At 59.1% G+C, this 51,295-nt stretch carries 46 protein-coding genes and 1 pseudogene; 24 read left to right on the top strand and 23 right to left on the bottom strand.

All coding sequences use genetic code 11. The features are described from left to right. Positions 1-86: 86 nt before the first annotated feature. Together ACQKPC_RS25230 and argC are read right to left on the bottom strand one after the other, a co-directional pair. Positions 87-233: pseudogene (locus ACQKPC_RS25230) on the bottom strand (iron-sulfur cluster insertion protein ErpA); the annotation flags it as partial. A 168-nt stretch (positions 234-401) separates the two neighbouring features. Continuing rightward, positions 402-1,436 carry an N-acetyl-gamma-glutamyl-phosphate reductase gene (gene argC, locus ACQKPC_RS25225; RefSeq protein ID WP_427627104.1) on the bottom strand — a complete coding sequence of 345 codons (1,035 nt, stop codon included), beginning with the start codon at positions 1,434-1,436 and terminating at the stop codon, positions 402-404. A gap of 135 nt (positions 1,437-1,571) precedes the next feature. On the opposite strand from argC, the gene hemJ reads away from it, so the two are divergent. From hemJ to coq7, 6 genes are all read left to right on the top strand, one after another. After that, positions 1,572-2,003: a protoporphyrinogen oxidase HemJ gene (gene hemJ / locus ACQKPC_RS25220; RefSeq protein WP_007906869.1), complete on the top strand. Its 432-nt coding sequence runs from the start codon at positions 1,572-1,574 to the stop codon at positions 2,001-2,003. Positions 2,004-2,036: 33 nt separating this feature from the next. Beyond that, on the top strand, positions 2,037-3,005 hold the full coding sequence (locus ACQKPC_RS25215) for an NAD(P)H-dependent flavin oxidoreductase (RefSeq protein ID WP_427627102.1): 969 nt from the start codon (positions 2,037-2,039) through the stop codon (positions 3,003-3,005). A gap of 93 nt (positions 3,006-3,098) precedes the next feature. Further along, positions 3,099-4,076, top strand: a complete 978-nt coding sequence (locus tag ACQKPC_RS25210) for a DUF805 domain-containing protein (RefSeq protein WP_427627100.1) — start codon at positions 3,099-3,101, stop codon at positions 4,074-4,076. A gap of 62 nt (positions 4,077-4,138) precedes the next feature. Next, positions 4,139-4,927, top strand: a complete 789-nt coding sequence (locus ACQKPC_RS25205) for an SDR family NAD(P)-dependent oxidoreductase (protein ID WP_427627098.1) — start codon at positions 4,139-4,141, stop codon at positions 4,925-4,927. Between the two features lie 82 nt (positions 4,928-5,009). After that, positions 5,010-5,348 (top strand): histidine triad nucleotide-binding protein, encoded by a 339-nt coding sequence (locus ACQKPC_RS25200; protein WP_008147240.1) that lies wholly within the window; start codon positions 5,010-5,012, stop codon positions 5,346-5,348. Between the two features lie 202 nt (positions 5,349-5,550). After that, complete coding sequence (coq7, locus tag ACQKPC_RS25195) at positions 5,551-6,198, top strand: 2-polyprenyl-3-methyl-6-methoxy-1,4-benzoquinone monooxygenase (RefSeq protein ID WP_008008345.1); 648 nt, start codon at positions 5,551-5,553, stop codon at positions 6,196-6,198. A gap of 174 nt (positions 6,199-6,372) precedes the next feature. On the opposite strand, the gene ACQKPC_RS25190 is transcribed toward coq7, so the two are convergent. Continuing rightward, complete coding sequence (locus ACQKPC_RS25190) at positions 6,373-6,795, bottom strand: OsmC family protein (protein WP_003176451.1); 423 nt, start codon at positions 6,793-6,795, stop codon at positions 6,373-6,375. A gap of 250 nt (positions 6,796-7,045) precedes the next feature. On the opposite strand from ACQKPC_RS25190, the gene crp reads away from it, so the two are divergent. Then, the gene (gene crp, locus ACQKPC_RS25185) at positions 7,046-7,690 is read left to right on the top strand and encodes a cAMP-activated global transcriptional regulator CRP (RefSeq protein WP_123497427.1); all 645 of its coding nucleotides are present in this window, start codon (positions 7,046-7,048) and stop codon (positions 7,688-7,690) included. 24 nt (positions 7,691-7,714) lie between these two features. Here crp and ACQKPC_RS25180 read toward each other — a convergent pair whose 3' ends face one another. The 4 genes from ACQKPC_RS25180 to ACQKPC_RS25165 all read right to left on the bottom strand — a co-directional run bounded on the left by ACQKPC_RS25180 (position 7,715) and on the right by ACQKPC_RS25165 (position 11,050). After that, positions 7,715-8,416: a lipoate--protein ligase family protein gene (locus ACQKPC_RS25180; protein ID WP_427627095.1), complete on the bottom strand. Its 702-nt coding sequence runs from the start codon at positions 8,414-8,416 to the stop codon at positions 7,715-7,717. Between the two features lie 148 nt (positions 8,417-8,564). Further along, positions 8,565-9,401: an indole-3-glycerol phosphate synthase TrpC gene (gene trpC / locus ACQKPC_RS25175; RefSeq protein ID WP_008067459.1), complete on the bottom strand. Its 837-nt coding sequence runs from the start codon at positions 9,399-9,401 to the stop codon at positions 8,565-8,567. Continuing rightward, positions 9,398-10,447 carry an anthranilate phosphoribosyltransferase gene (gene trpD / locus ACQKPC_RS25170; RefSeq protein ID WP_427627092.1) on the bottom strand — a complete coding sequence of 350 codons (1,050 nt, stop codon included), beginning with the start codon at positions 10,445-10,447 and terminating at the stop codon, positions 9,398-9,400. Before trpD ends, trpC begins: the two co-directional genes overlap by 4 nt. A gap of 9 nt (positions 10,448-10,456) precedes the next feature. Then, positions 10,457-11,050 (bottom strand): aminodeoxychorismate/anthranilate synthase component II, encoded by a 594-nt coding sequence (locus ACQKPC_RS25165; RefSeq protein ID WP_008067458.1) that lies wholly within the window; start codon positions 11,048-11,050, stop codon positions 10,457-10,459. A gap of 409 nt (positions 11,051-11,459) precedes the next feature. On the opposite strand from ACQKPC_RS25165, the gene estP reads away from it, so the two are divergent. Continuing rightward, the gene (estP, locus tag ACQKPC_RS25160) at positions 11,460-13,367 is read left to right on the top strand and encodes an esterase EstP (protein ID WP_427627090.1); all 1,908 of its coding nucleotides are present in this window, start codon (positions 11,460-11,462) and stop codon (positions 13,365-13,367) included. A 329-nt stretch (positions 13,368-13,696) separates the two neighbouring features. Here estP and trpE read toward each other — a convergent pair whose 3' ends face one another. From trpE to ACQKPC_RS25110, 10 genes are all read right to left on the bottom strand, one after another. Continuing rightward, positions 13,697-15,178 (bottom strand): anthranilate synthase component I, encoded by a 1,482-nt coding sequence (trpE, locus tag ACQKPC_RS25155; protein ID WP_427627088.1) that lies wholly within the window; start codon positions 15,176-15,178, stop codon positions 13,697-13,699. 71 nt (positions 15,179-15,249) lie between these two features. Continuing rightward, positions 15,250-16,068, bottom strand: coding sequence for a phosphoglycolate phosphatase (locus ACQKPC_RS25150; RefSeq protein ID WP_427627086.1), 819 nt, complete (start codon positions 16,066-16,068; stop codon positions 15,250-15,252). Next, the gene (rpe, locus tag ACQKPC_RS25145) at positions 16,065-16,739 is read right to left on the bottom strand and encodes a ribulose-phosphate 3-epimerase (protein ID WP_007906892.1); all 675 of its coding nucleotides are present in this window, start codon (positions 16,737-16,739) and stop codon (positions 16,065-16,067) included. The genes ACQKPC_RS25150 and rpe overlap by 4 nt, the downstream gene beginning before the upstream one ends. Before the next feature lie 86 nt (positions 16,740-16,825). Further along, positions 16,826-17,974, bottom strand: coding sequence for an iron-containing alcohol dehydrogenase (locus tag ACQKPC_RS25140; RefSeq protein ID WP_427627084.1), 1,149 nt, complete (start codon positions 17,972-17,974; stop codon positions 16,826-16,828). 221 nt (positions 17,975-18,195) lie between these two features. Then, positions 18,196-19,020 carry an ABC transporter permease gene (locus ACQKPC_RS25135; protein WP_008008331.1) on the bottom strand — a complete coding sequence of 275 codons (825 nt, stop codon included), beginning with the start codon at positions 19,018-19,020 and terminating at the stop codon, positions 18,196-18,198. A 12-nt stretch (positions 19,021-19,032) separates the two neighbouring features. Further along, on the bottom strand, positions 19,033-20,280 hold the full coding sequence (locus tag ACQKPC_RS25130) for an ABC transporter permease (protein WP_063342372.1): 1,248 nt from the start codon (positions 20,278-20,280) through the stop codon (positions 19,033-19,035). Between the two features lie 198 nt (positions 20,281-20,478). Then, positions 20,479-21,522: an ABC transporter substrate-binding protein gene (locus ACQKPC_RS25125; RefSeq protein ID WP_427627081.1), complete on the bottom strand. Its 1,044-nt coding sequence runs from the start codon at positions 21,520-21,522 to the stop codon at positions 20,479-20,481. A 48-nt stretch (positions 21,523-21,570) separates the two neighbouring features. Beyond that, positions 21,571-22,695 (bottom strand): ABC transporter ATP-binding protein, encoded by a 1,125-nt coding sequence (locus ACQKPC_RS25120; RefSeq protein ID WP_063342371.1) that lies wholly within the window; start codon positions 22,693-22,695, stop codon positions 21,571-21,573. Between the two features lie 279 nt (positions 22,696-22,974). Beyond that, on the bottom strand, positions 22,975-23,604 hold the full coding sequence (locus ACQKPC_RS25115; protein WP_003210977.1) for a response regulator: 630 nt from the start codon (positions 23,602-23,604) through the stop codon (positions 22,975-22,977). Between the two features lie 104 nt (positions 23,605-23,708). Further along, positions 23,709-26,102 carry a PAS domain-containing sensor histidine kinase gene (locus ACQKPC_RS25110; RefSeq protein WP_427627078.1) on the bottom strand — a complete coding sequence of 798 codons (2,394 nt, stop codon included), beginning with the start codon at positions 26,100-26,102 and terminating at the stop codon, positions 23,709-23,711. A 73-nt stretch (positions 26,103-26,175) separates the two neighbouring features. Between ACQKPC_RS25110 and ACQKPC_RS25105 the strand changes: the two genes are divergently transcribed. Then, positions 26,176-27,168 carry an alpha/beta hydrolase family protein gene (locus ACQKPC_RS25105; protein ID WP_427627076.1) on the top strand — a complete coding sequence of 331 codons (993 nt, stop codon included), beginning with the start codon at positions 26,176-26,178 and terminating at the stop codon, positions 27,166-27,168. A gap of 139 nt (positions 27,169-27,307) precedes the next feature. Here ACQKPC_RS25105 and ACQKPC_RS25100 read toward each other — a convergent pair whose 3' ends face one another. Genes ACQKPC_RS25100 through ACQKPC_RS25090 form a run of 3 tightly spaced genes read right to left on the bottom strand, consistent with a single transcriptional unit; the run spans position 27,308 to position 29,764 of the window. After that, entirely contained in the window at positions 27,308-28,075 is a 768-nt protein-coding gene (locus tag ACQKPC_RS25100; protein ID WP_427627074.1) for a TerB family tellurite resistance protein, read from the bottom strand. Between the two features lies 1 nt (position 28,076). Beyond that, positions 28,077-28,748, bottom strand: a complete 672-nt coding sequence (gene murU, locus ACQKPC_RS25095) for an N-acetylmuramate alpha-1-phosphate uridylyltransferase MurU (protein WP_427627072.1) — start codon at positions 28,746-28,748, stop codon at positions 28,077-28,079. Beyond that, positions 28,745-29,764: an aminoglycoside phosphotransferase family protein gene (locus ACQKPC_RS25090; RefSeq protein ID WP_427627070.1), complete on the bottom strand. Its 1,020-nt coding sequence runs from the start codon at positions 29,762-29,764 to the stop codon at positions 28,745-28,747. Before ACQKPC_RS25090 ends, murU begins: the two co-directional genes overlap by 4 nt. 130 nt (positions 29,765-29,894) lie before the next feature. Here ACQKPC_RS25090 and ACQKPC_RS25085 point away from each other — a divergent pair, with 130 nt between their 5' ends. From ACQKPC_RS25085 to ACQKPC_RS25035, 11 genes are all read left to right on the top strand, one after another. After that, the gene (locus tag ACQKPC_RS25085; RefSeq protein WP_427627068.1) at positions 29,895-32,696 is read left to right on the top strand and encodes an LPS-assembly protein LptD; all 2,802 of its coding nucleotides are present in this window, start codon (positions 29,895-29,897) and stop codon (positions 32,694-32,696) included. Further along, positions 32,677-33,993: a peptidylprolyl isomerase SurA gene (gene surA / locus ACQKPC_RS25080; RefSeq protein ID WP_427627066.1), complete on the top strand. Its 1,317-nt coding sequence runs from the start codon at positions 32,677-32,679 to the stop codon at positions 33,991-33,993. Before ACQKPC_RS25085 ends, surA begins: the two co-directional genes overlap by 20 nt. Further along, positions 33,990-34,979: a 4-hydroxythreonine-4-phosphate dehydrogenase PdxA gene (pdxA, locus tag ACQKPC_RS25075; RefSeq protein WP_192344789.1), complete on the top strand. Its 990-nt coding sequence runs from the start codon at positions 33,990-33,992 to the stop codon at positions 34,977-34,979. The genes surA and pdxA overlap by 4 nt, the downstream gene beginning before the upstream one ends. Beyond that, a complete protein-coding gene (gene rsmA / locus ACQKPC_RS25070; protein ID WP_427627064.1) occupies positions 34,976-35,794 on the top strand; it encodes a 16S rRNA (adenine(1518)-N(6)/adenine(1519)-N(6))-dimethyltransferase RsmA in 819 nt (272 codons plus the stop codon). The genes pdxA and rsmA overlap by 4 nt, the downstream gene beginning before the upstream one ends. A 115-nt stretch (positions 35,795-35,909) precedes the next feature. After that, positions 35,910-36,290, top strand: a complete 381-nt coding sequence (gene apaG, locus ACQKPC_RS25065; RefSeq protein WP_427627062.1) for a Co2+/Mg2+ efflux protein ApaG — start codon at positions 35,910-35,912, stop codon at positions 36,288-36,290. Further along, on the top strand, positions 36,290-37,171 hold the full coding sequence (locus tag ACQKPC_RS25060; protein ID WP_427627060.1) for a symmetrical bis(5'-nucleosyl)-tetraphosphatase: 882 nt from the start codon (positions 36,290-36,292) through the stop codon (positions 37,169-37,171). Before apaG ends, ACQKPC_RS25060 begins: the two co-directional genes overlap by 1 nt. Positions 37,172-37,204: 33 nt before the next feature. After that, positions 37,205-37,534, top strand: a complete 330-nt coding sequence (gene glpE, locus ACQKPC_RS25055; protein WP_007904261.1) for a thiosulfate sulfurtransferase GlpE — start codon at positions 37,205-37,207, stop codon at positions 37,532-37,534. Positions 37,535-37,831: 297 nt separating this feature from the next. Beyond that, complete coding sequence (locus ACQKPC_RS25050) at positions 37,832-39,754, top strand: PrkA family serine protein kinase (RefSeq protein WP_007904259.1); 1,923 nt, start codon at positions 37,832-37,834, stop codon at positions 39,752-39,754. A gap of 201 nt (positions 39,755-39,955) precedes the next feature. Beyond that, positions 39,956-41,227, top strand: coding sequence for a YeaH/YhbH family protein (locus ACQKPC_RS25045; protein ID WP_007904257.1), 1,272 nt, complete (start codon positions 39,956-39,958; stop codon positions 41,225-41,227). Next, positions 41,224-42,786 carry a SpoVR family protein gene (locus ACQKPC_RS25040; protein ID WP_007904256.1) on the top strand — a complete coding sequence of 521 codons (1,563 nt, stop codon included), beginning with the start codon at positions 41,224-41,226 and terminating at the stop codon, positions 42,784-42,786. Before ACQKPC_RS25045 ends, ACQKPC_RS25040 begins: the two co-directional genes overlap by 4 nt. A 64-nt stretch (positions 42,787-42,850) precedes the next feature. Beyond that, positions 42,851-44,080 carry a multifunctional CCA addition/repair protein gene (locus ACQKPC_RS25035; protein ID WP_427627057.1) on the top strand — a complete coding sequence of 410 codons (1,230 nt, stop codon included), beginning with the start codon at positions 42,851-42,853 and terminating at the stop codon, positions 44,078-44,080. Between the two features lie 105 nt (positions 44,081-44,185). Here ACQKPC_RS25035 and folK read toward each other — a convergent pair whose 3' ends face one another. Both folK and folB read right to left on the bottom strand, forming a co-directional pair. Further along, entirely contained in the window at positions 44,186-44,704 is a 519-nt protein-coding gene (gene folK, locus ACQKPC_RS25030; protein ID WP_063342356.1) for a 2-amino-4-hydroxy-6-hydroxymethyldihydropteridine diphosphokinase, read from the bottom strand. Next, entirely contained in the window at positions 44,695-45,051 is a 357-nt protein-coding gene (folB, locus tag ACQKPC_RS25025; protein ID WP_007904249.1) for a dihydroneopterin aldolase, read from the bottom strand. Before folB ends, folK begins: the two co-directional genes overlap by 10 nt. A 74-nt stretch (positions 45,052-45,125) precedes the next feature. Between folB and plsY the strand changes: the two genes are divergently transcribed. Next, entirely contained in the window at positions 45,126-45,695 is a 570-nt protein-coding gene (gene plsY, locus ACQKPC_RS25020) for a glycerol-3-phosphate 1-O-acyltransferase PlsY (protein ID WP_427627054.1), read from the top strand. Between the two features lie 23 nt (positions 45,696-45,718). On the opposite strand, the gene tsaD is transcribed toward plsY, so the two are convergent. Then, complete coding sequence (gene tsaD / locus ACQKPC_RS25015; RefSeq protein ID WP_063342354.1) at positions 45,719-46,744, bottom strand: tRNA (adenosine(37)-N6)-threonylcarbamoyltransferase complex transferase subunit TsaD; 1,026 nt, start codon at positions 46,742-46,744, stop codon at positions 45,719-45,721. Between the two features lie 199 nt (positions 46,745-46,943). Between tsaD and rpsU the strand changes: the two genes are divergently transcribed. The 3 genes from rpsU to rpoD form a co-directional block, all read left to right on the top strand. Further along, a complete protein-coding gene (gene rpsU, locus ACQKPC_RS25010; RefSeq protein ID WP_002551877.1) occupies positions 46,944-47,159 on the top strand; it encodes a 30S ribosomal protein S21 in 216 nt (71 codons plus the stop codon). Positions 47,160-47,640: 481 nt separating this feature from the next. Continuing rightward, positions 47,641-49,614 (top strand): DNA primase, encoded by a 1,974-nt coding sequence (gene dnaG / locus ACQKPC_RS25005; RefSeq protein WP_427627052.1) that lies wholly within the window; start codon positions 47,641-47,643, stop codon positions 49,612-49,614. A 67-nt stretch (positions 49,615-49,681) separates the two neighbouring features. After that, the coding region (rpoD, locus tag ACQKPC_RS25000) for an RNA polymerase sigma factor RpoD (protein ID WP_427627051.1) at positions 49,682-51,295 on the top strand (1,614 nt) is incomplete at its 3' end.

The raw sequence follows: 51,295 nt of genomic DNA, 5'->3' as shown, positions 1-51,295 counted from the left end.
ATCGCGCTCAAGTCCCAGGCCGTGTCCATCGGCCATCGCGTGGTGTTCATGGGCAGCGGGCCGTTGCTGTATTTGGTCGCCAGTCAATATGTGAACCCTGAACAACCGCCGCCCGTAACGAATACGCGCAGCTTCAAGCGATCATTCCCCTCTTCATCGACCAGGCTCTTCACCTTGTGCGCGGCACCGTGGGTGAATTGCAAAGCCGTGGGGGTGAAGGATTCGACGCTCATGCTGACTATCTCCCGGCGTTACGCCGCCATAATGCGTGATGACGCGCATTATCCGCTTCTCCCAGAAAATCGGTCAACTATTGTTACGGTATATCAATCAATCCAATTGTCAGACCAAAATGCAAAAAGGCCCGTTTGACGGGCCTTTTTGCTGAGCGGGGTAAAGCCTTACGGCAGCATGCCCGCATGGGACAGACCCAAGCGCTCATCCAGGCCGAACAGGATATTCAGGTTCTGCACCGCCTGACCCGACGCGCCTTTGACCAGGTTGTCGATCACCGACAATACCACCACCAGATCACCATCCTGCGGACGGTGCACGGCAATACGGCAAACGTTGGCACCGCGCACGCTGCGGGTTTCTGGATGGCTGCCGGCAGGCATCACATCGACGAACGGTTCATTGGCATAGCGTTTTTCGAACAACGCTTGCAGATCCACCGAGCGATCCACAACAGTTGCGTAGAGCGTCGAGTGGATGCCGCGAATCATTGGCGTCAGGTGCGGAACGAAGGTCAGCCCCACGTCCTTGCCCGCTGCACGACGCAGGCCCTGACGGATTTCCGGCAAGTGACGGTGCCCTTTGACGGCGTAAGCCTTCATGCTTTCCGACGTCTCGGAGTACAGCGAACCTACAGAAGCACCACGGCCGGCACCGCTGACGCCGGATTTGCAGTCTGCAATCAAACGAGTGGTATCTGCCAGACCGGCTTCAAGCAATGGCAGGAATCCCAATTGCGTGGCCGTCGGGTAGCAACCCGGCACAGCAATCAGGCGTGCTTGTTTGATTTGCTCGCGATTGACTTCCGGCAGGCCATAGACCGCCTCATCAAGCAGTTCCGGCGCGCCGTGCGGCTGACCGTACCATTTGGCCCATTCATCGGCGTCTTGCAGACGGAAGTCTGCCGACAGATCGATGACCTTGGTCCCGGCAGCCAGCAACTCACCCGCCAAGGCATGGGCGACACCGTGCGGCGTGGCGAAGAACACCACGTCGCAAGCCCCGAGGGTCTTGATGTCCGGAACGCTGAAAGCCAGGCCGTCGTAATGGCCTCGCAGGTTCGGGTACATGTCGGCCACGGCCAGGCCGGCCTCGGATCGGGAAGTGATCACTACCACTTCAGCTAGCGGATGCTGTGCCAACAGACGCAGCAGTTCGACACCGGTGTAACCCGTGCCGCCGACGATACCGACCTTGACCATAAACCTGCCCTCAACGAACCCACTGGAAAGCCGTCGATAATAGGGGCCGCGCGGCCCTGCGACAACCGTCAAGGTGACGTGCGGACGCTCTACCCCCTACTATCTTCGCTACCGTGAACCTTGGAATAACTAAAAATGCTTTATCTGTGGCTCAAAGCGCTTCATATCGTCAGCATGGTCTGCTGGTTTGCCGGCCTGTTTTATCTGCCGCGCCTGTTTGTCTATCACGCCCAAAGCGAAGACACCGTCAGCAAGGAACGCTTCAGTATCATGGAGCGCAAGCTGTACCGGGGCATCATGGGCCCGGCGATGATCGCCACCCTGGTGTTCGGCATCTGGCTGATCAGTCTCAACCCAAGCGCCTACTTCACCCAAGGTGCATGGATGCATGCCAAATTGACCCTGGTGGTGATTCTGATCGGCTACCACCACATGTGCGGCGCACAGGTAAAACGTTTTGCCCGTGGCGAAAACACCCGCAGCCATGTCTTTTATCGCTGGTTCAATGAAGTGCCGGTTCTGATATTGCTGGCGATCGTAATTCTGGTCGTCGTTCGGCCGTTTTAATCCAACCAGCATCATTCACCCGGGGTACTTCCAATGTCGCTGCCCGCTTTGCTCGAACAACGTTTGCGTCTGCCCGTTGTAGCAGCGCCGATGTTTCTGATTTCAAATCCTGAGCTGGTGCTCGCCTGCTGCCGCAATGGCGTGGTGGGCAGCTTTCCTGCGCTGAACCAACGTGAGAGCAGTGGTTTCAAGGCCTGGCTGGAAGAAATCGAAGCAGGGCTGGCGAAACTGGAAAACCCCGCGCCTTATGCAGTGAACCTGATCGTCCACAACAGCAACCCGCGATTGCAGGCGGATCTGGCGATCTGCATCGAACACAAAGTACCGATCGTGATCACCAGCCTCGGCGCCGTGAAGGAATTGGTCGACGCCGTGCACAGCTATGGCGGCTTGGTGTTTCACGATGTAACGACGCGCCGCCACGCGGAAAAAGCTGCCGAAGCCGGTGTGGACGGCTTGATCGCCGTGGCTGCGGGCGCCGGTGGACACGCCGGGACCTGGAGCCCGTTTTCGCTGATCGCCGAGATTCGCCAGTTTTTCGACAAAACCCTGTTGCTGGCCGGCTGCCTGAACCATGGCCATGAAATTCTTGCCGCGCAATTGCTCGGCGCGGATTTGGCCTACTTCGGTACGCGATTTATCGGCACCACGGAAAGTCATGCCCCTGACGCGTATAAGGAGATGCTCCTGACTTCCAGAGCCGCAGACATCGTCCATACTCCAGCGGTGTCGGGAGTACCGGCGAGTTTCATGCGACGGAGCCTTGAGGCCGCCGGTTTCGACATGGCAGCCCTGCAAGGCAAGGGCGAGGTGGACTTCGGCTCCAAGCTCAAGCCATTGAACGATGAAGCCAAAGCCTGGAAAACCGTGTGGTCTGCAGGCCAGGGCGTCGGGGAAATCGAGGACCTGCCGAGTGTCGATCAACTGGTCGCACGTCTCGATGCCGAATACCGCAAGGCGCTGGAACTGGCGGCGGCGTTGCCCAAGCGCTGGCCGCGCTGACAGAAAAACTTGGCCAGCCCAATCCGGCTGGCCCTACACTCCATATTTGCAACTCCGTCTATTACAAACTCTCGCGACAAGGATGCCTCGGCCATGAGCGAAAACCGTTTCAAGATCGTCTTCGATGGCGCTCTGCTGCCAGGTGTGGACGTCACCACCGCGAAGCTCAACCTCGCCGAGCTGTTCAAAAGCGACGTCGCGGCCATCGAACGCCTGTTCAGTGGCCGGCAGGTTGCGCTCAAACGCGACCTGTCCCACGCCGATGCGCAGACTTACCTTCAGGCGCTGACGAAAACCGGGATCGATGCCCGAATCGAAACAGAACCCTCGATCGAGCTGAACCTGTCCGACGTTCACGAACACGCTCCTGCCAGCAGCCAACCTGTCACGGCAGATCCCGATTCTCCCTATGCACCGCCCCGCGCCTCTGTCGGCGAAGCACTCCCGGAGTTTTCTGCACTCAAGGCCTTCAGTTTCGTTGGCCGCATCGGTCGCTTGCGCTTTCTGGCCTGGACGATGGCTCTTACGCTGGTGACGCTTGGCGTTGGCTCCGTGTTGGCTATTTTCGGCTTCGCGCTCATTAGCACAGACTCGACTGCCGGCTTGATTCTCGCTGGCCTGCTGGCCTTTATCCTGGTCGTGGTGCTCGCCTTCATCAGCATCCAGTTCAGTGTGCAGCGCTTGCACGATATCGGCTGGTCCGGCTGGCTTTGGCTGCTGAACCTTGTACCGGTCGTGGGCAGCGTTTTTCCGTTTGTAATAATGATCGTGCCGGGTAACAACACGGCCAACCGATATGGCGCACCACCACCGCCCAACAGCAACGCGGTCAGGGTGCTGGCTTCGCTGTGGCTGGTGTTTATCGCAATCATGTTTGTGGGCGGGCTGACTGGAGGCCTCACCGCGATCCAGGATGAGTACGAAAGCGCCACCGAGAGCACCTATCAAAACAGCTCGATGATCACCGATGAAGTTGAAGTCGAGCCGGCCGATGAGGCCGAACCAGCGCCAAATTCATCCGATGATGCAGCCGAAGCAGCCGAGCCCCCTGTAGACTCTGCGAAAGAATGAACAGCGCTCCCCGCCCGTGACACCTGCGTCGCCGGCGCGGAGCTGTTGCGATGGAGAACTGCATGACCCGTTACGCTCTGATCACTGGCGCTTCCAGCGGCATCGGCCTGGCGATGGCCGAAGCGCTGGCCCGGCGCGGCCGCAGCCTGATTCTGGTGGCCCGACAGCGTGATCAGCTGGAAAGCATTGCGATTGAACTGACTCAACGTTTTGGTGTGGAGGTGCTGTTTCGCGCCTGTGACCTGGGCGAGCCGCTGAGACTGTCCGGTTTTTTGCTGGAACTGGAGGAAGGCGACCGGCAAATCGATTTGCTGGTCAACTGTGCCGGTATCGGTACCTGCGGCCCATTCCTGGCCCAGGACTGGATGACCGAACAAGACTTGATCGAAGTGAACATCCTGGCCCTCACTCGCTTGTGCCATGCCATCGGCAACAGCATGGCCTTGCAGGGCGGTGGACAGATTCTGAACGTCGCCTCGGTCGCAGCGTTCCATCCCGGCCCCTGGATGAGCACTTACTACGCCAGCAAGGCTTACGTGCTGCATTTTTCCGAAGGTTTGCGCGTTGAACTGAAAAAATGCGCGGTCAAGGTATCGGTGCTGTGCCCCGGCCCGACCCGCACGGCGTTTTTCCGCACCGCGCAACTGGACACCGACAAACTGGTCGAGAGCAATTTGCTGATGAGCCCAGAAGAAGTCGCGCTCTATACCGTGCGCGCGCTGGCGAAAAATCGCGCCATTATTATCCCCGGTCGCCTGAATCGCTGGTTCGCGTTCCTGCCGCGGCTCGGCTCACGCTGGCTGACCCGGACAATCGCGGGCATGGTCAACAAAGCCTATTGCCCGCGCTGATCAATCCTCAAGGCAAAAGACTGGGCTCTGACCCTGCCCCATGGTTACACTCAGGCCAGCCCAAACAACGGAGAAAACAGCTGTGGATACTCTGTTCACCAAGATCATCAACCGGGAAATCCCGGCGAAGATCATTTACGAGGACGACCAGGTACTGGCCTTCCACGACATCGCGCCACAGGCACCGGTGCATTTTCTGGTGATCCCGAAAAAAGCGGTGCGCACGCTTAACGACCTGACCGAGGACGACAAGGCATTGGCTGGGCATATTCTGTTCACTGCCCAGCGTCTGGCCTTGGAACTGGGTTGCGAAGAGGGCTTCCGCGTGGTCATGAATTGCAATCCACTAGGTGGGCAGACCGTCTATCACATACATATGCATGTATTGGGTCAGCGCCAGATGCACTGGCCGCCGGGCTGATGTGGCAAGGGAGCTTGCTCCCGCTGGGCTGTGCCGCAGCCCCAATCCATGCGTCGTATTTTTCAGCCCGATCGATGGGCTGAATTTACGACCGCTTCGCGGCCGAGCGGGAGCAAGCTCCCTCGCCACAAATGACCCAACGCAAACCCTCCCCCGGCCGATTGGGTTAAACTGGCCGCCGAGATTCTTCCCGGAGGTCAGCATGACTACCCAACGTCACTACTCGCCAATTGACCGTCTTCTGCTGCAAGCCGACGCCGCGATGCGTACTTTGCTGCCCTTCAGTGGTCAGCCCTACCGTCCGTCGCCGGCCATCGTGCAGCCGGATGCGCAAATGAGCGACGAGGACACCCGACACGTCGCTGGTTTAATGCGCATCAACCATACCGGCGAAGTCTGCGCCCAGGCGCTGTATCAAGGCCAGGCCCTGACCGCCAAGCTGCCGAAAGTGCGCGCCGCCATGGAGCACGCCGCCGAAGAAGAAATCGACCATCTGGTGTGGTGCGAACAACGCATTCATCAGCTGGGCAGCCACACCAGCATCCTCAATCCGCTGTTCTACGGCATGTCGTTCGGGATTGGCGCGGTCGCCGGGTTGATCAGCGACAAAGTCAGCCTGGGTTTCGTTGCTGCCACCGAGCATCAGGTCTGCAAACACCTGAATGAACACCTTGAGCAACTGCCGGCCGAGGACGAAAAATCCCGGGCGATCCTCGAGCAGATGCGCATTGATGAGGAACACCACGCCGAAAGTGCGCTGGATGCCGGGGGGTTCCGTTTTCCTGCGCCGGTGAAGTTCGGCATGAGTTTGTTGGCCAAGGTGATGACGAAGAGTACGTATCGGATCTAAGTATTGCAGCGCCCGCGACGTCCCCATCGCGGGCAAGCCCGCTCCCACAGGAGCCGCGTTTCGCAATAAAAAAGGCGACTACCTCGAGGTAGTCGCCTTTTTTTGTACTCGGAACTCTTAGTTCGGCATGTTGCGCGCGTAGAAAATTTGCATCACCTGAGTCTGCACGTCGATTCAACCGAGCTCGATGATTTCGTAGTCGTGGGTAATCGCCACGCCAGCCGCGCCGAGCATGATCGAGGCCGAGCAATACTTCTCGGCCGACAGCTCGATGGCGCGCTTGACCTGGGCTTCTTTCAGCCCGCGGCCCTTGACCACGAAGTGCATGTGGATTTTGGTGAAAACCTTCGGATCTTCGGTCGCACGCTCGGCTTCGAGGAACGCTTCGCAGCTTTCGACGGCCTGACGGGACTTCTTGAGGATGCTGACCACATCAAAATTGCTGCAGCCGCCAACACCCAGCAGGAGCATTTCCATCGGCCGGACACCCAGGTTACGACCGCCGGCTTCGGGCGGTCCGTCCATGACCACGACATGACCACTGCCGGATTCACCGAGGAACATGGCTTCGCCAGCCCATTGGATGCGTGCCTTCATCGCCAAGACTCCACTGTCTAAAAAAGGGTCGCCAGCTTAGCACAGGGCCCTTGATTGGCAGCGCTTCGCCTTCCTAGGACATAACCATCTGCGTCGTAGGCAAATTCTCGAATCTTGAAGGAATGCGTCTGTTAAGCTGACGCCAAACCAATGGCGCATCGCCAGCTTTGCAGCGAATAAAAAGGATCGCAGGCCTCGCCAGCTCCTACAAAAAAACAAACATACCGTGCAGTCTTTTCGGGATACAACCATGGTTGCTATTACCCCCACACCCAAAATCAAGAACCTCGACAAACTGTTGATGCACTGCCAGCGCCGTCGCTATGCAGCCAAGAGCAACATCATTTGTGCCGGTGACCGCTCGGACACGCTGTTTTTCATCATCAAAGGTTCGGTGACCATCCTGATTGAGGATGACGACGGCCGTGAAATGATCATTGCCTACCTCAACTCCGGGGACTTTTTCGGCGAGCTGGGTCTGTTTGAGCAGGCGGGCCTGGAACAGGAACGCAGCGCTTGGGTACGCGCCAAGGTCGAATGCGATGTCGCGGAAATCAGCTACGCGAAATTCCGCGAGCTGTCCCAACAAGATCCAGACATTCTTTACGTGCTCAGCGGACAAATCGCACAGCGCCTGCGCAATACCACGCGCAAGGTCGGTGACTTGGCATTCTTCGACGTGACCGGTCGCGTTGCACGCTGTCTGCTGGAACTGTGCAAGCAGCCTGACGCCATGACTCACCCGGACGGCATGCAGATCAAGGTGACCCGTCAGGAAATCGGCCGGATTGTCGGTTGTTCCCGCGAGATGGTCGGCCGCGTGCTCAAGGATCTGGAGGAGCGCAACCTGGTCGACGTCAAAGGCAAGACCATGGTGGTCTTCGGCACGCGCTAAGCTCGAAAACCAGGACCCGAGAATTTAAGCTCCGAGCATGTCTGCCAGCAACTGTCGGTATAGCGCATCGAGCCGTTCCAGTGCGTCAGGAGCGGCAAACTTTTCATGCAGGGCGATGTGGCTTTCAGCGCGAACCCGCTGCTCCAGGCCACAGGCCTCATTGAACCGATTGACCGCCGCGACCATCGACTCTCGCTCGTCATCGATCAACATCGCCCCGTGCACCAGGCCGACCGGACGCTGACCGCCCTTGCTCTGGCGCCAACGCTGGGCAGTGCCCACCATCTTTCGACCATCAAGGTTGACGTTGAAACGGCCGTCGCAGAACGCGCCCTCGATTTCGCCCAGGGACGAAGTGCCGCCCAGCTCATCCAGTAACTGACAGATCGGATCGCACAGACGCCGGTAGCCGGTTTCGATGCGGTTCAGATCGCCTTCACTGCGCGGAGGGGCATAAACCAGTGCGATGTTGATGGTCGAGGCCGATTGCGGTACCGGCTCACCGCCGGTTTCGCGCAGTAATACCGGCCAGCCGGCGGCAGCGGAGACTTCGCAGGCATCCTCGAACTGTGGCAGACGATTCAAGCGACGAGGCATGACCAATGCGCGGTCAGTGGGTTGCCAGAACAGCAGACCGAATTCCGACTCACCGGTGCACACATGGGCCAACAGGTCCTGCTCGGCGAGCAGGCCGGCTTCGATGGTCAGAGGAGTTGGTGAGGTCATAAGGTCTTCCATAGGACGGTCAGTCTGTGGTGCATCTTATGCCGCCTTCGCGAGCAAGCCCGCTCCCACAGTGGATTCGCGTTGTCTGGATGAACGCGGGCTAATGTGGGAGCGGGCTTGCTCGCGAAGGGAGCGCCCCGATTTTCAATCAGTCGAGCGTAGAACCGCTCACTGGAATGCCACGCTCGGGAAAGAACAGGCGCTGCAGTTCGGTACCCGGGCTTTCGGCGCGCATGAATGCTTCGCCGACCAGGAACGCATACACGTCGCTGATTTCCATCAGCTCGACATCGGCCCGGTTAAGAATGCCACTCTCGGTAATTACCAGACGATCACGCGGGATACGCGGCAACAGGTCGAGGGTGGTTTCCAGATTGACTTCGAAAGTGTGCAGGTTGCGGTTGTTCACGCCCACCAGTGGCGTGTCGAGTGTCTTCAAGGCCCGCTCCAGCTCATCACCGTCGTGGACTTCCACCAGCACATCGAGACCGACGCTTTTGGCTACAGCCGCCAGCTCGGCCATTTTCACGTCATCCAGTGCGGAAACGATCAACAGCACGCAGTCAGCACCCAGAGCACGGGACTCGACGATCTGATACGGATCGATCATGAAATCCTTGCGGATCACCGGCAGCTTGCATGCCGCCCGAGCCTGTTGCAGATACGCATCGGCGCCCTGGAAGTAATCGATGTCGGTGAGCACCGACAGGCAAGTCGCCCCGCCCTTTTCGTAACTTTTGGCGATGTCGGCGGGAACGAAGTTCTCGCGAATCACGCCTTTGCTTGGCGAAGCCTTCTTGATTTCAGCAATGACCGCCGGCTGTTTCGTCTTGGCCTGATCGATCAATGCCTTGGCGAAACCACGGGGTGCATCGGCCGCCTTGGCCAGATTTTCCAGCTCCGCCAGGCTCACACGGGCGCTACGCTCGGCGACTTCCTGGACTTTGCGGGCCAGAATATTTTCCAGAACCGTCGGTACACTCATCCCTCATTCTCCACTTTGAATACCGCGGTAAATGCACCCAACTCCTCAAGTTTTTCCCGAGCGAGGCCTGTGTGCAGCGCATCGTGCGCCAGGGCAACGCCTTCTTTCAAACTGCTGGCATGGTCGGCGGCGTACAAAGCGGCACCGGCATTGAGCACGATCATCTCGGCGGCTTTCTGACCGTTCTCGGTCTTGCGCTTGCCCAAGGCATCGCGGATCAGCTCAAGGGAGGCCGTCGGACTTTCCACGGCCAGACCGTGCAGGCTCTGGCTCTTCATCCCCAAGTCTTCGGGTTCGACCCAATACTCGGTGATCTGGTCATTCTTCAATTCAGCCACAAAGGTCGGAGCCGCCAGACTGAACTCGTCCAGGCCATCCTTCGAATGCACCACCAGCACGTGTTTGCTACCCAGACGCTGCAAAACTTCCGCCAATGGCCGGCACAACGCCTGACTGAACACACCCACCACCTGATGTTTCACACCGGCCGGATTCGTAAGCGGGCCGAGCATGTTGAACAAGGTGCGCAAGCCCAGCTCGCGGCGCGGGCCGGCGGCGTGCTTCATGGCGCTATGGTGAGTCTGGGCAAACATGAAACCGATGCCGACGTTGTCGATGCAACGCGCCACCTGAACCGGCGTCAGGTTCAGGTAGATACCGGCCGCCTCCAGCAGGTCGGCGCTGCCGCTTTTACCCGACACCGCACGGTTACCGTGCTTGGCCACGGTGCAACCGGCCGCGGCAACGACAAACGAAGAAGCGGTGGAAACGTTGAAAATGTTCGCACCGTCGCCGCCGGTGCCGACCACATCGACCACGCCGTCGAGGGTGTTGAGTTCAACCTTGTCCGCCAACTCGCGCATCGCCGTCACGGCGCCGACGATCTCATCGATGCTTTCGCTCTTCATGCGCATGGCCATCATGAACGCACCGATCTGCGCATCCGTGCATTGCCCGGTCATGATTTCGCGCATGACATCGCGCATCTCATCGGTACTGAGGTCGAGGTGGCCGACGATACGGCTCAGGGCTGTCTTGATATCCATGAAAAGTCCTTAGCGCGTGCCGCCGGTTTGTTTGAGGAAGTTGGCGAACAATTCGTGTCCCTGTTCGGTGAGGATAGACTCAGGGTGGAACTGCACACCTTCGATGTTCAGCGTCTTGTGGCGCAGGCCCATGATCTCGTCGACCGAGCCGTCTTCGAGCTGGGTCCAGGCGGTCAGCTCCAGGCAATCGGGCAGGGTTTCGCGCTTGACGATCAGCGAGTGGTAGCGGGTGACCGTCAGCGGGCGATTCAGGCCTTCGAATACGCCCTTGTCCTCGTGAAATACCGGGCTAGTCTTACCGTGCATGACCTGACGGGCACGGACCACATCACCACCAAAGGCTTGCCCGATGGATTGGTGCCCCAGGCAAACGCCGAGAATCGGCAGTTTGCCGGCGAAGTGCTTGATCGCTTCGATGGAAATACCGGCTTCGGTCGGAGTGCAAGGACCGGGCGACACGACGATGCGCTCAGGGTTGAGAGCTTCGATTTCGGCAATGGTGAGTTCATCGTTGCGCACGACCTTGACCTCGGAGCCCAGCTCGCCAAGGTATTGCACAACGTTGTAAGTAAAAGAGTCGTAGTTATCGATCATCAGCAACATGGCGTTAAGAACCTCTTGAATTCACTGACTTTTAAGACGGCCTTCGAATGATTTACCCGCAGTGCGCTGCGCTTTGTCAGGTGCTGGAGTGGCGCCAGCAAAGCGGCATTTCATACAGGTAAAGAAGGCAAAGCGGTACAGGTCCGGCCAGGCCGGCAGAAAAGATTCAGGCGCGCCAACGCCAACGGGCGTGTGCCTTGATGACTTGATCCAGGAGTTTACTGACGATCAACACGGGGAAGGTCTCATTCATACGTCTCGGCACAGTAACTTAGCTGGGCAGAGCGTGCAATATGGCCGGGGCGACAGCTCGCGAAACAATCAAAGGGTTCGCGACAGATGGCAAAGGGCCGGAAGTTTTTGGTACTGTCGTTTCGTTTACAACAACAATAAATAAACGGACTTGCTCATGATCAAACAGACGTTGTTTGTACCGCTCGCCGGATGCCTGCTCGCTGCTGCCTGTTCCCAGGCGATTGCCGCGCCCAACCCGTATTCGAATTTCGTCGTCTTTGGCGACAGCCTCAACGATGCCGGGCAGTTTACCGACACGGGTGGCCCTGCCGGTGCGACCCAGCGTTTTACCAACCGGACCGGGCCGGTTTACCTGGATGGCAGTGGTGAATTTCGCTCGCTGAACTCCACGCAATTGTTGGGTGGACGTCTCGGGTTCTCAGCAGACCAGACCGCCGCCTCGACTTCGGCAGTACGCGCCAATGAAGGACTGGTGGATGGCAACAACTGGGCCGTCGGCGGTTACCGCACCGACCAGATTCTGGATTCGATCACTACCGAATCCGCCACGGGCGAACGCACCCGACCAGGCTATCTGCCGACGAACAATTTCCGCGCCGATCCGAATGCGCTGTATTACATTTCCGGGGGCGGCAACGACTTCCTTCAAGGCCGCGTACTCAATACCGTCCAGGCCAACACCGCGGCAAATCAACTGGCCGACAGCGTGCAGACCCTGCAAACAGCCGGCGCCAAATACATCGTGGTCTGGCTGCTGCCCGACCTTGGATTGACGCCCGCCGTCAATGGCACTCCATTACAAGCCTCGATCTCGCAGCTGAGTACCGACTTTAATCAACAGTTGGTCACACGCCTGGCGGGGATCAATGCCGAAATTATCCCGCTGAACATTCCACTGCTGCTGCAGGAAACCTTCGCCGACCCGGCGCGTTTCGGCCTCGCCACCGGCCAGAACCTGACGGCCACCTGTTTTAGCGGCAGCGGTTGTACGGAGAACGCCGTGTATGGCATCAACAGTGCCACCCCGGACCCGAGCAAGCTGATTTATAACGACTCGGTTCACCCCACGGAAGCCGGGCAAAAGCTGATAGCCGATTACGCCTATTCCTTGCTGTCGGCACCTTGGGAACTGACGTTGCTGCCGGAAATGGCCCACGCCACCTTACGCGCCCATCAGGATGAACTGCGTAGCCAGTGGCAATCCGACTGGGAGAACTGGCAGGCCGTCGGCCAATGGCGCGCGATTGTCGCCGGCGGTGGCCAGCATCTGGATGTCGATAGCCAAAGCAGCGGCGCCAGCGCCGATGGCAGCGGCTACAACCTGAATATCGGCGGCAGCTATCGCCTCAATGAAGCCTGGCGCGTTGGTGTGGCAGCAGGCTTCTATCGTCAGAACCTGGACGCCGGTAGTAACGATTCGGACTACAAACTCAATAGCTATCTGGCGACCGCCTTCGCCCAGTTTCAGCAGAATCGCTGGTGGGCCGATGCCGCATTGACCGGTGGCAAACTGGATTACGACAACCTCGAACGCAAATTCGACCTGGGTGTCAGCGAAGGTGGGGAAAAGGGTGATACCGATGGCCACCTCTGGGCCTTCAGCACTCGCCTCGGCTATGACATTGCGCAACCGGGCAGCGAATGGCATCTGTCACCGTTCATCAGCGCCGATTACGCCAAAGTGGAAGTCGACGGCTACTCGGAAAACAGCAACCGCTCCACGGCGCTGACCTTTGATGATCAGACCCGAGACTCGAAACGCCTGGGTGTCGGCTTGCAAGGCAAATACAACTTCACACGTCAGACCCAGGTATTTGGCGAATATGCCTACGAACGCGAATACGAAGATGACGTTCAGAAGGTAAACATCGCCCTCAACAGCCTGCCGGCGAACGACTTTACGCTGGAAGGTTATACGCCGCAGAGTCACTTGAACCGCGTGAGCCTGGGGGTCAGCCACAAGTTGACCGCCGACCTGGCGCTGCGTGGTGGTTACACGTTCCGCAAGGATGATGACTTTACCCAACAGGGCATCAGCGTTGGGGTGGCGCTGGATTTCTGACCCTGCGCAGGCGGTTTGCGCAGGAGCTGGCGCAGCTTGCGATCTTTTGGCGGTGTTGGGAGCGACCGAGGTACAAGATCAAAGATCGCAGCCTTCGGCAGCTCCTACACGGGAATGGCAGGCACAAAAAACGCGGCGCCCTTAGAGGCGCCGCGTTTTTTATGGTGAGCACTTATTGTGGAGAGGGGCTTGCCCCGTTCGGCTGCGCAGCAGCCGCAAATCCAGGCGACTTGATCAGCCTGAAAGGAAAGAATGCAGGGGGCTGCTTCGCAACCCAACGGGGGCAAGCCCCCTCGCCACAACAGCCCGCTCCCACGGGTTTTGCGTACTTAGTTGTCCGGCGTCTGCTCGGCCAGGGCTACTGCACGGAACATGGCGCGGCGCTTGTTCAGGGTTTCTTCCCATTCCAGTGCCGGCACAGAGTCGGCGACGATGCCGCCACCGGCCTGCACGTGCAGTTCGCCGTTCTTGATCACTGCGGTGCGGATTGCAATCGCGGTGTCCATGTTGCCGTTCCAGGCGAAGTAACCGACCGCGCCGCCGTAGACACCACGCTTGACCGGTTCCAGCTCATCAATGATTTCCATCGCGCGAATCTTCGGCGCGCCAGACAAGGTGCCGGCCGGCAGGATCGCCCGCAGTGCGTCCATCGCCGTCAGCCCGGCCTTCAATTGGCCAGTGACGTTGGACACGATGTGCATCACGTTGGAATAACGCTCGATCACCATCTTCTCGGTGAGTTTCACCGAACCGATTTCCGAAACCCGACCGGTGTCGTTGCGGCCCAGATCGATCAGCATCAAGTGCTCGGCGATTTCCTTGTCGTCCGACAGCAGGTCTTTTTCCAGCGCCACGTCAGCCTCTTCGTTGGCGCCTCGCGGACGAGTGCCGGCAATCGGGCGCACGGTGATCAGGTTGTCTTCGACCCGCACCAATACTTCCGGCGAACTGCCGACGACGTGGAAGTCGCCGAAGTTGAAGAAGTACATGTAAGGCGTCGGGTTGAAGCAGCGCAGCGCCCGATACAGATCGATAGGCGCAGCCTTGAAGTCGATCGACATACGCTGGGACGGCACGACCTGCATGCAGTCACCGGCCAGGATGTATTCCTTGATGGTGTCGACGGCTTTTTCGTAATCGTTCTGGGTGAAGCTCGAGCGGAACACCGGGTCAGCCGATTGCTGTTTGCTGAAGTCCAGGCCGCGGCGCGGGGTGATCGGCTGACGGAGTTGTTCGAGCAGCGCTTGCAGGCGCGCCTGACCTTGCTCGAAGGCTTCTTCCTGCGATGGATCGGCCAGGACAATCGCGTGCATTTTGCCGGCGAGGTTGTCGAACACCACCACCGCATCGGACACCATCAGCAGAATGTCCGGTACGCCCAGTGGATCCGGGTTCGGGCATTTGCCCAGACGCTTCTCCACATAGCGCACGCAGTCATAACCGAAGTAGCCCACCAGACCACCATTGAAGCGCGGCAGACCGGCGATGGTCGGCACGTTGTAACGCGCCTTGAAGGCTTCGACAAAGGCCAGCGGGTCTTCAACATCGTGGCTTTCGATCTCGACGCCGTCGTGGATCACGCTGACGTGGTGATCGTGAACCCGCAGCACGGTGCGGCACGGCAGGCCAATGATCGAATAACGGCCCCATTTCTCGCCGCCCTGCACCGACTCCAGCAGGTAGGAGTTGGGCTCGTCGGCCAGTTTCAGGTAGATCGACAACGGCGTGTCGAAGTCGGCCAGGGTTTCGCAGGCAAGCGGGATGCGGTTGTAGCCGGCAGCGGCCAAACGCAGGAATTCTTCGCGGATCATGGGGTAGCCTCGTGGCTTGAGGGTCTAACAGTCAGGTATGCAAACGCGCCGGTATGCCGGCCAGGAACAAGTCAGGCGCGCCAACGCCAGCGGGCCAGGGCCTTGATGACTTTCATCCAGAGTTTGCGAGTGACCACCACGATGGCGTTTCCAGGAGGGGATTGAACAGCGTCGGGCAACGTTATCTCAGCGGCCGGATCCAGGCAACCGGGAATTAGTTTGCGCAGATCATCGATCACCAGCGCCGGCGATTCTTCGGCAATCGGCCGACCGTGGTTATAGCCATAACTGAGGGCCACGCATTTGACCCCCGCCGCTTTCGCCGCCAGCACATCGCTGCGCGAGTCGCCGACGAACAAAGATTGCGACGCCGGGATGTTGGTCATTTTCATCACGAAAAACAGCGCTGCCGGGTCCGGCTTTTTCTGTGGCAGGGTGTCGCCGCCGATGATCAAGCGGAAATAACGACCGATTTTCATCTGGTCCAACAGCGGCGCGACGAAGCGCTCCGGCTTGTTGGTGATCAGCGCCATCTCGACACCCTGCTTGTGCAGCCATTTCAGGGTGTCGCGCACGCCGGGGTAAACCACCGTCAGCTCGTGACCGTCCTCATAAAAACCGTTGAACAGCTCCAGGGCATGCTCGGCCTCGACCTCATCGACACCCTCGGCGTCGATGTGGTTGGCCAAGGCCCGGCGCACCAGCATGTGCACGCCGTTGCCGACCCACTCCCGTACCGGTTCGATACCGGCAGGTTGACGCCCGAGTTTGAGCAGCATGTTATCCACGGCCGCCGCGAGATCGGGGACCGAATCGACCAGCGTGCCATCCAGATCGAACATCACCAGCCGCGGCAGACGCCCGGGGAACAGCTGCTCAAAACCACTCATGGGCGAGCCAGCGCCAGTTCGGAGCGCATTTTTTCAATCACTTCCTGGTAGTTCGGCGCATTAAAGATCGCCGAACCGGCCACGAAGGTGTCGGCGCCAGCAGCAGCGATTTCGCGAATGTTGTTCACATTCACGCCACCGTCGATCTCCAGGCGGATATCACGACCGGAGGCATCGATCAGCGCCCGCGCTTCACGCAGCTTATCGAGAGTGCCGGGGATGAACTTCTGTCCGCCGAAACCCGGGTTGACGCTCATCAAGAGGATCATGTCGACCTTGTCCATCACGTACTTGAGCACGTCCAGCGGGGTCGCCGGGTTGAACACCAGGCCCGCCTTGCAGCCGCCCTCGCGGATCAGTTGCAGGGAACGGTCGACGTGCTGCGTGGCTTCCGGGTGGAAAGTAATGTAGGTCGCACCGGCTTCGATGAAGTCACCGACGATGCGGTCCACCGGGCTGACCATCAAGTGGGCATCGATCGGCGCGGTCACGCCGTACTTGCGCAGCGCGGCACACACCATCGGGCCGATGGTCAGGTTTGGCACGTAGTGGTTGTCCATGACATCGAAGTGCACGAAGTCGGCGCCGGCGGCCAGGACGTTGTCCACTTCCTCGCCCAGGCGGGCGAAGTCGGCGGAGAGAATCGACGGAGCAATGACGAAGGGCTGCATGACGCACCTTTTTTGAGCAGAATCACGATGGCGCGCATTGTATACCTCATGCTTTGACGCGCGCACCGTGCTGCGATGATTGGGTACTAATAGGCCGCTCGGTAGATCTTCTCGATATCGACGGTACTCAACTTGCGCGGATTGTTACGCATCAGGCGCTCAATCCCAGCGGCTTCCTCGGCCATGGCCGGGATCGCATCCTCGGGCACCCCGAAACTGCGCAGGCCCAGCGGGATTTCTACCGCTGCACACAGCTCGGTCATCGCCTCCACGGCTTTGTCCGCCGCTTCGTTGGCGCTCAGATGAGCGGTCTTCACCCCCATGGCCTCGGCAATATCCTGCATGCGCTCCACGCAAGCCATCTTGTTCCAGGTCATGACATACGGCAGCAGCAAGGCATTGCTGACGCCATGGGCAATGTTGAAACGCCCGCCCAGTGGATACGCCAACGCATGCACCGCGCCGACCCCGGCATTGCCGAACGCCATGCCGGCCATCAGGCTGGCGGTAGCCATGTCTTCGCGGGCTTGCAGATGGGATGGATTGGCGTAGGCCTTGGGCAGTGCTTTGGTAATCAGTTTGATCGCGCCAATAGCCAGGGCATCGGTGATTGGCGAGGCATTGAGCGACAGGTAGGACTCGATGGCGTGCACCAGCGCATCGACGCCACTGGCAGCGGTGACACTGCGCGGGCAGGTCAGGGTCATTTGCGGGCTGATCAGTGCCACGTCCGGCAACAGGTAATCGCTGACAATACCTTTCTTCAGTTGCGCGATCTTGTCGGAGAGGATGGCCACGTTGGTCACTTCCGAACCGGTGCCGGCAGTGGTCGGGATAGCAATCAGCGGCGGGCCTTTGCGCGGCACCTGATCGACGCCGAACAAGTCCTCCAGGGCGCCGTGGTAACCGGCATAAGCGGCAACACTCTTGGCGATGTCGATGGCACTGCCGCCACCGAGACCAATCAATCCGTCATGCCCGCCTTCACGGTAAACCCGCATGCAATCTTCGACGATGGCGATTTCCGGATCCGGCAGCACCCGGTCGAAAATCTCGTAACTGCGCTCACCCAGCTGCGCCAGCGCCAGCTCTACCGTGCCGGACTTGACCAGTGCAGCATCGGTGACGATCAGCGGGTTATCGATGTCCAGACGTGTGAGCTCAGCCGCCAGTTGCTCGATGGCACCTGCGCCAGTGATCAGTTTGTGAGCGATTTTGAAAGAGGAAAGACTCATGTGCGCAGCCTCTTATAGATAGGGGAGCTGGGCACAATAGTAGCTGGGGATTGGGGGTTGTCTGCTATTCAGGTCATGAATAACCATGCCCGCAACCTACCGATCGTTCCCACGCTCCGCGTGGGAATGCCTCAACGGACGCTCCGCGTTCGGCTCTCGATGGGACGCGGAGCGTCCCGGGCTGCATTCCCACGCGGAGCGTGGGAACGATCATCTGGCCGTCAGACCTGCGCGGTGCGAAGTTTTTCGCTGCGCCCACGCAGCCATTCCAGTGTCAGCAACAGGACCACCGAGAACGCAATCAGCAGCGTCGCGGCAGCGGCAATCGTCGGGCTGAGGTTTTCACGGATGCCGCTGAACATCTGCCGAGGCAAGGTCGCTTGTTCGGGACCGGCGAGGAACAGCGTCACCACCACTTCATCGAATGAAGTGGCGAAGGCAAACAGCGCACCGGAAATCACGCCCGGCGCAATCAACGGCAAGGTCACCCGACGGAACGCGGTCAGCGGCGAAGCCCCCAGGCTTGCAGCGGCCCGCACCAGGTTCTGGTTAAACCCCTGCAACGTCGCCGATACCGTGATGATCACAAACGGCACACCCAAGACGGCGTGCACGACGATCAGCGAGGTATAGCTGTTGCCAAATCCCAGTGGGGCAAAGGTCAGGTAACTGGCCACACCAATGATCACTACCGGCACCACCATCGGCGAAATCACTAGTGCCATCACCAGCGGTTTGCCCGGGAAATCGCCCCGGGTCAGGCCGATCGCTGCCAGCGTACCGAAGATCATCGCCAGCACGGTCGCCGCCGGAGCCACGATCATGCTGTTCTTCAACGAACGCATCCATTCCGCCGAAGCAAAGAAGTCCTGGTACCAGTGCAGTGAGAAGCCTTGCAGCGGATAGACCAGAAAACTCCCCGAGTTGAACGACAGCGGAATGATCACCAGCACCGGCAGGATCAGGAACAACAAAATCAAGCCGCAGAGAATCCGCAAGCTGTAGAACCACACCCGTTCGATGGGCGACATGTAAGGACTCAGCATTTCATTCTCCCCTTAGCTCAGGCGCAGGCGACTGGCGCCCACCAGCCAGCTGTAAATCAGATAAAGCACCACCGTCGCCAGCAGCAACAGCCCACCGAGCGCGGTCGCCATGCCCCAGTTGATGCTGGTGTTGGTGTAGAAGGCGACGAAATAACTGACCATCTGATCGTTCGGGCTGCCCAGCAACGCCGGGGTGATGTAGTAGCCGATGGCGAGGATGAACACCAACAGGCAACCGGCGCCGACACCGGCATAGGTCTGCGGGAAATACACCCGCCAGAAACTGGCGAACGGGTGGCAGCCGAGGGAAATCGCCGCACGCATGTAAGTCGGCGAGATGCCTTTCATTACGCTGTAGATCGGCAGAATCATGAATGGCAGCAGGATGTGCACCATCGAGATATAAACCCCGGTGCGGTTGAACACCAGCTCCAGCGGCTTATCGATAATGCCCATGGCCATCAGCCCGCTGTTGATCAAACCGCCCGACTGTAGCAACACGATCCACGCAGCGACCCGTACCAGAATCGAGGTCCAGAACGGCAACAGCACCAGAATCATCAACAGGTTGCTTTGCCGCGATGGCAGATTCGCCAGCAGGTAGGCCAGTGGATAGGCCAGCACCAGGCAGATCACGGTGATGATCAGGCCCATCCAGAAGGTCCGGGCAAAGATATCGAGGTAGATCGCCTGATCGGGGGTGGCCGGGGCCAGCTCACCGAGGTCGTCGATACGATGATCGACAGCGGCCAGCAGGTAATAAGGCGTCACATTACTGGTATTGCGGCGCACGACCTGCCAATAGGCCGGATCGCCCCAACGCTCGTCCAGCGCTTCGAGCGCTTCCTTATAGGAAGTCGGCTCGGTGGCGAACGGCAAGGCGCGTGCGGTTTTGGTCAGCAGGCTGCGGTAGCCGGCCAACTCCATGTTCAAGCGCTTGGACAAGTCACCCAAGGTCTGATTCTTGCGGGCTTCGGCGAGGTCTTCGCTGGCGGCCTTATACACAGGCTCTGCCGGCAGGCCTCGGCCATCCCAGCTGGCGATGGCTGCCACGGTGCGCGGCATGGCGCCAACCACTTCGGGGTTACCGACGCTTTTGTAGAGCAGCGCCACGATCGGTACCAGGAACACCAGCAACAGAAACAGCACCAACGGCGCGATCAAGGCTTGAGCTTTCCAGCGGTTGATCCGCTCGGCGTGCTTGAGCCGCTGCTTCAAGGTGGGGTCAGTGCCCGCGTTCACGGGAACGGCGATAGCCATGGCGTACTCCGGAAATCTTTGATCGTTACAGAGGCGAAAAACGCCGCCTCGAACTTTTGGTACTGATCGTTCCCACGCTCTGCGTGGGAACGCATCCAGTGACGCTCTGCGTCACAGGGACGCGGAGCGTCCCGGGCGGCATTCCCACGCAGAGCGTGGGAACGATCATCCGGTGAACCGTCGTCCCGTATAGCGTGGTTACTTCGCAGCCCAGGAATTGAAACGCTGCTCCAGTTGCTCGCCGTTGTCAGCCCAGAAGCTGACGTCGATCTGCACCTGGTTGGCGATGTTTTCCGGGGTGGTCGGCATGTCTTTCAGGACATCCTTGGACAGCAACGGCACGGCTTGGGTGTTGGCCGGGCCGTAGGCGATGTTTTCCGAGTAGGTCTTCTGCTGCTGTGGAGCTACCGAGAACGCGATGAATTTCTTCGCCGCTTCAGCACGGGTCTTGTCCAGACCTTTTGGAATCGCCCATGCGTCGAAGTCGTAGATACCGCCGTTCCACACCACTTTCAGGTTGCTTTCTTTCTGTACCGCCGCGATCCGGCCGTTGTAGGCCGAGCTCATGACCACGTCGCCGGAAGCGAGGTACTGCGGCGGTTGTGCGCCGGCTTCCCACCACTGAATGCTTGGTTTGAGCTCATCGAGTTTCTTGAACGCACGGTCCTGACCATCCTTGCCGGCCAGTACTTTGTAGACGTCTTTCGGCGCAACGCCGTCAGCCATCAGAGCGAATTCCAGGGTGTACTTGGCGCCTTTGCGCAGGCCACGTTTGCCCGGGAATTTCTTGGTATCCCAGAAATCAACCCAGCTGGTCGGTGCGGAAGCCAGTTTGTCGGCGTTGTAGGCCAGCACGGTCGACCACACGAAGAAGCCCACGCCGCATGGCTGGATGGCGCCTTTGACGTAGTCTTCGGTCTTGCCGAACAACTTCGGATCAAGCTGCTCGAACATGTCCTCGTCGCAACCACGGGACAGTTCTGGCGATTCAACTTCCACCAGGTCCCAGGACACGCTCTTGGTGTCGACCATGGCTTTGACCTTGGCCATCTCGCCGTTGTACTCGCCCGCCACGATCTTGCCGTTGCCCGCCGCTTCCCACGGTGCGTAGAAGGCTTTGACCTGCGCCGCCTTGTTCGCCCCGCCAAAGGACACCACGGTCAGGTCCGGGCCCGCCGCCATCGCGTGTGCCGCACCCATCATGCCCACGACCAGGGCGGTGAATTTCAGGGATCTCAACATTTATTGTTCTCTCCACGTGCAGGGTTGGTGTTGGTGTAGCCGGGGCGATCAATGCGCCTCTAAAAGTGGGTCGAGCGCGCGAACGTGTTCGACCTGCCAGCCAAGCGGTACCACGTCGCCGACAGCGAGCGCGGGATCGAGCTCGGCAATCGGTTGTTTCACGAAGAAGTCGGTCTTGCCGCAGACTTCCAGACGAACCCGGACGTGGTCGCCCAGATAGATGAATTCCGCCACCCGCCCCGAGAAGCGGTTGACGCAGGATTCGCTCGAACCATTGAGGCTCACGCGCTCCGGGCGAATCGACAGGGTGACGGGTTCGCCGGTCTTGCCGACATTGACCGCCAGGGCTTCAACCTTTTCACCGCGACCGAGTTCGACGACGCAACGATCACCGGTGTGGCTGTGCAAGCGACCATTGAGACGGTTGTTCTCGCCGATGAAGTTGGCGACGAAGGTGTTTTTCGGTTCTTCATAGAGGGAGCGCGGTGGTGCGATCTGCTGGATCTCGCCCTGGTGGAACACCGCCACACGGTCAGACATGGTGAGGGCTTCGCCCTGGTCGTGGGTCACGTAGACCACGGTCACACCGAGGCGCTGGTGCAGGTGTTTGATTTCCATCTGCATGTGTTCGCGCAGTTGTTTGTCCAGTGCGCCGAGAGGTTCATCCATCAGCACCAGTTGCGGTTCGAACACTAACGCACGGGCCAAGGCCACACGCTGTTGCTGGCCGCCGGACAGTTGCGCCGGATAACGCTGGGCGAAGGTGTCGAGCTGAACCATGCTCAAAACACGTTTGACCCGGTCACTGACATCATTCTTGTTCAAACCGCGCACGGTCAGCGGGAACGCCAGGTTCTCGGCAACCGTCATGTGCGGGAACAACGCGTAGTTCTGGAACACCATGCCGATGTCGCGTTTATGCGGCGGCACGTTGTTGATGGAACGCCCGGCCAGTTGAATCTCGCCGGCGGTCGGTGTTTCGAAACCGGCGAGCATCATCAGACTGGTGGTCTTGCCGGAGCCGGACGGCCCGAGCAAGGTGAGGAATTCGCCTTTGCGAATATCCAGGTTGAGGTCTTTGACGATCAGGTTCTCGCCGTCGTAGCTCTTTTGCACTCCACGAAAGCTGACCAGAATATCGCTGGCCCCTGCGCTTGAATCAACCTGGCTCATACCCACACCTTTGTTATTGATGACTGCTGTGGACTAAGCCTAGTGGACGCTGGGAGGGGCGCAAATCGGGGCGCAGGAGAGAATCGCCTCAGCCGGATGGAAGATTGGGGGTAGGGATTGCCCTACAAGGATGGCGGGGATGGATATGTCGATTCGCGATCGCGACAAGCGGTGATCTGCAAGCCGCAAGAACAGGCAAAAGCGGCTTTGTGTGCATGTCGCAAATGGACATGCCACCGCTCCCACAGGGATTTGCAGTGAACCCGTGGATGGGGGGTGTCAGAGGAGTTTGTGCTCCATCGCGTACTTCACCAGTTCGGCCAGGGAGGTGATGTTGAGTTTCTGCATCAGTCGCGCTTTGTGGGTGCTGATGGTTTTGCTACTGAGGGCCAGTTGTTGGGCGATGTCGTTGACGTTGGCGCCTTGGGCCAGGCGTTCGAACACCGAGAACTCACGCTCCGACAGCAACGAGTGCAATGGCCGCGAATCCGTCAGGCCGACTTCGAAGACCATCCGGTCAGCCAGGTCCGGGTCGATGTATCGCCCACCCGCCGCGACTTTGCGGATTGCCGTCAGCAGCAATGCCGGATCGCTGTCCTTGGTCGCATAACCTGCAGCGCCGACCTTCAACGCTCGAGCGGCCATTTGTGCTTCGTCGTGCATCGACAACACCAGGATCGCCGGGGGATTGTTCAAGGCGCGAATCCGCGGGATCGCTTCCAGGCCGTTGACCCCGGGCATGGAGATATCCAGCAACACCACTTCGCACGGAACATGGCGCAAGGTCTCGAGCAACTGCTCGCCATTGCTCGCCTCCCCTACCACCAGCAAGTCCTTGGCCAGGCCGATCAATTGCTTGATGCCTTCGCGAACGATGGTGTGGTCTTCGGCTACCAGTACACGGATCACTTGCCTCTCCTCAAAAATTGCCTTGTCGCCGAAAAGATCGCAGCCTTCGGCAGCTCCTACAGGGGTATGCGTTCGGCGTAGGAGCTGCCGAAGGCTGCGATCTTTTAGCGGTCCAACGGCACTCTTACACTCAGGGTCGTACCCTCCCCCGGCTCACTCTCAAGCGATAACTGCCCGCCCATGATCAACACCCGCTCACGCATGCCGACCACTCCAAAGGATGTCGGCCTGCCAGTGACGGCGACAAATCCTACGCCATCATCGCTGACAGTCAGGCAGAGTTCATCGCCCTCAAGGGCCAGCGTCAGTTCAACAGTATGCGCCTGGGCGTGGCGCATGACATTGGTCAGCGCTTCCTGAAGGATCCGGAACAGCCCGATGGCCTTGGCATCGCTGAGCACCGGCAGGTTATCCGGCACTTGTACCAGGCACGGGATCTGCGTGCGCGCCTCGAACCGCCGGGCCTGCCATTCAATGGCCGAGGCAATCCCGGCATCGAGAATCGGCGGTCGTAGAGCCGTGGCCACATCGCGCACCAGTTGAAACAGCTGCGCGATCAACCGCTTCATGCTGTTCAAGCGTTCATGCAGGCCCGGATCGAGCTGGGCGTAGGCCAGTTCGCACATGGACGTTTCCAGCTTCAACACGGTCAGCATCTGACCCAATTCGTCGTGAACTTCCCGGGCGATGCGGGCCTTTTCCTCTTCCCGAACGCTCTCCAGGTGCGCGGACAACTCGCGCAATTGCTCGCGGGAGCTGGCCAGTTCCAGTTCGATGCGCTTGCTCTCGGTGATGTCCCAGACGATCCCGTCCCAGACATAGGCGCCGTCATCGAGGCGGCGAGTGATGGCCTTGATCTCGGCCCAGCGCTGTTCGCCCTGACGGGTCAGAATCCGGCCCTGCCACGACCAGTCACTGTCGGTGTCCAGCGCGTGATCCTGAGTCTGGTGATAACTGGCTTTGTCATCCGGATGCACCAGGCTGCGCAAGCCTTTGTCACGATGGGCCAGAGTCGCCGGCGAGTACCCCACCAGGCTCTCGCTGCCTTCACTGATGTAGGCAAAGTCGATCTGCCCGGTCACCGGCGCGCGCTCCAGACGAAAGACCAGGCCGGGGACGTTGGCGGCGATCCCTTGCAGGCGCGCTTCGCTTTCCTGCAACGCGGCCAGGGCGCGACGACGCTCGGTGACGTCATTGAGGTAAACCACCAGGTATTCACCATCGCGAAAACGCAAAAAGCTCAACGAAACATCTGCCGGCAGGATACTGCCGTCCGCTCGCACGCAATGGGTCTCGAAACTTTGCGGCGCTTCGTCACTGGTCCGGGCACGTTTCCACAGGCTCAGCCAGCGGTCCATGTGCAAGCCGGGCTCGAAGTCGATCAATGGCCGATCAATGATCCCGCCCACCGGGTAGCCGAGCATGGTTTCAGCCGCCCGGTTGGCATAGCGCACATGGCTGTCCCAGTTGACCCAGAGGATGCCGACGGTGCTCTGATCGATGGAAAATTGCGTGAGGCGCAAGGCCTCTTCGCTGGCCTCGCGCAGGGCAATGTCTTCGCGCGCCGCCAGCAATCGCTGCTCCAGACTGTGTTGCTGGCGACGTTGCCAGAACACAATGGCCATGCTGCTCAGCAGCAACACCACCAAGAGCAGGCAGAGGTTTTGCCAGAAACCCGGCGACTCGGACAGCCGCGGATACTTGGGTTGCACCCATTGATTGTGCAGTTGCTCCAGATCCTTGGCCGGGATCGCCCGCAGCGCGCTTTCGACGATGCCGGCCAACTCCGGCCAATCCCGGCGCGTGGCCACTCGCAGCAGTTGCGGGAAACCGATATCGCCCACCACCGCCAGCCCGGAGAACTCAGGCTCGGCAGACAGACGCCCGAACTGCGCTTCATCGACCACGGCGTAGCCGGCCTGCTGACTCAACAACAGTTGCAGCGCCTGGCGCTCCAGAGGCACGCCCTGCAAGTTCAGATGGGGATAATTGCTGCGCAGATAATCGGCGGTGACGCTGGGCATGCGCACGGCGACGCGGGTCTGGCTGTCGAGTTTTTCCAGTTCTACCGCCCCGGTGCTTTTCTGGTCGCTGACCACCAGTTGCGACACCCGCATGTATGGGTCGGAAAATTGCCAGAGCCGCAAACCCACGGGGGTTTGCGTCAGACCTGGCGCGATATCGATGTCGCCTTCACGGGCGGCGGCTTCCAGTTGCGCAAGATCGGGATAATTACGCCAGCTCAGTTCGATCTTGAGCGCCTTGGCCAGCCACTTCATCAGCTCGATATTAACCCCGGACAGGCGCTGCAAGCGGCGATCGTATTGGGCATAAGGCGTTTGCAACACCACTCCGACCCGCAACTCGCCATGCTGCGCCAGCCATTGCTGTTGCGCTGGCAACAGCTGCACGACGTGCGCCGGTGGCGCGGGCGCCGCCCAGCCCATCAAGGGAAACCACAAACAGCCGATAACCCACAGGCAGCGAAAATGCATCATCGAAGTCTCACACACTGACAAATACTGACCAACCCATTAGGCTGCCGGAATAACTTCTGGCCTGGAATATCCGATGCCCCCTGTCTACCGCCTGGCACTGCCAGCATTGTGCCTGTCGTTGATCCTGCCTTGCGCGTTTTCCGTCGAAGCGGCTGACCCGGCACCTGCCGCCGCGGAAAAACCCGCAGAAGAAAAACCGGTTGAACGCCAGCGGCTGCTTGAGCGTAGTCAGGAAGAAGCGGCAGCACTTGAGCGAAAAATCCCTGCGCAGGAACAGCAACAACTGCAAGCCGGCACCGACAGCTTTCTCGCCTTGTGGAAACCGGCCAATACCGCCGAACCCAAAGGCGCGGTGATTATCATCCCGGGCGCCGGCGAAACCGTTGACTGGCCGCAAGCGATCAGCCCATTGCGCCGTAAATTGCCGGACGCCGAGTGGAGCAGCCTGAGTATCACCTTGCCGGACCTGCAAAGCGAAGCCATTGCGCCACGTATCGTCGAAGTGGCGCCAGCGCCCAAAACGCCTGATGCCGGCAGCAAAGACGCGACGACTGCGGCGCCCATCGAACAGGCGGCCGGCGGCGAAGCGGACGTGGCCGACAAGGCCATCGTCGAAACCACCGAAGAACAGGCCAAAGCCGACGCTGAGCGAATCTTCGCGCGCATCGATGCCGCCATCGCCTACGCCGAACAGCAAAGCGCTCGCAGTATCGTCGTGCTGGGCCATGGTACCGGCGCTTACTGGGCCGCGCGTTATCTGAGCGAGAAGCAGCCATCGCAAGTCGAGAAATTCGTGATGATTGCCGCCCAGACGCCTGTTGCAGCAAAACCGGGACTGGCTGAGCTCACACCCACCTTGAAGCTGCCTGCCGCAGACATCTTCTATATGGATAAGCCGGTGGATCGTAACGCGGCGCTGGAACGTTTGCAGGCCAGCAAGCGCTTGAAAACATCGGGGTTCAGTCAGGTGTCGCTCCAGGCTTTGCCGGGGAATGCCAAGGCCGAGCAAGAGCAGTTGGTGCGGCGGGTGCGCGGGTGGTTGAATCCGCAGCCGGCGGCGGACTGATAGACCGAGTCGTCCTCATCGCGGGCAAGCCTCGCTCCCACAGGTTTTATGTCGATAGCAAAAAATTGCGTACGATTCAAATCCTGTGGGAGCGAGGCTTGCCCGCGATGGCGGCATCACTAGCGACACAAACCTTTGGCTAACGAAAATCCCGCCGCTCACGAATCAACGTATAAGCGGTATGCAATTCACGAGTCTTGTCCGTTGCCTCACGAACCTGCAACGCCGTCGCACCGCTGCCGGCAATCTTGTCCGGATGATGCCGACTGAGCAGGCGTCGATAGGCGTGCTTGATCTGTGCCGGCTCACTCGTGGCAGACACTCCCAACAGTCGCAAGGCATCCTGATACGTGATCGCGCTGGTGACCAACGGTCGCTTCTGCGGCTCGTAATCGCTGGCCAGCGCCTGCACTTGATGCGACGTCCAGCCGAGCCATTTGCCCCACTGGGCTATCAGCTCGCGCTCATTGCTACCGGCGCGACCATCAGCCCAGACCATCCGCCAACAGGCACGCAACACACCTTCCGCCGCATGGGGTTGAGCACTCAGGCGTCGCAGATAACCGCGCAACCGGTCGTGCCCCGACTTACCGCGATTGAATGCTGCAATCGCCCGACGTTGCGCCGACTCGGTCATTTCCAGCGAACGCATTTCCTGCCGCGCCTGCTGAATGTGGCCATCCACTACCCGTCCATCGCTCTTGGCCAATCGGCCTAGCAACACGAACAGCAGCTCATCGTTGCGCAGCACCGAGCGACCTCCGAACTTCTCCCATAAATGCGCCCAGCTTTGCAGGTGCAAGCGCCGGTCCAGCGCCTGTCCCAATAAAGCGCCGAGCATGGCCCCCGGAATGCTGGCTATAGCAAAGCCCGCTCCGGCTCCAATCAGAGTCCCTGGCCACAACATGTCAGCGTCTCGCTTCTATCAGAGTGTCTACTTCAGCCAAGCGCTCGTGGGTGCCGACATCCACCCAATGCCCATTCAGGCGTTCACCGGTCACTTGCCCGTCAGCCATGGCTTTGCGCAGCAGCGGTGCAAGCTTGAAGGCACCGGCCGAGCACCCGTCAAACAGCTGCGGGTGCAGCACGGCAATGCCGCTATAGGTCAGGGTTGATGTGTCCGGTTGACCGTCCTGCACCAGGCCATCGAGCAGGGTGAAATCCCCGCTCGGATGATGAGCCGGGTTGTCCGCCAGCACCAAATGAGCGAGCCCGGCGATGGGCTGATGCAACATACTGAAATCGTAGTCGGTCCAGATGTCACCGTTGACCACCACAAAGGCCTCGTCTCCCAACAACGGCAACGCACGGAAAATACCGCCACCGGTTTCCAGCGGCTCACCTTCCGCCGAGTACTGGATGCTCACGCCGTACCGCGAACCATCGCCCAGATAATCTTCGATCTGCTGACCGAGCCAGGCATGGTTGATCACGATCTCGCTAAACCCTGCAGCCGCCAAGGCGCGCAGGTGATATTCGATCAGGGGCACTCCGCCAGCGCGAACCAGTGGTTTTGGCGTGGTCAGGGTCAGCGGACGCATGCGCTCGCCTTTACCCGCGGCCAGAATCATTGCCTTCATGCAGTCGCTCCAGCACGCAGACTGGCCAGCAACTCACCCAACTCCGCCAGTTCAGGGCGACGGGCGATGACGGCGTCTATATAAGCAAAGAAGCGCGGCACGTCGCCGAGGTAGCGCGGCTTGCCGTCGCGATGGCAGATCCGGGCGAAAATGCCGATGACTTTCAGGTGGCGTTGCACGCCCATCAGGTCGCTGGCGCGCAAGAAGTCTTCAAAGTCAGGCTGCACCGGGATGTCGAGCGCGCCCGCTTGCTGCCAGTAATCCTCCAACCAGCCACGCACGCGCTCCTCAGGCCAGCTGAGGAAGGCGTCCTTGAACAGGCAAGTCACGTCGTAGGTCACAGGACCGTAAACCGCATCCTGGAAATCCAGCACGCCGGGATTCGGTTCGCTGAGCATCAGGTTGCGCGGCATGTAGTCGCGATGCACCAGGACTTTGGGCTGAGCCAGAGCGCTGTCGATCAGCAGGTCGCTGACCTGCTGCCAAAGTGTTTGCTGCGCCGAGTCGAACTCGATGCCCAGCTCACGTTTCACATACCACTCAGGGAACAGTTCCAGCTCGCGACGCAGCAGCGCCACGTCATAACTCGGCAGCGGCGCCACCATCGGCAACTGCTGGAAAGCCAGCAGTGCTTGCAGGGCATCCTTGAACAATTCGTCGGCGTTTTCGCTGTCGATCACGTCCAGGTAAGTCTTGTTGCCCAGGTCATTGAGCAAAAGAAAACCACGATCGAGGTCTTCGGCATAAATTTTCGGCACGTTTATTCCGGATTTCGCCAACAAAAAAGCGATATCCACGAAAGGTTTGCAGTTTTCCTGGGGCGGCGGCGCGTCCATCACGACGAAACTTCTGCCTGCGCCTTCCCAGCGGAAATAGCGCCGAAAACTCGCGTCGCTACTGGCCGCAGTCAACGTGGCCGGGGGCACGGAGCCCCAACCTTGTTCTGCAAAGAGGATAGCCAACTGTTCATCGAGCCAAACTTTCAGGTGTTGCAAACGTACATCTTGGTCAGGCATTGCAAGGGTCTCCGACGGCGCTAGCCGTCAAGCGGGTCATGCTTTATTATCCAGCATCTTTTTCAGACCATCGAGAGGCGTGCGGCCCACACCGCGGGCAGATGGCACGCAGGAAGCCCGGACTAATAAGATGGCATTGAAATCCCCCGCGTTTCGTAAAAAATTTCCGTTGTTGGTCACCGGCAGTCTGCTGGCCCTGCAACCTCTAGCCACTTCGTTCGTGGTCGCCGCGGAACAGTATGACTGCTCAGTCTCTGCTTCGGGTGCCTGGGACTGTGCGCCAAAGGCACCGGCTGCTGCATTGCCGCCACGCCCCGTCCATGACGGCAGCGCAGTTTCCGCCACTGGCGAAGCTGCGGCAGACACCGGCTCCAGCGCAGACACCGGCGCCAAGCCTGTCCTGGTTACCGAGTCCAAGGGCCGTGGCCTGAAGTCGCGTAGTGAAGACTACAGTCACCTCGACTGGGTTCCGCGCGAGAAGCTCACCGCAGCGCAATTGGCCGAAACCGGTCCTTACTGCTCTGGTTCCTATATCGAACCGATTCGTCCTGGCATGAATGACAAGACGAGTAAAAGTGACGCTCCGACCTTTCTCGGTGCCAAAGCCTCTCGCTATAAGCAGGACGAGCAGGTCGCTACTCTGGCCGGTGACGTCGTTATGCGTCAGGGCAGCATGCAGGTAGAAGCCGACGAAGCGAACCTGTACCAGGCCGAGAGCCGTGGCGAACTGAGCGGCAACGTGCGTGTTCGCGACAACGGCGCACTGATCGTGGGCGACCACGCCGACGTGCAGCTCGACACGGGTGAAGCCAAAGTCGACAACGCCGAATACGTGATGCACAAATCGCGTATCCGCGGTAACGCGCTATATGCCAAACGGGCCGAGAACGCGATCATCCGCCTCAAGGACGGTACGTACACCACGTGCGAACCGGACAGCAACGCCTGGCAGCTCAAGGGCAACAACATCACCTTGAACCCGGCGACCGGTTTCGGTACTGCGACCAACGTGACGCTGCGGGTCAAGGACATTCCGGTTCTGTACACGCCGTACATCTATTTCCCGATCGACGACCGTCGCCAGTCCGGCTTCCTGCCACCGACCATTGGCACCGGCAGCGATACCGGCTTCCTGCTGGTCACCCCGTATTACTTCAACCTGGCACCGAACTACGATGCCACGTTGTACCCACGCTACATGAGCAAGCGTGGCCTGTTGATGGAAGGCGAGTTCCGCTACCTGACCGAATCCAGCGAAGGTCAGTTCGGCGCCGCATACCTCAACGACGAGAACGACGATCGCAAGCTGCAGAGCGACTACGATAAAACCCGCTACATGTACAACTGGCAGCACAAGGGTGGTCTGGACTCGCGCGTAATGACTCAGGTCGATTACACCAAGATCAGCGATCCGTATTACTTCCAGGATCTGCAGACTGACCAGATTGGTGTGAAGAGCTCCGATTACGTGAACCAGCAGGGTTCTGTCACCTATCGTGGCGACAGCTACACCGCTCGTTTGAATGCCCAGGCTTATCAGCTGGCGACTGTTTCGAACATCACGCCTTATGATCGTTTGCCGCAGATCACCTTCAATGGTCAGCTGCCATACCATCCGGAAGGTTTGAACTTCGATTACGAGACCGAGATCGTTCGCTTTGATCGCGACCTGAAGAGTGGAACATTCGTCCAGGAGGACGGGATTACCACCGAGCCACGTCTGGATAACAACATCTTTGGTCTGGCACGCGCCAACGGCGAGCGTTTGAATCTCAAACCAGGTGTCAGTCTGCCGCTGAACTGGACGTATGGCTTCCTCAAGCCATCGCTCAAGTACCAGTACACGCAGTATCAACTGGATCTGGACGGCAGGGGCAAAAGCGACATCGCTTCGCAAAGCGCCGAGCAGGACAGGGTCAACGGCACGTTCAGCAGCAACCAGAACCGTGGCGTACCGATCGCCAGCATCGACAGCGGCCTGTACTTTGACCGCAACACTTCCTGGTTCGGAAAAAACTACCGTCAAACCCTGGAACCGCGCCTGTTCTACCTCTATGTACCTGAGGAAGACCAGAAGGATATTCCGGTGTTCGACACCAGCGAATACACCTTCAACTACGCCTCGCTGTTCCGCGACAACCGCTTCTCCGGCTCCGACCGTGTCGGCGACGAGAACAAGCTGTCGCTGGGCGTGACCAACCGCTGGATTGAAGACAACGGCTTCGAACGTCAACGCATCAGCGTCGGCCAGGCCTTGTACTTCAAGGACCGCGAAGTACAGTTGCCAGGTATCGATGCGAAAACCCGCGATGATGCAAAATCCAGTGTTTCGCCTTATGCGCTGGAATACGAATACCGCTGGAACCGCGATTGGCGCACCACCGCCGATTACAACTGGGACCCGGACAGCCGCAGCCCTCGCTCGGGCAGCGCGATGTTCCACTACCAGCCTGAAGACAACCCGAACAAGGTCATCAACGCCGGTTATCGCTATCGCAATGACCAGGTCCGTTATGACCAGAACACCGGTAAATGGTCGGTAGGCGGTGGTGACTACGGTACTCCGGGCACTCCTGGCTATGTGAAGGACTACTACAAGATCAAGCAGCACGACTTCTCGGTGATCTGGCCGATCGTGCCGCAGTGGAACGCCATCAGCCGCTGGCAGTATGACTACAACCGCAACCGTACTCTGGAAGCCTTCGGTGGTTTCGAATACGACAACTGCTGCTGGAAATTGCGCCAGATCAACCGTTACTGGGTCAGCTATGACGAGTTCAGTCAGAACGCCCCGGAAAACGAAAAAGGCGACCACGGCGTCTTCCTCCAAATTGTTCTGAAGGGACTCGGCGGCCTCACTGGCGCCAAGGTAGAGAGCTTCCTCGACAAAGGCATCCAAGGTTATCGTGAACGTGAAGACCAAGCTTTCTGATTGTCTGCGCCCGCTGATACTGGGCGCGCTGTTCCTGGGTACCGCGGCCAACGCCGCGGTACAATCCATCGATAAAGTGGTGGCTATCGTCGACAACGACGTGGTCATGCAGAGCCAACTGGACCAGCGCGTTCACGAAGTTCAGCAAACCATCGCCAAACGCGGTGCTGCCGTACCGCCTGCCGGCGTGCTGGATCAGCAGGTGCTCGAACGTCTGATCGTCGAAAACCTGCAACTGCAGATCGGCGAGCGTTCCGGCATCCGCATTACCGATGAAGAACTGAACCAGGCCGTCGGCACCATTGCCCAGCGCAACAACATGTCTATTGAGCAATTCCGCTCCGCTTTGTCTCGCGACGGCCTGTCTTATGACGACGCTCGTGACCAGATTCGCCGCGAAATGATCATCAGCCGTGTACGTCAGCGCCGTGTGGCTGAACGCATCCAGGTGTCCGAGCAGGAAGTGAAGAACTTCCTGGCGTCCGACCTGGGCAAGATGCAGCTGTCCGAAGAGTTCCGTCTGGCCAACATCCTGATTCCTACGCCGGAAAGCGCCAACTCCGACGCGATTCAGAATGCAGCCAAACAAGCCGACGCGGTTTACCAGCAACTCAAGCAAGGCGCTGACTTCGGTCAGTTGGCAATCGCCAAATCCGCCAGCGAAACCGCACTGGAAGGCGGCGACATGGGCTGGCGTAAAGCCGCTCAACTGCCACCTCCGTTCGATCGCCTGCTGGGCACCATGGCAGTGGGTGACGTGACCCAGCCTATGCGTACCCCGGGCGGCTTCATCATTTTGAAGATCCTCGACAAGCGTGGCGGCGAAGCCCAGGTGCGTGACGAAGTGCATGTGCGTCACATTCTGGTCAAACCAAGCCCGATCCGCGACGAAGCAAAAACCAAGGCTCTGGCTGATTCGCTCTATTCCCGTATCGAAGCGGGCGAAGATTTCGGCGAGCTGGCGAAAAGCTTCTCGGAAGATCCGGGCTCCGCCCTCAACGGTGGCGACCTGAACTGGATCGACCCGAATGCACTGGTGCCTGAGTTCCGCGAAGTGATGGCCAAGACCCCACAAGGTCAGCTGTCCAAGCCGTTCCAGACTCAATATGGCTGGCACGTTCTGGAAGTCCTTGGCCGCCGCGCCACCGACAGCACCAGCCAGGCCCGCGAACAGCAAGCGATGACCGTACTGCGTAACCGCAAATACGATGAAGAGCTGCAAACCTGGCTGCGTCAGATCCGTGACGAAGCGTATGTAGAAATCAAGCTCCCTGGTGCAGACCAGGCAACGCAGTGAAACCCAAGCGTTTCGCGTTGACCCCCGGCGAACCGGCCGGCATAGGTCCTGACCTGTGCCTGCTGCTCGCCTCGCAAGCCCAGCCACACCCTCTGATTGCCATTACCAGCCGCGACCTGCTCATCGAGCGGGCCGCGCAGTTGGGCGTGGTTGTTGATCTGCTGTCGGTAACGCCCGACAGCTGGCCGGATGCTCCCGCACCTGCCAACAGCCTGTACGTGTGGGATACGCCGCTTAACGCCAAGGTCATCGCCGGGCAACTGGACAAAGCCAATGCGGCTTTCGTCCTGGAAACCCTGACGCGTGCTGGCCAGGGCTGCCTGGACGGGCATTTCGCCGGCATGATCACCGCCCCGGTGCACAAGGGCGTGATCAATGAATCCGGAATCGCTTTTTCCGGGCACACGGAATTTCTCGCTGACCTGACTCATACCGCGCAAGTGGTGATGATGCTCGCCACCCGCGGCTTGCGCGTGGCATTGGTCACCACTCACCTGCCCCTTCGCGAGATTGCCGATGCAATCACACCGGAGCGCCTGGAGCGGGTCACGCGGATCCTGTACGCCGACCTGCAAGAAAAATTCGGCATCGCCCAGCCACGCATCCTGGTTTGCGGGCTTAACCCGCACGCCGGTGAAGGCGGTCATCTGGGCCATGAAGAAATCGACATCATCGAACCTACATTAGAGCGCCTGCGCGGCGAGGGCATGGACCTTCGCGGTCCCCTGCCCGCCGACACTCTGTTTACCCCCAAATATCTGGAGCACTGCGACGCGGTGCTGGCGATGTACCATGACCAGGGCCTGCCCGTGCTGAAATACAAAGGTTTCGGCGCGGCAGTCAACGTGACCCTCGGCTTGCCGATCATCCGCACTTCGGTCGACCATGGCACCGCCCTGGATCTGGCCGGCAGCGGCAAAATTGATACCGGCAGCCTGCAAGTCGCCCTGGAAACCGCCTACCAGATGGCCGAGACCCGTTTATGACCGAGCATTACCAACACCGGGCGCGCAAGCGCTTCGGCCAGAACTTCCTGCACGATGCCGGCGTTATCGACCGTATCCTGCGTTCCATTCATGCCAAACCTGAAGACCGTCTGCTGGAAATCGGCCCGGGCCAGGGTGCATTGACCAAAGGCCTGCTCGACAGCGGCGCCCAGTTGGACGTAGTAGAGCTGGACAAGGACCTGATCCCGATCCTCAACCAGCAGTTCGCCGGCAAGAGCAATTTCCACCTGCATCAAGGCGACGCGCTGAAGTTCGACTTCAACAGCCTGAACGCCGCTCCGAACAGCCTGCGAGTGGTCGGCAACCTGCCGTACAACATCTCTACGCCGCTGATTTTTCATCTGCTGCACAACGCAAGCCTGATTCGTGACATGCACTTCATGCTGCAAAAAGAAGTGGTCGAGCGTCTGGCGGCGGGGCCTGGTGGCGGTGACTGGGGTCGCCTGTCGATCATGGTTCAGTACCATTGCCGGGTCGAACATCTGTTCAACGTCGGCCCGGGCGCATTCAATCCGCCGCCGAAAGTCGATTCGGCCATCGTGCGGCTGGTGCCTCACGCGGTACTCCCGCATCCAGCCAAAGATCACAAACTGCTGGAGCGCGTCGTGCGCGAAGCCTTCAACCAGCGCCGTAAAACCCTGCGCAACACGCTGAAATTGTTGCTGAGCAACGCTGAAATCGAAGCTGCCGGCGTCGATGGCAGCCTACGCCCCGAGCAGCTCGATCTGGCGGCCTTCGTTCGTCTGGCCGACAAGCTCAGCGAACAAGTCCTACACAAGCCTGCCACCGACTGAAAGGCGATGAGCGCTATCGGGTAGGACGCCACTCTGGTTTACTACCCGATACTTGGCCTAGACTGAGTTCTATCAGCTATGCCCCGCGTCCCGCTTCGTTTCTAAGGCCTTTTGCATGTCCGATCCTCGTTATCAGGTCGACGTCAGCGTCGTCACCCGCTATCTGGCAGAACAATCGCAACCCGAGCAAAATCGCTTTGCCTTCGCCTACACCATCACCGTGCAGAACAATGGCCTGGTGCCCGCCAAACTGCTTTCACGGCATTGGGTGATCACCGACGGTGACGGGCATGTCGAGGAGGTTCGTGGTGCAGGCGTCGTCGGCCAGCAGCCGTTGATCGCCGTGGGCGAGAGCCATACTTACAGCAGCGGCACCGTCATGACGTCCAAGGTCGGTACGATGCAGGGCACTTATGAGATGGTCGCCGACGACGGTAAGCACTTCGATGCCATCATCGCTCCATTCCGTCTGGCGGTACCCGGAGCCCTGCACTGATGGCGACGTATGCCGTCGGCGATTTGCAAGGTTGCCTTGAGCCGCTGCAATGCCTGCTCAAGCAAGTCTCTTTCGACCCGGCAAAGGATCGCTTGTGGCTGGTGGGTGACCTCATCAACCGTGGCCCACAGTCGCTGGACACCTTGCGCTTCCTTTATAGCCTCCGCGAGTCGCTGGTGTGCGTACTCGGCAACCACGACCTGCACTTGCTGGCGGTCGGGCAAAACATCGAACGCCTGAAGAAGGCCGACACGCTTCGCGAGATTCTTGAAGCACCCGATTGCGCGGAGCTTCTGGAGTGGGTTCGGCAACAAAAGCTCATGCATTACGACGAACAGCGCGATATCGCCCTGGTCCATGCGGGCATTCCGCCGCAATGGTCGCTGCGCAAAGCCTTGAAGTGCGCCGCCGAAGTCGAAGAAGCCCTGCACGACGACAACCGCTTCGCGCCTTACCTCGACGGTATGTACGGCAACGAGCCGGTGAAATGGGACAACGACCTCAAAGGCGCAGCGCGCTTGCGAGTCATCACCAACTATTTCACCCGGATGCGCTTTTGCACCAGCGACGGCAAACTCGATCTCAAGGGCAAGGAAGGCATCGACACCGCGCCGCCGGGTTATGCGCCATGGTTTGCCCACAAGGAGCGCAAGACCAAAGGCCTGAAGATCATCTTCGGCCATTGGGCGGCGCTCGAAGGCCAGTGCAACGAGCCAGGTCTGTTTGCGCTCGACACCGGTTGCGTCTGGGGTGGCGCCATGACCCTGATGAACGTCGACACCGGTGAGCGCCTGCAATGTAAATGCGACGCCAGAGGTAAAACCCGGCCGCCAGTCGCCACCTCTATCCCCGAACAAACGTCAGCCAGCGCCCCGCGCTAGACTGCGCTTTCAGCCGAGCCACAGGAGCCCGCCATGAGCGAATTCAAACGTATCCCCCCAGAACAGGCCCAGGCCCTGCGCGAACAAGGCGCGGTAGTGGTCGATGTCCGCGATCCGGCAACGTTTGCCGCGCTGCACATTGCCGGCTCCAAGCATCTGGACAATCATTCTCTGCATGCTTTCATTCAGGGCGCTGACCTGGACGCGCCGACGGTAGTGGTCTGCTATCACGGCAATTCCAGCCAGGGCGCGGCTGCGTATCTAGTCAGCCAAGGCTTCTCCGACGTCTATAGCATGGATGGCGGTTTCGAGTTGTGGCGTACGACCTATCCTTCGGAAACGGCGCAAGGCACTTCCGAATAATTATTTTCAACGCGCGCAAGCCCCGGTCCCCGCGGGCTAGCGCGGTGACAGACGAACGGTCTGCCACAACTTATTACGCATCTTGCATTTACCTTCCAAATTCCCAACTATCCTTAAGCGCAGGCCATCCAAAACAGGGGAGAGCCGGTACACCGGCGCGCGGGTCATCGGGAGTAGCTTTCGGAGTCGTCAGCTCCGGGAGAGTTCTGGGGGGTAAACAGCAACTGCCTGTTCGGTTGCTGCCAGCATCGACTGAGTGATCCGGCGTCGGCTCCACGTATCGAGCGAGGTGACGTCATGAGTATCTTTAGCCACTTCCAACAACGCTTCGAGTCCACGCGCCAGGAAGAACTCTCTCTGCAGGAGTACCTGGAGCTGTGCAAAAAGGACCGCAGCGCCTACGTTTCCGCCGCCGAGCGTCTCTTGCTGGCCATCGGAGAACCGGAGCTGCTCGACACCTCGACCAACTCGAGGCTGTCGCGAATCTTTTCCAACAAGGTGATCCGCCGCTATCCGGCCTTTGAAGACTTCCATGGGATGGAAGAATGCATCGACCAGATCGTGTCGTATTTCCGCCATGCGGCCCAGGGTCTGGAAGAGAAGAAACAAATCCTCTACCTGCTGGGCCCTGTCGGTGGCGGTAAGTCGTCCCTGGCCGAAAAGCTCAAACAACTGATCGAGAAAGTGCCCTTCTACGCAATCAAGGGCTCGCCGGTTTTCGAGTCGCCCCTGGGTCTGTTCAACGCCACCGAAGATGGCGCGATCCTCGAGGAAGACTTCGGCATTCCCCGGCGCTATCTCAATACCATCATGTCGCCATGGGCCACCAAGCGCCTGGCCGAATTCGGCGGCGACATCAGCCAGTTCCGCGTGGTGAAACTCTATCCATCGATCCTCAACCAGATCGCAGTCGCGAAAACCGAGCCGGGAGATGAAAACAACCAGGACATCTCGGCACTGGTGGGCAAGGTCGATATTCGCAAACTGGAAGAGTTCCCGCAGAACGACGCCGATGCCTATAGCTACTCGGGGGCGCTGTGCCGGGCCAACCAGGGCTTGATGGAGTTCGTCGAAATGTTCAAGGCACCGATCAAGGTGCTGCACCCATTGCTGACGGCCACCCAGGAAGGCAACTACAACAGCACCGAAGGTTTGGGGGCGATTCCGTTTACCGGGATCCTGCTGGCCCACTCCAACGAATCGGAATGGCACACCTTCCGCAACAACAAGAACAACGAAGCATTCATCGACCGGATCTATATCGTCAAAGTGCCGTACTGCCTGCGCGTCAGCGACGAGGTGAAGATCTACGACAAGCTTCTGTTCAACAGCTCGCTGGCCAAGGCCCATTGCGCGCCCGACACGCTGAAAATGCTCGCTCAGTTCACCGTGCTCTCGCGCCTCAAGGAACCGGAAAACTCCAACATCTACTCCAAGATGCGCGTGTATGACGGCGAAAATCTCAAGGACACCGATCCGAAGGCCAAGTCGATCCAGGAATACCGCGACGCAGCGGGTGTCGACGAAGGCATGAACGGTCTGTCGACCCGCTTCGCCTTCAAGATTCTTTCGAAGGTCTTCAACTTCGATCCGCACGAAATCGCCGCCAACCCGGTACATCTGCTCTACGTACTGGAACAGCAGATCGAACAGGAACAGTTCCAGGCCGAGACCCGGGAACGCTATCTGCGCTTCCTGAAAGAGTACCTGGCGCCGCGTTATATCGAATTCATCGGCAAGGAGATCCAGACTGCCTACCTTGAGTCTTACAGCGAGTACGGTCAGAACATCTTCGATCGCTACGTGCTGTACGCCGACTTCTGGATTCAGGATCAGGAATACCGCGACCCGGAAACCGGCGAGATCCTCAACCGCGTAGCCCTGAACGAAGAACTGGAGAAAATCGAAAAACCGGCCGGCATCAGCAATCCGAAGGATTTCCGCAACGAAATCGTCAACTTCGTACTGCGCGCCCGAGCCAACAACAACGGCAAGAACCCAACCTGGCTCAGCTACGAAAAACTGCGGGTGGTCATCGAGAAGAAAATGTTCTCCAACACCGAGGATTTGCTGCCGGTCATCAGCTTCAACGCCAAGGCCAGCAAAGAGGACCAGCAGAAGCACAACGACTTCGTCACACGGATGGTCGAGCGGGGCTACACCGACAAACAGGTACGACTGCTGTCCGAGTGGTACTTGCGGGTCAGAAAATCACAGTAACCCGCTGCCGGTCAGACCGGTTGTCGTTAGCCCGAGGCCTGTTTACGCTTTTTCTGTTACACAGGCCTCTGGAGGTGTCCGAAATGCGGTAGCGAGGTTCAGGCAGCATCAAAGCGCTTGGGGGAGCGTGTACACCCTCCGGCACTGGCCTTATGCTGCGTTAACGCGCGCCCCTTTCAGGACAGCTTCTAAGGAGCAGTCATGAGCTATGTGATCGACCGACGTCTCAATGGCAAGAACAAGAGCACGGTGAACCGCCAGCGGTTTCTGCGGCGCTACCGTGATCACATCAAAAAGGCCGTCGAAGAGGCGGTCAGCCGACGCTCCATTACCGATATGGAACACGGCGAGCAGATCAGCATTCCCGGCCGCGACATCGACGAGCCGGTGCTTCACCACGGTCGTGGCGGCAAGCAAACCATCGTGCATCCCGGCAACAAGGAATTCACCAGCGGCGAGCACATTGCCCGCCCGCCAGGAGGTGGCGGCGGCAGAGGCCCTGGCAAGGCCGGTAACACGGGTGAAGGGATGGACGAGTTCGTCTTCCAGATTACCCAGGAGGAATTCCTCGAATTCATGTTCGAGGACCTTGAACTGCCTAACCTGGTAAAACGCCACCTGACCGGCACCGACACCTTCAAGACCGTACGCGCCGGTATCAGCAACGAGGGCAACCCGTCACGGATCAACATTATCCGCACGCTGCGTTCGGCCCATGCCCGACGCATTGCCTTGTCCGGCAGCAGCCGGGCGAAATTGCGCGAAGTCAAAGAGGAACTGCTGCGACTTAAACGGGAAGAACCGGACAACTTCGGCGATATCCAGGAGCTCGAAGCAGAAATCGAGAAGCTCAGCGCGCGCATTCACCGAGTGCCGTTTCTCGACACCTTCGACCTCAAGTACAACCTGCTGATCAAACAGCCGAACCCCAGCTCCAAAGCCGTAATGTTCTGCTTGATGGACGTGTCCGGCTCCATGACCCAGGCGACCAAGGACATCGCCAAACGCTTCTTCATCCTGCTGTACCTGTTTCTCAAGCGCAACTACGACAAAATCGACGTCGTGTTCATTCGCCACCACACCAGCGCCCGTGAAGTGGATGAGGAGGAGTTTTTCTATTCCCGGGAAACCGGCGGCACGATCGTCTCCAGCGCCCTGAAATTGATGCAAGAGATCATGGCCGAGCGTTATCCGAGCAACGAATGGAATATCTATGCCGCTCAGGCGTCCGACGGCGACAACTGGAACGACGATTCGCCGATCTGCCGCGACATCCTGATCAATCAGATCATGCCGTTCGTGCAGTACTACACTTATGTTGAGATTACCCCGCGCGAACACCAGGCCTTGTGGTTCGAGTACGAACGCATCGCCGAAGCCTTCTCTGACACTTTTGCCCAGCAGCAACTGGTCTCGGCCGGGGATATCTATCCGGTCTTTCGTGAACTCTTCCAGCGCAGGTTAGTGACATGACCGCCAAAGAGCAGAAGCGCCAACCCATTTCCACCGGCTCCGAATGGACATTCGAGCTGATCCAGGCCTACGACCGCGAAATCAGTCGTCTCGCGGCCCGCTACGCGCTGGATACGTATCCCAACCAGATCGAAGTGATCACCGCCGAGCAGATGATGGACGCTTATGCCTCTGTCGGCATGCCCTTGGGTTATCACCATTGGTCCTATGGGAAACACTTCCTCAGCACCGAAAAATCCTACAGTCGCGGCCAGATGGGGCTGGCCTACGAGATTGTGATCAACTCGGACCCCTGCATCGCCTATCTGATGGAAGAAAATACCATCTGCATGCAGGCGCTGGTGGTGGCTCACGCCTGCTATGGCCATAACAGTTTCTTCAAAGGCAACTACCTGTTCCGCACCTGGACCGACGCCAGCTCGATCATCGATTACCTGGTGTTTGCCAAGCAGTACATCATGCAGTGCGAAGAACGCCACGGCATCGACGCGGTAGAGGATTTGCTCGACTCCTGCCATGCGCTGATGAATTACGGGGTCGACCGGTACAAACGCCCGTATCCGATTTCCGCCGAAGAAGAACGCCGTCGGCAGAAGGATCGGGAAGAGCATCTGCAGAAGCAGATCAACGATTTGTGGCGGACCATTCCAAAAGGCGCGGACAAGTACAGCGACAAGGACAATGCACGCTTCCCCGCCGAACCTCAGGAAAACATCCTGTATTTCATCGAAAAACATGCGCCGTTGCTGGAGCCCTGGCAACGCGAAATCGTGCGGATCGTACGCAAGATCGCCCAGTATTTTTATCCACAGCGCCAGACCCAGGTGATGAACGAAGGCTGGGCCACGTTCTGGCACTACACCTTGATGAACGACTTGTATGACGAAGGCCTCGTCACCGATGGCTTCATGATGGAGTTTCTGACCTCCCATACCAGCGTGGTCTTCCAGCCCGGTTTCGACAGCCCCTATTACAGCGGAATCAACCCCTACACCCTGGGTTTTGCCATGTATCGTGATATCCGCCGGATATGCGAACACCCCACCGAAGAGGACTATCGCTGGTTTCCGGAAATCGCCGGAACCGACTGGTTGTCCAGTATCAAATTTGCCATGAGCAGCTTCAAGGACGAGAGTTTCATCCTGCAGTACCTGTCACCCAAAGTGATCCGTGACCTCAAGCTGTTCAGCATCCTCGATGACGATCAGAAGGACGATCTGCTGGTTCCGGCGATACACGACGAAGACGGCTATCGAACCATTCGTGAAACCCTGGCGGCGCAATACAACCTGGGCAATCGCGAACCCAACATACAGATCTACAGCATCGACCGACGTGGCGACCGCTCCCTGACCTTGCGCCACCAACAACACGACCGCAAACCGCTGGGCGATTCCACTGATGAAGTGCTCAAGCACCTGCACCGCCTCTGGGGCTTCGACATCCACCTGGAAACCCTGCAAGGGGATCAGGTGATGAAAACCCACCATGTTCCGCCCAGAAGCGAGCATGGCGAGGGGGATTACGGCCGGCTGGACTTGGCAGTCATTCATCTTTGATCCTGTTTTCTGCCTCCGGAAGTTCGACGCAAAGGTTATTCTGTCGGGCTAACGGAGGTTTTTTATGCAGATTTATAAAGTCGGCGGTGCGGTCCGCGATCGCCTGCTGGGCAAACCTGTCACCGATATCGACTGGGTCGTTGTAGGCGCCACCACCGAAGAAATGCTCGCCAAGGGCTTTCGTCCGGTGGGCGCGGACTTCCCGGTGTTTCTTCACCCCAAAAGCGGTGAGGAATACGCCCTCGCCCGCACCGAACGCAAAAATGGACGCGGCTACGGCGGCTTCATCTTCCACGCCAGCCCCGACGTCACCCTCGAAGAAGATCTGATTCGTCGCGACCTGACGATCAACGCCATGGCCGAGGACGATCAACAGAACCTGACCGACCCTTACCACGGTCAACAGGACCTCGTGGCTCGCTTGCTGCGTCACGTTTCCCCCGCGTTCGCCGAAGATCCTCTCCGAGTTCTACGCGTTGCTCGCTTTGCCGCGCGTTATGCGGAACTGGGTTTCACCGTCGCCCCCGAGACATTGGAGCTGATGCGTCAACTCAGCGAATCCGGTGAATTGGAGGCGTTGACGCCCGAACGCAGTTGGAAAGAAATCGCCCGCGCGCTGATGGAAGACCAACCCCAAGTCTTCATCGAGGTGTTGCGCGAGTGCGGCGCGCTCAAGGTACTGATGCCGGAAGTCGACGCGCTGTTCGGTGTACCGCAACCCGAAGCCCATCACCCGGAAATCGATACGGGCGTGCATACCCTGAGCGTGCTGGAGCAAGCGGCGCTGCACAAACAACCGCTGACCGTACGCTGGGCCTGCTTGCTGCATGACTTGGGCAAAGGTTTGACGCCCGAGGAAGAATGGCCCCGCCACATAGCCCACGAGCACAAAGGCCTGAAGCTGATCAAAGCGGTCAATGAGCGCTTCAAGGCACCGAAAGACTGTCAGGAGCTGGCACTGCTAGTGGGCAAGTATCACACCCATGGCCATCGTGCTCTGGAGCTGAAACCGTCGACCTTGCTGGAGTTGCTGCAGAGTTTCGACGTCTATCGTCGACCTCAGCGCTTTGAAGAATTTATCGCGGCGTGCGAGATGGACGCTCGAGGGCGTAAAGGCCTGGAGCAGAGAAGTTATCCACAGGCGGATTATTTACGGGGCGCGGCAACTGCAGCGCGAAGTGTTGCCGTTCAGCCGTTGCTGGAGAAGGGATTCAAGGGACCGGAATTGGGCGAGGCGATCAAGGGCGAGCGGCTCAAGACGTTGAAGGCTTACAAAGCGGCGGCGCCTGCTTGAAAAGCATCGCGGGCAAGCCCGCTCCCACAGGTGCGAGTCGTTTGTCGATTATGTAAACGACGCTAACTTGTGGGAGCGGGCTTGCCCGCGATGGCGTCATCCACCTTACAACAAATTCAAAGGAGTCAGCTGCTCGCCGCGCCACTCAAAAGCCACCGGTGCTAACACCTGATCGATCTGCGCCTCATCCCACAGGGTTGCAAAGCTCTTGCCTACGCCCGGATGCACTCTATCCGGCGCAATCAGCGACAACGGCCACAGCACGAAGGCATTTTTCAGAATCTCTGCCCGCGGCAAGATCAAGCCATCGAAATTGCCCACCAGATCGCCGAAGAGCAGCACGTCGATATCCAGCGGCAAGCCCTTGCGGTCCGGCGCGTAACGGCCGTTATCCGCCTCGATGAATTTCAACCGTCGATCCAGCTCCATCAGCGGCAGATCGGTGAAGGCCGAGACCACAAAGTTGAAAAACGGCCCGCTCTTGATCCCCACCGGCTGGCTTTCGAATACCGCCGAGCAGCGCATATCCACCAGGAAACCCGCCAGGGCGTCCAGGCCTGCCTGCAAATGGGCTTCGCGCTCGATGTTGCTACCGAGCCCGAGATACACCTGAGTCAGCGACATCCGCGCTCGATCTCCACGCCAACACCACCCGTGGCAGCCGGAATGGCACCTGGCTTGGTCAGCTTGAGGCGCATCCAGGTGATCTTGAATTCGCTCATCAGCACTTGCGCCAGACGCTCGGCAAAGGTCTCGACCAGCTGAAACTGCGCCTGCTCGGCAAACGCCTGAATGCGCGACGAAACGCTCGCGTAGTCGAGCGCCAGGGTCAGATCATCACCGGCGGCGGCCGGACGATTGTCCCAGGCGAAGCTCAGATCAAGTCGAAGACACTGTCGGATGCCTCGTTCCCAGTCGTAGGCACCGATGACGGTGTCGACTTCCAGGCCCTCGATAAACACTCTGTCCAAGCACTTCTCTCCACTGCACGACAAGGGCGCAATGCGCCGTTAGAATCAGGGCGTCCTCGCCCGGAATAGTTAGCATGTTTTGGTTACTGGCGATTCTCGCCTACCTGCTCGGCTCTCTGTCCTTCGCCATTTTGCTCAGCCGCCTGACCGGTAACCCCGATCCGCGAATGAGTGGCTCGGGCAATGCCGGCGCCACCAATATGTTGCGTCTGGCCGGCAAAAAACTCGCCATTCTGACCTTGCTCGGCGACCTGAACAAAGGTCTGCTGCCCGTATTGATCGCAGGTGCAGTGGGCCTTTCACTACAAGAACAGGCCTGGATCGGCGTCTGCGCCGTTATCGGTCACCTGTTTCCGCTGTACTTCCGCTTTCGCGGTGGCAAGGGTGTCGCCACCGCGGCTGGCATGCTGCTAGGGCTCTACCCGCCCGCCGCGCTGCTGGCGGTCTGCGCCTGGCTGCTGACGTTCTACCTGACCCGCACCAGCTCACTCGCAGCCCTGATTGCCACACCATTGACCCTGCCACTGCTCGCCTGGCAAGAACCAGCGGCATTACTGCCCATGAGCGCGCTCACAGGCCTGATCGTCTGGCGTCATCGCGGCAATCTACGCGACCTGTTTGCCGGGCGCGAACGGCATTTTTAAATACCGCACGTGAGCGCCGCTCATCACAGCGCCGACAATTGCTCCATCGGCCAGCGCGCCTGCACGCTGATCGCCAGGCTTTCATGCTGGCCGGCCTGCAAGCGCTGGCAACCGGCAAACGCAATCATCGCGCCATTATCGGTGCAGAACTCCGGACGGGCATAAAACACATCGCCCTTCATGTCGCCGAGCATTTTTTCCAGTGAAACCCGCAGTGCTTTGTTGGCGCTGACGCCCCCTGCGATCACCAGACGCTTGAGACCCGCCTGTTTCAGGGCACGCTTGCACTTGATGGTCAAAGTCTCCACCACGGCCTGCTGGAACGCCAGCGAGATGTCGCAACGGGCTTGCTCGCTGTCGTCCCCGGCGCTGACGCTCTGCTGCCAGGTGTTCAGGGCGAAGGTTTTCAGGCCGCTGAAGCTGAAAGCCAAGCCTGGACGATCACACATCGGACGCGGAAAAGTGAAACGTCCTGCAACGCCCTGCTCCGCCAGACGCGCGATCTCCGGGCCGCCCGGATAATTCAGGCCCATCATCTTCGCGGTCTTGTCGAACGCTTCGCCGGCAGCATCGTCGAGGGTCTCGCCCAAGAGCGTGTATTGGCCGATCCCATCGACCTGAACCAGCTGCGTATGACCACCCGACACCAACAAAGCGACGAACGGGAACTCCGGTGGTTGCGGCTCCAGCATCGGCGCCAGCAAGTGACCTTCCATGTGATGCACGCCCAAGGCCGGAATGCCCCAGGCAAAGGCCAGCGCCTGGGCGCAGGAAGCCCCCACCAGCAAGGCTCCGACCAGGCCAGGACCCGCGGTATAAGCGATGGCGTCGATCTCGGTCGGCACACAGCCGGCCTCGGCCAGAACCTGACGAATCAAGGGCAGCATGCGTTTGACGTGATCACGCGACGCCAGCTCCGGCACCACGCCACCATAGGCACGATGCAGATCGATCTGACTGAACAGCGCGTCGGCCAACAACCCGCGTTCACTGTCGTAAAGTGCGACACCGGTTTCGTCGCAAGAGGTTTCTAATCCCAGTACTAGCATGGGTTTGCGCCTTGTAGAGGCTGAATTCGAAGGCGCGCATAATAGTCGTCGCGTGATGCCCCGACCAGCGGTTTTCGATCAGAGGCTTTGCATTCCGAGCGATGAGGGGTTAACATCCGCAACCCTTAAAAACCGACGTCTTCAAGTGCTCTTTTGCCGCGAGGATGTTGACCCCGGTAATGAATGAAGGTAGCTCTGGATGCCAGCCGTCAAAGTAAAAGAGAACGAACCCTTCGACGTAGCTCTGCGTCGTTTCAAGCGCTCCTGCGAAAAAGCCGGTGTACTGGCTGAAGTTCGTAGCCGCGAATTTTACGAGAAGCCAACTTCTGAGCGTAAGCGTAAAGCAGCAGCCGCTGTTAAGCGTCACGCCAAGAAAGTTCAGCGCGAACAGCGCCGCGCCGTTCGTCTGTACTAATACACAGACGATCGTAGCAAGCTTCTGCCAAGCCCGGCCCCAAGCCGGGCTAATGGCATTTGCGGACAACGCTTGATGCTTCACCGTCAAAGCCGCAGACGCGACCGAGACAAATCTGCTTCACAGCGTCAGACCTGGCTCTTTTGCCAGCGGTGCACGTCTTTTCTGACGAGCCTTCCAAGGCTACTGACGAGCACACCCACTGATTCCTCTCACGACGATCAGCCCAAGGCACCTTCTTGCGTGCCCGCTTATGAGCTATCCGAGGCCAACGACTGGCCGTCGCCGGATTCAGCGAAACACTTTCAAATAGTCGAATACTGATTGGTATTAACGTCAGTGGATTTTCGGCAGATACACTTCCCGACAGCGATACGCAGACGACACAGGTCGAGCCGCACACCCTGCGTGCCTCGAACAACGACCCGCGTTTGGCCGCCCTTCGTTTTGGGTCCATTTCAGCGCAGATGACGAGAACGCCATGGCCGGGCTAATTCCCCAGAGCTTCATTGACGACCTTCTGAACCGCACCGACATCGTCGACGTGGTCAGCTCGCGCCTGCAAATGAAAAAAGCCGGCAAGAACTACACTGCCTGCTGCCCGTTTCACAAAGAGAAAACCCCCTCCTTCAGCGTCAGCCCCGACAAACAGTTCTATTACTGTTTCGGCTGCGGCGCTGGCGGTAACGCCCTCGGCTTCATGATGGACCACGACAATCTGGATTTCGTCCAGGCTGTCGAAGAACTGGCCAAAGCCGCCGGCATGGAAATTCCCCGCGAAGAAAGCGGTCGGGCGCACAAACCGCGCCAGCCTACTGATTCGCCGCTGTATCCGCTACTCACCGCCGCCGCCGACTTTTATCGTCAAGCCCTGAAAAGCCATCCGTCGCGCAAAGCCGCCGTGGATTATTTGAAGGGTCGTGGACTAACGGGTGAAATCGCCCGGGACTTCGGTCTCGGTTTTGCCCCGCCTGGCTGGGACAATCTGTACAAGCACTTGAGCAGCGATACCCTGCAGCAAAAAGCCATGATCGATGCCGGCCTGTTGATCGAGAACGCCGAAACCGGCAAGCGCTATGACCGCTTCCGCGATCGCGTGATGTTCCCGATCCGCGACAGTCGCGGGCGCATCATTGCCTTTGGCGGCCGGGTACTGGGCGACGACAAGCCGAAATACCTGAATTCACCTGAAACTCCGGTTTTCCATAAGGGCCAGGAACTCTACGGCCTTTATGAAGCACGCAAGAACAATCGCAACCTCGACGAAATCATCGTCGTCGAAGGCTACATGGACGTCATCGCCCTCGCCCAGCAAGGCCTGCGCAATGCCGTCGCAACACTGGGCACCGCCACCAGCGAAGAACACATGAAGCGCCTGTTTCGCGTCGTGCCCAGCGTGCTGTTCTGCTTTGATGGCGACCAGGCGGGCCGAAATGCCGCCTGGCGGGCACTGGAGGCAACCCTGCCATGCCTGCAAGACGGACGTCGGGCGCGCTTTCTGTTCCTGCCTGAAGGCGAAGATCCGGATACCCTGGTTCGCTCCGAGGGCACTGACGCCTTCCGCGCACGGATCAATCAGCACGCCCAGCCGTTGGCCGATTACTTTTTTCAACAGCTGACCGAGGAATCGGACCCGCGCTCCCTCGAAGGCAAGGCCCATATGGCCACCCTCGCCTCGCCGCTGATCGACAAAGTCCCGGGCGCCAACCTGCGCATCTTGATGCGCCAGCGCCTGAGCGAAATTACCGGGCTTAGTGGTGAAGCCGTGAGCCAACTGGTGCAAAGCACGCCTCAGCCTCAGGAAGCGCCACCCGCTTACGATCCAGGCATCGATTACGACGCCATGCCGGATTACAGCGACTACCATCAGCCGCAGGCACAAGAGATGTACGCGCCGCAGCAGGAGTGGACGCCGAAGAAGCCTGGCGCAGGCGGCAAAAAATGGGACAAGAAGCCGTGGGACAAGAATGGCAAACGCGGCGGTGATCGCGATCAACCGCGCGCGCCACGGATTCCGGCCGCTGTAGAGCCGCCTACCCTGGCCGCCTTGCGCACGCTGCTGCATCATCCGCAACTGGCTGAGAAAGTCGAGGATGCCGGGCACTTCGCTGCCGAGGACCATACCAACACGCAACTGCTGGTCGCCCTGCTCGAAGCCGTACAGAAGAATCCCAAGCTAAACTCATTTCAACTGATTGCGCGCTGGCACGGCACCGAACAAGGCCGACTGCTCAAAGCGCTGGCAGAAAAGGAATGGCTGATTGATGGAGATAACCTTGAACAACAGTTTTTCGACACCATTACTAGCTTGTCAGCCCGCCAACGCGAGCGAAACCTGGAACAACTTCTTCGAAAAGCACGTCAAAGTGAATTGAGTGCCGAAGAGAAAAATCAACTGCGCGACCTTTTAAGTCGCAATGTTTCCGCATCAAGCCCGACCTCAACTGGCGCGTGAGGTCATAGCTCAGGTATAATCCTCGGCTTGTTTTTTGCCCGCCAAGACCTTCAGTGGATAGGGTGTTATGTCCGGAAAAGCGCAACAGCAGTCTCGTATCAAAGAGTTGATCACACTTGGTCGTGAGCAGGGCTACCTGACTTACGCGGAGGTCAACGACCACCTGCCGGAGGATATTTCAGATCCGGAACAGGTGGAAGACATCATCCGCATGATTAATGACATGGGGATCAACGTATTCGAGGTTGCGCCAGATAAGGATTCCCTTATGCTGGCCGACGCCGATACCGACGAAGCCGCGGCCGAAGAGGCAGCAGCAGCGTTGGCAGCGGTCGAGACCGACATTGGTCGCACCACCGACCCAGTGCGCATGTACATGCGTGAAATGGGTACGGTAGAGCTCCTCACACGTGAAGGCGAAATCGAAATCGCCAAGCGTATTGAAGAGGGCATCCGCGAAGTGATGGGCGCAATCGCGCACTTCCCTGGCACGGTTGACCATATTCTCTCCGAGTACACTCGCGTCACCACCGAAGGTGGCCGCCTGTCCGACGTCCTGAGCGGTTATATCGACCCGGACGACGGCATTGCGCCGCCTGCAGCCGAAGTGCCACCGCCTGTCGACCCGAAAGCCGTGAAAGCGGACGACGACACCGACGACGATGACGCCGAAGCGAGCGATGACGAAGAAGAAGCCGAAAGCGGTCCGGATCCGGTCATCGCCGCACAGCGCTTTGGCGCTGTCGCCGATCAGATGGAAATCACCCGCAAGGCCCTGAAAAAGCACGGTCGTGGCAACAAGCTGGCAATTGCCGAGCTGGTAGTCCTGGCTGAGCTGTTCATGCCAATCAAACTGGTGCCGAAGCAATTCGAAGGCCTGGTTGAGCGTGTTCGCAGCGCCCTGGATCGTCTGCGTCAGCAAGAGCGCGCGATCATGCAACTGTGCGTTCGTGATGCCCGTATGCCGCGTGCCGACTTCCTGCGCCAGTTCCCGGGCAATGAAGTCGACGAAAGCTGGACCGATGCACTGGCCAAAGGCAAAAGCAAATACGCAGAAGCCATTGGTCGCCTGCAACCGGACATCATTCGTTGCCAGCAGAAGCTGACCGCGCTGGAAACCGAAACCGGTTTGACGATCGCCGAGATCAAGGACATCAACCGTCGCATGTCGATCGGTGAGGCCAAGGCCCGCCGCGCGAAGAAAGAGATGGTCGAAGCGAACTTGCGTCTGGTGATCTCCATCGCCAAGAAGTACACCAACCGTGGCCTGCAATTCCTCGATCTGATCCAGGAAGGCAACATCGGTCTGATGAAAGCGGTAGACAAGTTCGAATACCGCCGCGGCTACAAATTCTCGACTTATGCCACCTGGTGGATCCGTCAGGCGATCACTCGCTCGATCGCCGACCAGGCCCGCACCATCCGTATTCCGGTGCACATGATCGAGACGATCAACAAGCTCAACCGTATTTCCCGGCAGATGCTGCAGGAAATGGGTCGCGAACCGACCCCGGAAGAGCTGGGCGAACGCATGGAAATGCCTGAGGACAAGATCCGCAAGGTATTGAAGATCGCTAAAGAGCCGTCTCACTTCCATCTGAGGCTTCCTGGCATTGATCAAGTCTTGAAGACCCATGAGAACGAGGGGACGACAATCGATCAGCATCACGCGTATTGTTTT

Source organism: Pseudomonas sp. NPDC089918, assembly GCF_050280605.1.
Taxonomy (GTDB): Bacteria; Pseudomonadota; Gammaproteobacteria; order Pseudomonadales; family Pseudomonadaceae; genus Aquipseudomonas.
This window is presented reverse-complemented; position numbering and strand designations above follow the sequence as displayed.

What these genes read in the sequence shown, in the direction of transcription:
- ACQKPC_RS25210 (WP_427627100.1), top strand. Translation starts at nt 3,099, where the DNA reads ATGAGCGAAAACCGTTTCAAGATCGTCTTCGATGGCGCTCTGCTGCCA.
- ACQKPC_RS25105 (WP_427627076.1), top strand. Translation starts at nt 26,176, where the DNA reads ATGCCCCCTGTCTACCGCCTGGCACTGCCAGCATTGTGCCTGTCGTTG.
- ACQKPC_RS25120 (WP_063342371.1), bottom strand. Translation starts at nt 22,695, where the DNA reads ATGAGCCAGGTTGATTCAAGCGCAGGGGCCAGCGATATTCTGGTCAGC.
- ACQKPC_RS25165 (WP_008067458.1), bottom strand. Translation starts at nt 11,050, where the DNA reads ATGTTGCTGATGATCGATAACTACGACTCTTTTACTTACAACGTTGTG.
- ACQKPC_RS25125 (WP_427627081.1), bottom strand. Translation starts at nt 21,522, where the DNA reads ATGTTGAGATCCCTGAAATTCACCGCCCTGGTCGTGGGCATGATGGGT.
- plsY (WP_427627054.1), top strand. Translation starts at nt 45,126, where the DNA reads ATGTTTTGGTTACTGGCGATTCTCGCCTACCTGCTCGGCTCTCTGTCC.
- trpC (WP_008067459.1), bottom strand. Translation starts at nt 9,401, where the DNA reads ATGAGTGTACCGACGGTTCTGGAAAATATTCTGGCCCGCAAAGTCCAG.
- tsaD (WP_063342354.1), bottom strand. Translation starts at nt 46,744, where the DNA reads ATGCTAGTACTGGGATTAGAAACCTCTTGCGACGAAACCGGTGTCGCA.
- ACQKPC_RS25205 (WP_427627098.1), top strand. Translation starts at nt 4,139, where the DNA reads ATGACCCGTTACGCTCTGATCACTGGCGCTTCCAGCGGCATCGGCCTG.
- murU (WP_427627072.1), bottom strand. Translation starts at nt 28,748, where the DNA reads ATGAAGGCAATGATTCTGGCCGCGGGTAAAGGCGAGCGCATGCGTCCG.
- ACQKPC_RS25190 (WP_003176451.1), bottom strand. Translation starts at nt 6,795, where the DNA reads ATGAAGGCACGCATCCAATGGGCTGGCGAAGCCATGTTCCTCGGTGAA.
- ACQKPC_RS25150 (WP_427627086.1), bottom strand. Translation starts at nt 16,068, where the DNA reads ATGAGTGGTTTTGAGCAGCTGTTCCCCGGGCGTCTGCCGCGGCTGGTG.
- ACQKPC_RS25090 (WP_427627070.1), bottom strand. Translation starts at nt 29,764, where the DNA reads ATGCCTGACCAAGATGTACGTTTGCAACACCTGAAAGTTTGGCTCGAT.
- ACQKPC_RS25045 (WP_007904257.1), top strand. Translation starts at nt 39,956, where the DNA reads ATGAGCTATGTGATCGACCGACGTCTCAATGGCAAGAACAAGAGCACG.
- glpE (WP_007904261.1), top strand. Translation starts at nt 37,205, where the DNA reads ATGAGCGAATTCAAACGTATCCCCCCAGAACAGGCCCAGGCCCTGCGC.
- apaG (WP_427627062.1), top strand. Translation starts at nt 35,910, where the DNA reads ATGTCCGATCCTCGTTATCAGGTCGACGTCAGCGTCGTCACCCGCTAT.
- folK (WP_063342356.1), bottom strand. Translation starts at nt 44,704, where the DNA reads ATGTCGCTGACTCAGGTGTATCTCGGGCTCGGTAGCAACATCGAGCGC.
- ACQKPC_RS25215 (WP_427627102.1), top strand. Translation starts at nt 2,037, where the DNA reads ATGTCGCTGCCCGCTTTGCTCGAACAACGTTTGCGTCTGCCCGTTGTA.
- ACQKPC_RS25085 (WP_427627068.1), top strand. Translation starts at nt 29,895, where the DNA reads ATGGCATTGAAATCCCCCGCGTTTCGTAAAAAATTTCCGTTGTTGGTC.
- ACQKPC_RS25110 (WP_427627078.1), bottom strand. Translation starts at nt 26,102, where the DNA reads ATGATGCATTTTCGCTGCCTGTGGGTTATCGGCTGTTTGTGGTTTCCC.
- ACQKPC_RS25140 (WP_427627084.1), bottom strand. Translation starts at nt 17,974, where the DNA reads ATGAGTCTTTCCTCTTTCAAAATCGCTCACAAACTGATCACTGGCGCA.
- ACQKPC_RS25100 (WP_427627074.1), bottom strand. Translation starts at nt 28,075, where the DNA reads ATGTTGTGGCCAGGGACTCTGATTGGAGCCGGAGCGGGCTTTGCTATA.
- ACQKPC_RS25130 (WP_063342372.1), bottom strand. Translation starts at nt 20,280, where the DNA reads ATGGCTATCGCCGTTCCCGTGAACGCGGGCACTGACCCCACCTTGAAG.
- ACQKPC_RS25035 (WP_427627057.1), top strand. Translation starts at nt 42,851, where the DNA reads ATGCAGATTTATAAAGTCGGCGGTGCGGTCCGCGATCGCCTGCTGGGC.
- trpE (WP_427627088.1), bottom strand. Translation starts at nt 15,178, where the DNA reads ATGATCCGCGAAGAATTCCTGCGTTTGGCCGCTGCCGGCTACAACCGC.
- ACQKPC_RS25135 (WP_008008331.1), bottom strand. Translation starts at nt 19,020, where the DNA reads ATGCTGAGTCCTTACATGTCGCCCATCGAACGGGTGTGGTTCTACAGC.
- ACQKPC_RS25040 (WP_007904256.1), top strand. Translation starts at nt 41,224, where the DNA reads ATGACCGCCAAAGAGCAGAAGCGCCAACCCATTTCCACCGGCTCCGAA.
- ACQKPC_RS25180 (WP_427627095.1), bottom strand. Translation starts at nt 8,416, where the DNA reads ATGACCTCACCAACTCCTCTGACCATCGAAGCCGGCCTGCTCGCCGAG.
- trpD (WP_427627092.1), bottom strand. Translation starts at nt 10,447, where the DNA reads ATGGATATCAAGACAGCCCTGAGCCGTATCGTCGGCCACCTCGACCTC.
- crp (WP_123497427.1), top strand. Translation starts at nt 7,046, where the DNA reads ATGGTTGCTATTACCCCCACACCCAAAATCAAGAACCTCGACAAACTG.
- dnaG (WP_427627052.1), top strand. Translation starts at nt 47,641, where the DNA reads ATGGCCGGGCTAATTCCCCAGAGCTTCATTGACGACCTTCTGAACCGC.
- ACQKPC_RS25060 (WP_427627060.1), top strand. Translation starts at nt 36,290, where the DNA reads ATGGCGACGTATGCCGTCGGCGATTTGCAAGGTTGCCTTGAGCCGCTG.
- estP (WP_427627090.1), top strand. Translation starts at nt 11,460, where the DNA reads ATGATCAAACAGACGTTGTTTGTACCGCTCGCCGGATGCCTGCTCGCT.
- rpsU (WP_002551877.1), top strand. Translation starts at nt 46,944, where the DNA reads ATGCCAGCCGTCAAAGTAAAAGAGAACGAACCCTTCGACGTAGCTCTG.
- argC (WP_427627104.1), bottom strand. Translation starts at nt 1,436, where the DNA reads ATGGTCAAGGTCGGTATCGTCGGCGGCACGGGTTACACCGGTGTCGAA.
- ACQKPC_RS25050 (WP_007904259.1), top strand. Translation starts at nt 37,832, where the DNA reads ATGAGTATCTTTAGCCACTTCCAACAACGCTTCGAGTCCACGCGCCAG.
- rsmA (WP_427627064.1), top strand. Translation starts at nt 34,976, where the DNA reads ATGACCGAGCATTACCAACACCGGGCGCGCAAGCGCTTCGGCCAGAAC.
- hemJ (WP_007906869.1), top strand. Translation starts at nt 1,572, where the DNA reads ATGCTTTATCTGTGGCTCAAAGCGCTTCATATCGTCAGCATGGTCTGC.
- coq7 (WP_008008345.1), top strand. Translation starts at nt 5,551, where the DNA reads ATGACTACCCAACGTCACTACTCGCCAATTGACCGTCTTCTGCTGCAA.
- rpe (WP_007906892.1), bottom strand. Translation starts at nt 16,739, where the DNA reads ATGCAGCCCTTCGTCATTGCTCCGTCGATTCTCTCCGCCGACTTCGCC.